Origin of the sequence: Mesorhizobium sp. NPDC059025, assembly GCF_042739655.1 — a bacterium.
GTDB lineage: Bacteria > Pseudomonadota > Alphaproteobacteria > Rhizobiales > Rhizobiaceae > Mesorhizobium.
The window spans coordinates 1-57,671 of the sequence record NZ_JBHYIM010000002.1 but is presented as its reverse complement, the minus strand read 5'-3'; the positions used below and the strand labels follow the sequence as shown (position 1 = coordinate 57,671).

51 protein-coding genes and 1 pseudogene (1 of these 52 running past the window's edge) are annotated in these 57,671 nt (G+C 57.6%); 26 read left to right on the top strand and 26 right to left on the bottom strand.

The genetic code is table 11. From position 1 onward, the window contains the following. Both ACFWYE_RS04380 and ACFWYE_RS04375 read right to left on the bottom strand, forming a co-directional pair. Positions 1–98, bottom strand: partial view of a hybrid sensor histidine kinase/response regulator gene (locus tag ACFWYE_RS04380; protein WP_379071832.1) — the 5' portion only. Its footprint begins 1,237 nt before the window's first position; 98 of the gene's 1,335 nt are visible here — the first part of the coding sequence; the start codon lies at positions 96–98; its stop codon lies off the left edge, out of view. 4 nt (positions 99–102) lie between these two features. Next, positions 103–1,272, bottom strand: a complete 1,170-nt coding sequence (locus ACFWYE_RS04375; protein ID WP_379110609.1) for an FIST N-terminal domain-containing protein — start codon at positions 1,270–1,272, stop codon at positions 103–105. A 256-nt stretch (positions 1,273–1,528) separates the two neighbouring features. Here ACFWYE_RS04375 and ACFWYE_RS04370 point away from each other — a divergent pair, with 256 nt between their 5' ends. From ACFWYE_RS04370 to ACFWYE_RS04345, 6 genes are all read left to right on the top strand, one after another. Continuing rightward, positions 1,529–2,029 carry a (2Fe-2S)-binding protein gene (locus ACFWYE_RS04370; protein ID WP_379073068.1) on the top strand — a complete coding sequence of 167 codons (501 nt, stop codon included), beginning with the start codon at positions 1,529–1,531 and terminating at the stop codon, positions 2,027–2,029. A gap of 119 nt (positions 2,030–2,148) precedes the next feature. Next, positions 2,149–4,491, top strand: a complete 2,343-nt coding sequence (locus tag ACFWYE_RS04365; RefSeq protein ID WP_379109838.1) for a xanthine dehydrogenase family protein molybdopterin-binding subunit — start codon at positions 2,149–2,151, stop codon at positions 4,489–4,491. 102 nt (positions 4,492–4,593) lie between these two features. Further along, complete coding sequence (locus tag ACFWYE_RS04360) at positions 4,594–5,403, top strand: FAD binding domain-containing protein (RefSeq protein ID WP_379071826.1); 810 nt, start codon at positions 4,594–4,596, stop codon at positions 5,401–5,403. Positions 5,404–5,580: 177 nt separating this feature from the next. Continuing rightward, on the top strand, positions 5,581–6,231 hold the full coding sequence (locus ACFWYE_RS04355; protein ID WP_379109836.1) for a class I SAM-dependent methyltransferase: 651 nt from the start codon (positions 5,581–5,583) through the stop codon (positions 6,229–6,231). Between the two features lie 138 nt (positions 6,232–6,369). Then, complete coding sequence (locus tag ACFWYE_RS04350) at positions 6,370–6,792, top strand: GNAT family N-acetyltransferase (RefSeq protein WP_379109835.1); 423 nt, start codon at positions 6,370–6,372, stop codon at positions 6,790–6,792. A 128-nt stretch (positions 6,793–6,920) separates the two neighbouring features. Further along, positions 6,921–8,297 (top strand): OFA family MFS transporter, encoded by a 1,377-nt coding sequence (locus ACFWYE_RS04345; protein WP_379109833.1) that lies wholly within the window; start codon positions 6,921–6,923, stop codon positions 8,295–8,297. Between the two features lie 176 nt (positions 8,298–8,473). Here the strand turns inward: ACFWYE_RS04345 and ACFWYE_RS04340 are convergent, their stop codons facing one another. Then, complete coding sequence (locus ACFWYE_RS04340; RefSeq protein ID WP_379109832.1) at positions 8,474–8,965, bottom strand: GNAT family N-acetyltransferase; 492 nt, start codon at positions 8,963–8,965, stop codon at positions 8,474–8,476. After that, on the bottom strand, positions 8,962–9,729 hold the full coding sequence (locus ACFWYE_RS04335; protein ID WP_379109830.1) for a copper homeostasis protein CutC: 768 nt from the start codon (positions 9,727–9,729) through the stop codon (positions 8,962–8,964). The genes ACFWYE_RS04340 and ACFWYE_RS04335 overlap by 4 nt, the downstream gene beginning before the upstream one ends. 413 nt (positions 9,730–10,142) lie before the next feature. On the opposite strand from ACFWYE_RS04335, the gene ACFWYE_RS04330 reads away from it, so the two are divergent. From ACFWYE_RS04330 to ACFWYE_RS04320, 3 genes are all read left to right on the top strand, one after another. Continuing rightward, positions 10,143–11,243, top strand: a complete 1,101-nt coding sequence (locus ACFWYE_RS04330; protein ID WP_379109829.1) for a hypothetical protein — start codon at positions 10,143–10,145, stop codon at positions 11,241–11,243. Positions 11,244–11,399: 156 nt separating this feature from the next. After that, entirely contained in the window at positions 11,400–12,719 is a 1,320-nt protein-coding gene (locus ACFWYE_RS04325; protein WP_379109828.1) for an alpha-glucosidase/alpha-galactosidase, read from the top strand. Positions 12,720–12,831: 112 nt separating this feature from the next. Next, complete coding sequence (locus ACFWYE_RS04320; RefSeq protein ID WP_379109826.1) at positions 12,832–13,905, top strand: ABC transporter ATP-binding protein; 1,074 nt, start codon at positions 12,832–12,834, stop codon at positions 13,903–13,905. A 65-nt stretch (positions 13,906–13,970) separates the two neighbouring features. On the opposite strand, the gene ACFWYE_RS04315 is transcribed toward ACFWYE_RS04320, so the two are convergent. Further along, positions 13,971–14,924: a helix-turn-helix domain-containing protein gene (locus ACFWYE_RS04315; RefSeq protein WP_379109824.1), complete on the bottom strand. Its 954-nt coding sequence runs from the start codon at positions 14,922–14,924 to the stop codon at positions 13,971–13,973. A 272-nt stretch (positions 14,925–15,196) separates the two neighbouring features. Here ACFWYE_RS04315 and ACFWYE_RS04310 point away from each other — a divergent pair, with 272 nt between their 5' ends. The 10 genes from ACFWYE_RS04310 to msuE all read left to right on the top strand — a co-directional run bounded on the left by ACFWYE_RS04310 (position 15,197) and on the right by msuE (position 24,531). Next, positions 15,197–16,465 (top strand): ABC transporter substrate-binding protein, encoded by a 1,269-nt coding sequence (locus ACFWYE_RS04310; protein WP_379109823.1) that lies wholly within the window; start codon positions 15,197–15,199, stop codon positions 16,463–16,465. Positions 16,466–16,491: 26 nt separating this feature from the next. Next, positions 16,492–17,379 (top strand): carbohydrate ABC transporter permease, encoded by an 888-nt coding sequence (locus ACFWYE_RS04305; protein WP_379109821.1) that lies wholly within the window; start codon positions 16,492–16,494, stop codon positions 17,377–17,379. Beyond that, positions 17,376–18,206: a carbohydrate ABC transporter permease gene (locus tag ACFWYE_RS04300; protein ID WP_379071796.1), complete on the top strand. Its 831-nt coding sequence runs from the start codon at positions 17,376–17,378 to the stop codon at positions 18,204–18,206. The genes ACFWYE_RS04305 and ACFWYE_RS04300 overlap by 4 nt, the downstream gene beginning before the upstream one ends. Positions 18,207–18,250: 44 nt before the next feature. After that, positions 18,251–19,024: an SDR family NAD(P)-dependent oxidoreductase gene (locus ACFWYE_RS04295; protein ID WP_379109818.1), complete on the top strand. Its 774-nt coding sequence runs from the start codon at positions 18,251–18,253 to the stop codon at positions 19,022–19,024. 39 nt (positions 19,025–19,063) lie between these two features. Then, positions 19,064–19,816, top strand: coding sequence for an SDR family NAD(P)-dependent oxidoreductase (locus tag ACFWYE_RS04290; protein ID WP_379110607.1), 753 nt, complete (start codon positions 19,064–19,066; stop codon positions 19,814–19,816). Positions 19,817–20,042: 226 nt separating this feature from the next. Beyond that, on the top strand, positions 20,043–21,053 hold the full coding sequence (locus tag ACFWYE_RS04285) for an ABC transporter substrate-binding protein (RefSeq protein WP_379109816.1): 1,011 nt from the start codon (positions 20,043–20,045) through the stop codon (positions 21,051–21,053). Between the two features lie 56 nt (positions 21,054–21,109). Then, positions 21,110–21,898: a taurine ABC transporter ATP-binding protein gene (locus tag ACFWYE_RS04280; protein ID WP_379109814.1), complete on the top strand. Its 789-nt coding sequence runs from the start codon at positions 21,110–21,112 to the stop codon at positions 21,896–21,898. Beyond that, entirely contained in the window at positions 21,895–22,755 is an 861-nt protein-coding gene (locus ACFWYE_RS04275; RefSeq protein ID WP_379109812.1) for an ABC transporter permease subunit, read from the top strand. Before ACFWYE_RS04280 ends, ACFWYE_RS04275 begins: the two co-directional genes overlap by 4 nt. A 36-nt stretch (positions 22,756–22,791) precedes the next feature. After that, the gene (ssuD, locus tag ACFWYE_RS04270; RefSeq protein WP_379109810.1) at positions 22,792–23,943 is read left to right on the top strand and encodes an FMNH2-dependent alkanesulfonate monooxygenase; all 1,152 of its coding nucleotides are present in this window, start codon (positions 22,792–22,794) and stop codon (positions 23,941–23,943) included. 27 nt (positions 23,944–23,970) lie between these two features. Continuing rightward, positions 23,971–24,531, top strand: coding sequence for an FMN reductase (gene msuE / locus ACFWYE_RS04265; protein WP_379071780.1), 561 nt, complete (start codon positions 23,971–23,973; stop codon positions 24,529–24,531). Positions 24,532–24,588: 57 nt separating this feature from the next. On the opposite strand, the gene ACFWYE_RS04260 is transcribed toward msuE, so the two are convergent. From ACFWYE_RS04260 to dusA, 3 genes are all read right to left on the bottom strand, one after another. Next, positions 24,589–26,094, bottom strand: coding sequence for a putative bifunctional diguanylate cyclase/phosphodiesterase (locus ACFWYE_RS04260; protein ID WP_379071777.1), 1,506 nt, complete (start codon positions 26,092–26,094; stop codon positions 24,589–24,591). Next, complete coding sequence (locus ACFWYE_RS04255) at positions 26,095–26,649, bottom strand: heme NO-binding domain-containing protein (protein ID WP_379071775.1); 555 nt, start codon at positions 26,647–26,649, stop codon at positions 26,095–26,097. It abuts the gene before it with no gap. Positions 26,650–26,831: 182 nt separating this feature from the next. Continuing rightward, a complete protein-coding gene (dusA, locus tag ACFWYE_RS04250) occupies positions 26,832–27,821 on the bottom strand; it encodes a tRNA dihydrouridine(20/20a) synthase DusA (protein WP_379109808.1) in 990 nt (329 codons plus the stop codon). A 118-nt stretch (positions 27,822–27,939) separates the two neighbouring features. Here dusA and ACFWYE_RS04245 point away from each other — a divergent pair, with 118 nt between their 5' ends. Further along, positions 27,940–29,001, top strand: a complete 1,062-nt coding sequence (locus tag ACFWYE_RS04245) for a tyrosine-type recombinase/integrase (RefSeq protein WP_379109806.1) — start codon at positions 27,940–27,942, stop codon at positions 28,999–29,001. 185 nt (positions 29,002–29,186) lie between these two features. Here ACFWYE_RS04245 and ACFWYE_RS04240 read toward each other — a convergent pair whose 3' ends face one another. The 4 genes from ACFWYE_RS04240 to ACFWYE_RS04225 all read right to left on the bottom strand — a co-directional run bounded on the left by ACFWYE_RS04240 (position 29,187) and on the right by ACFWYE_RS04225 (position 34,323). Next, entirely contained in the window at positions 29,187–29,654 is a 468-nt protein-coding gene (locus tag ACFWYE_RS04240) for a VOC family protein (protein WP_379109804.1), read from the bottom strand. Positions 29,655–30,928: 1,274 nt separating this feature from the next. After that, positions 30,929–31,387, bottom strand: a complete 459-nt coding sequence (locus ACFWYE_RS04235) for a toxin-activating lysine-acyltransferase (RefSeq protein WP_379109802.1) — start codon at positions 31,385–31,387, stop codon at positions 30,929–30,931. A gap of 2 nt (positions 31,388–31,389) precedes the next feature. Next, the gene (locus ACFWYE_RS04230) at positions 31,390–32,706 is read right to left on the bottom strand and encodes an HlyD family type I secretion periplasmic adaptor subunit (RefSeq protein ID WP_379109801.1); all 1,317 of its coding nucleotides are present in this window, start codon (positions 32,704–32,706) and stop codon (positions 31,390–31,392) included. A 15-nt stretch (positions 32,707–32,721) separates the two neighbouring features. Further along, the gene (locus tag ACFWYE_RS04225; protein ID WP_379110605.1) at positions 32,722–34,323 is read right to left on the bottom strand and encodes a peptidase domain-containing ABC transporter; all 1,602 of its coding nucleotides are present in this window, start codon (positions 34,321–34,323) and stop codon (positions 32,722–32,724) included. Positions 34,324–34,518: 195 nt separating this feature from the next. Between ACFWYE_RS04225 and ACFWYE_RS04220 the strand changes: the two genes are divergently transcribed. Further along, the gene (locus ACFWYE_RS04220; protein ID WP_379109799.1) at positions 34,519–35,610 is read left to right on the top strand and encodes a hypothetical protein; all 1,092 of its coding nucleotides are present in this window, start codon (positions 34,519–34,521) and stop codon (positions 35,608–35,610) included. A gap of 188 nt (positions 35,611–35,798) precedes the next feature. Here the strand turns inward: ACFWYE_RS04220 and tnpB (ACFWYE_RS04215) are convergent, their stop codons facing one another. Further along, positions 35,799–36,179, bottom strand: a complete 381-nt coding sequence (gene tnpB / locus ACFWYE_RS04215) for an IS66 family insertion sequence element accessory protein TnpB (RefSeq protein WP_379109797.1) — start codon at positions 36,177–36,179, stop codon at positions 35,799–35,801. A 324-nt stretch (positions 36,180–36,503) separates the two neighbouring features. On the opposite strand from tnpB (ACFWYE_RS04215), the gene ACFWYE_RS04210 reads away from it, so the two are divergent. Next, positions 36,504–36,830, top strand: coding sequence for a hypothetical protein (locus tag ACFWYE_RS04210; RefSeq protein WP_379109795.1), 327 nt, complete (start codon positions 36,504–36,506; stop codon positions 36,828–36,830). Positions 36,831–36,926: 96 nt separating this feature from the next. Here ACFWYE_RS04210 and ACFWYE_RS04205 read toward each other — a convergent pair whose 3' ends face one another. The 4 genes from ACFWYE_RS04205 to ACFWYE_RS04190 are packed head-to-tail and all read right to left on the bottom strand — an operon-like array spanning position 36,927 to position 50,948. Continuing rightward, positions 36,927–46,727 carry a hypothetical protein gene (locus ACFWYE_RS04205; RefSeq protein ID WP_379109793.1) on the bottom strand — a complete coding sequence of 3,267 codons (9,801 nt, stop codon included), beginning with the start codon at positions 46,725–46,727 and terminating at the stop codon, positions 36,927–36,929. 12 nt (positions 46,728–46,739) lie between these two features. Continuing rightward, positions 46,740–47,354 carry a hypothetical protein gene (locus tag ACFWYE_RS04200; RefSeq protein WP_379109791.1) on the bottom strand — a complete coding sequence of 205 codons (615 nt, stop codon included), beginning with the start codon at positions 47,352–47,354 and terminating at the stop codon, positions 46,740–46,742. Next, a complete protein-coding gene (locus ACFWYE_RS04195; RefSeq protein WP_379109789.1) occupies positions 47,332–48,765 on the bottom strand; it encodes an HlyD family type I secretion periplasmic adaptor subunit in 1,434 nt (477 codons plus the stop codon). The genes ACFWYE_RS04200 and ACFWYE_RS04195 overlap by 23 nt, the downstream gene beginning before the upstream one ends. Before the next feature lie 5 nt (positions 48,766–48,770). Next, positions 48,771–50,948 (bottom strand): type I secretion system permease/ATPase, encoded by a 2,178-nt coding sequence (locus ACFWYE_RS04190; RefSeq protein WP_379109787.1) that lies wholly within the window; start codon positions 50,946–50,948, stop codon positions 48,771–48,773. Positions 50,949–51,233: 285 nt separating this feature from the next. Here ACFWYE_RS04190 and ACFWYE_RS04185 point away from each other — a divergent pair, with 285 nt between their 5' ends. After that, positions 51,234–51,581 (top strand): HNH endonuclease, encoded by a 348-nt coding sequence (locus ACFWYE_RS04185; RefSeq protein ID WP_379109785.1) that lies wholly within the window; start codon positions 51,234–51,236, stop codon positions 51,579–51,581. Between the two features lie 168 nt (positions 51,582–51,749). Beyond that, entirely contained in the window at positions 51,750–52,115 is a 366-nt protein-coding gene (locus tag ACFWYE_RS04180; RefSeq protein WP_379109783.1) for a hypothetical protein, read from the top strand. Between the two features lie 23 nt (positions 52,116–52,138). Here ACFWYE_RS04180 and ACFWYE_RS04175 read toward each other — a convergent pair whose 3' ends face one another. After that, positions 52,139–52,570, bottom strand: coding sequence for a hypothetical protein (locus ACFWYE_RS04175; RefSeq protein ID WP_379109781.1), 432 nt, complete (start codon positions 52,568–52,570; stop codon positions 52,139–52,141). A 1,132-nt stretch (positions 52,571–53,702) separates the two neighbouring features. Between ACFWYE_RS04175 and ACFWYE_RS04170 the strand changes: the two genes are divergently transcribed. Continuing rightward, complete coding sequence (locus tag ACFWYE_RS04170) at positions 53,703–54,251, top strand: hypothetical protein (protein ID WP_379109780.1); 549 nt, start codon at positions 53,703–53,705, stop codon at positions 54,249–54,251. A 43-nt stretch (positions 54,252–54,294) separates the two neighbouring features. Further along, positions 54,295–54,495, top strand: coding sequence for a hypothetical protein (locus ACFWYE_RS04165; protein WP_379109778.1), 201 nt, complete (start codon positions 54,295–54,297; stop codon positions 54,493–54,495). Between the two features lie 27 nt (positions 54,496–54,522). Here the strand turns inward: ACFWYE_RS04165 and ACFWYE_RS04160 are convergent, their stop codons facing one another. The 8 genes and pseudogenes from ACFWYE_RS04160 to tnpB (ACFWYE_RS04125) form a co-directional block, all read right to left on the bottom strand. Next, a complete protein-coding gene (locus tag ACFWYE_RS04160) occupies positions 54,523–54,714 on the bottom strand; it encodes a hypothetical protein (protein ID WP_379109776.1) in 192 nt (63 codons plus the stop codon). A 208-nt stretch (positions 54,715–54,922) separates the two neighbouring features. After that, the gene (locus ACFWYE_RS04155; protein ID WP_379109774.1) at positions 54,923–55,168 is read right to left on the bottom strand and encodes a hypothetical protein; all 246 of its coding nucleotides are present in this window, start codon (positions 55,166–55,168) and stop codon (positions 54,923–54,925) included. Between the two features lie 47 nt (positions 55,169–55,215). Further along, positions 55,216–55,701, bottom strand: a complete 486-nt coding sequence (locus ACFWYE_RS04150; protein WP_379109772.1) for a hypothetical protein — start codon at positions 55,699–55,701, stop codon at positions 55,216–55,218. Then, positions 55,698–56,138, bottom strand: a complete 441-nt coding sequence (locus ACFWYE_RS04145; protein WP_379109770.1) for a hypothetical protein — start codon at positions 56,136–56,138, stop codon at positions 55,698–55,700. Before ACFWYE_RS04145 ends, ACFWYE_RS04150 begins: the two co-directional genes overlap by 4 nt. Positions 56,139–56,185: 47 nt before the next feature. Further along, positions 56,186–56,770 (bottom strand): hypothetical protein, encoded by a 585-nt coding sequence (locus tag ACFWYE_RS04140; protein WP_379109768.1) that lies wholly within the window; start codon positions 56,768–56,770, stop codon positions 56,186–56,188. A gap of 44 nt (positions 56,771–56,814) precedes the next feature. Then, positions 56,815–57,012 (bottom strand): hypothetical protein, encoded by a 198-nt coding sequence (locus ACFWYE_RS04135; protein ID WP_379109766.1) that lies wholly within the window; start codon positions 57,010–57,012, stop codon positions 56,815–56,817. Positions 57,013–57,121: 109 nt separating this feature from the next. Further along, positions 57,122–57,559: pseudogene (locus tag ACFWYE_RS04130) on the bottom strand (IS110 family transposase); the annotation flags it as partial. Then, positions 57,502–57,666: an IS66 family insertion sequence element accessory protein TnpB gene (gene tnpB, locus ACFWYE_RS04125; protein WP_379110603.1), complete on the bottom strand. Its 165-nt coding sequence runs from the start codon at positions 57,664–57,666 to the stop codon at positions 57,502–57,504. The gene tnpB (ACFWYE_RS04125) and the pseudogene ACFWYE_RS04130, both read right to left, overlap by 58 nt. Between the last annotated feature and the right edge of the window lie 5 nt (positions 57,667–57,671).

The window sequence follows — 57,671 nt, the reverse complement described above, 5'->3', positions numbered from 1 at the left end:
GCGTTGCCTTGCTGGTCCATGGAACGTTCGACGCGGCTGACCAGTGCCGCGTTGATCTTCTTAAGTCGCTCGATATCCCGGATGTCGTTGAGCGGCATTGGCTTACTCGGCCGCCTGCGGGTGCCCGAAGGCGATGCCGGTGAATGTCTGGTTGAGGTGCATGGAGCGGTATTGTTCGCCATAGGTGCCGAAGCCGATCACCTTGTTGGCGCGATAGAGTTCGGAAATATCCCGGAACACCTGGCGATTGCGGGCATCAAGCCGGCGCAGAACGCAATCGAAGCCGAGGATCATGTCGATAGGCCCCAGTTTGGACTCGACATCCTTGAGCGTAGCCTTGGTGGTCTCGACCATGCCCAGCGGCTGTGCGACGGACAGGACCACGCCGTCGTCGATGGCGCAGAAGAAGGATAGCGAGCCATCCGAGTTCATCTTCTGGATGGAGCGGCAATAATACTCGCCGCCCACCTTCACCACGACGGGGTGCGAGGCGAAGGAGAACGGCGTCAGCGTCTGCTGAACGACGCCGACGGCGGCGGCATATTCGGTGGCTGCGACATCGGCGTTGAACTCGCGCACGATGCGGTGATCGGGATCGGACGCCGTCACCACCAGTTTTTCGTCGGTCGGGACGAAATTATCGGTTTTAAAGACGTGGAACGGGATGGTCGTGGCGATCAGCACGACAATGGCACAGTCGGAAGCGACAAGACCATTGCTGATCAGCGTGGTGGTCTCGAATTTGAGGTCGTCGCCGGCCGATCCCCCAAGCAGAGGGATGTCATCGAGACCCCAGTGGATCGCCGACGTGACGGCTTCTTCCGCGTAGGACAGGCCGTCGATGAAACAGAGTGCGAAGACATTGCCGGCCCGCGCATTTTTACTGGTGGCACGCAGCGTGCGTCTCAGCACCTCCACTTCGCCGGTGATGCCGTCCATCGCCGATGATGACAGGTTCTGCACCATGGCACTGGCAACGGTGAAGGTGGCTGAAGGCAGCAGCATCGCCAGCATATGGCCTTCCTCCAGCCCATCCGGCGTGATCTCGCCGGCGGTCGAGCACGCGGCGTAGGCCAGGGCGGGGGCATGCCGTTTCAGCGCGTCCGCTAGCGTCTGCGCATCCATCAGGCTTTGCGAGAAAAACAGCAACATGTAACCGGCACCGATCGCATCGGCTTCCCGAGCGATTTCGGCGGCAAAATGCTCCGCATCGGGCTCGCTTGAAGTGAGCGCCGACAGGCCGCACGCATAGCGCGTCCGCGAAGCGACCAGCTTCTCCTCCCGCTTTTGCCGGCGCTCCTCAACGCCGGTCGTATTGTTGCAGTAGGCCTCCTCGAATGGCAATGGGGGCTGTCCCCAACCCGTGACCGAAAGTACAATATACGGCGTATTGGGCGGATTGCATTCTCGCAAAACGGAGATGTTGGGAGCGAATTTCCAAGCGATTCCAGAACACAAGAATAGCGGTCTGCCGGTCCGTCCGGAGGAAGCCGGCAGTCTACCGAGGTTGAACACCCAGGGAGGCTTCATGTCGGACATTTCGTTGACCGTGAACGGCAGACAGGTGCGCGCCACCGTCGAGGACCGCACGCTTCTGGTTCATTTTCTACGTGAACATCAAGGACTTACCGGCACGCATGTCGGTTGTGATACCTCGCAGTGCGGCGCTTGCGTCGTCCATGTCGATGGCAAGGCGATCAAGTCCTGTTCGATACTGGCCGCGCAGGCTTCCGGTTCAACCGTCGTGACCATCGAAGGCATCGCCAATGGCGCGGATCTGCATCCGGTGCAGGCGGCGTTCAAGGAGCACCATGGCTTGCAATGCGGCTTCTGCACGCCGGGCATGATCATGACCGCGACCGACATGATTGCGCGTCATCCCGAGGGGCTGGACGAAGCAACGGTGCGGGCGGAGCTGGAAGGCAACATCTGCCGCTGCACCGGATACCATAACATTGTCAAAGCGATACTGGCTGCTTCTCAAGCGATGTCGAAGGCATCGAAGCCTAAGACAAAGAAGGCTGCCTGAGCTGCGATCGGATAACCGGCCGACAGTCTGACCATCGTTGCGAAACCGATCACGAGTTGTTCGCACGCGACTGAACCGGCCAGAATGAATTCACTTCAAGGTTCCGGAGGAGAATTTTGATGGGTATGGAAGGAATTGGCGCTCGCGTCACACGCAAGGAAGACAAGCGCTTCATCATGGGCGCTGGCCGCTATGTCGACGATATGGTGGTTCCCGGCATGAAACATGCCGTCTTCGTGCGCAGTCCGCACGCGCATGCACAGATCAAGAAGATCGATGTCAAACAGGCGCAGGGCATGCCTGGCGTGGTCGCCGTCCTGACCGGCAAGGAATTGAAGGCCGACGGCATCGGCAACCTTATCTGCGGCTGGATGATCCACTCCAAGGATGGCTCACCGATGAAGATGGGAGCCTGGTCGCCGCTCGCCTTCGACCGCGTCCGTTATGTTGGCGATGCGGTGGCGATCGTCATCGCCGACACCAAAGGCGAGGCGCGCGACGCAGCCGAGGCTGTCGAGGTCACCTACAAGGAATTGAAAGCCGTCGTCGACGCGGTGAAGGCGCTGGAGAAGGGGGCGCCACAACTGCATCCCGAAGCCGACAACAACCTCATCTTCGACTGGGAGATCGGCGACGCCAAGGCGGCGGATGCCGCGATCAAGTCGGCACATCACGTCACACGCATGAAGATCATCAACAACCGTCTGGTTCCCAACGCCATGGAGCCACGCGCAGCGCTTGGGCACTACGACAAGGGTGAGGACCACTACACATGCTGGACGACGTCGCAGAACCCGCATGTCGCCCGTCTGGTGATGAGCGCCTTCTACAACGTCGCGCCGGAAAACAAGCTGCGTGTCATCGCGCCTGACGTCGGCGGCGGTTTCGGCTCCAAGATATTCATCTATCCGGAAGAGGTCGTCTGCCTGTGGGCGTCCAAGAAGGCGGGCGTGCCGGTGAAATGGGTAGCCGACCGCACCGAGAGCTTCCTGACCGACGCGCATGGCCGCGACCACCACTCGACCGTGGAGATGGCCTTTGACAAGAACAACCGCATCACGGGTCTGAAGGTGGATACCGTCGCCAATCTCGGCGCCTACATGTCGCTCTTTTCGTCTTCCGTGCCGACCTATCTGTACGCCACGCTATTGTCGGGCCAGTACAACATCCCCGCCATCCACGCCAATGTGCGCACTGTCTACACCAACACCGCGCCCGTTGACGCCTATCGCGGGGCTGGGCGACCGGAAGCGACCTATCTGATCGAGCGTACCATCGAAACGGCTGCCCGGGAGCTCGGCGTGTCCCCCGCGGAACTGAGACGCACGAATTTCATCACCCAGTTCCCGCATCAGACACCTGTGATCATGTGTTACGACGCTGGCGACTATGGCGCTTCGCTCGATGCTGCCATGAAAGCTGCAGATTATGCCGGGTTTACCAAGCGGCGCGACAAGGCCAGGAAGGCCGGCAAGCTGCGCGGCATAGGGATGAGCTGCTATATCGAGGCGTGCGGCATCGCACCATCGGCGGCGGTCGGTTCGCTTGGGGCCGGCGTCGGCCTTTGGGAATCGGCTGAAGTGCGGGTGAACGCCGTTGGCACCATCGAGGTGCTGACTGGCTCGCACAGCCACGGTCAAGGTCATGAGACGACCTTCGCGCAGCTGGTCGCCGGCCGCTTCGGCGTGCCGATCGACTCCGTCAGCATCGTGCATGGCGACACGGACAAGGTGCAGATGGGCATGGGCACCTACGGCTCGCGCTCCGGCGCGGTCGGCATGAGCGCGATCGTCAAGGCTCTCGACAAGGTCGAGGCCAAGGCCAAGAAAATCGCGGCGCATCTCATGGAGGCTGATGAAGGTGATATCGTCATCGAAAACGGTGCGTTGAAAGTGGCCGGGACCGACAAGAACGTGCCATGGTTCCAGATGGCGCTCGCCGCCTACACTGCGCACAATCTGCCGGGCGGCATGGAGGCTGGCCTCAAGGAGACGGCCTTCTACGATCCGACCAACTTCACCTTCCCGGCAGGTTGCTACATCTGCGAGCTCGAGGTCGATCCGGAAACCGGCCTGACCGAGATCATCCAGTTCGTGGCGGCCGACGATTTCGGCAACATCATCAACCCGATGATCGTCGAGGGGCAGGTGCATGGCGGCATCGCGCAAGGCGTGGGTCAGGCCTTGCTGGAAGGTGCTTTCTACGACACCAGCGGCCAGCTCCTGACGGCGAGCTACATGGATTACACCATGCCGCGCGCCGGCGACCTGCCGTCCTTCAAGGTTTCGACCTCTAACACGCCGTGCCCGGGCAATCCCCTCGGCATCAAGGGCTGCGGCGAGGCAGGTGCCATCGGTTCGCCTCCCGCGGTGATCAATGCCCTTACCGATGCCCTGGGCATCGCCGATTTCACCATGCCGGCTACGCCTTCGCGGGTGTGGGCGGCGGCGCAGAAACATTGAAGAGGCAGTGAGATGGGCAGTCGGCAGTCGGAACGACTTCGCACGACTGCCGATTGCCTATCGCTGGCTGCCCTGTCGAAATCTCTCTGAGGAGAACGAGCTATGTACTCCGTCAACTACCATCGCGCCAATTCTGTCGCCGATGCGGTGAAGCTGCTGAAGACCGGTGACAGCAAGCTGCTTTCGGGTGGCATGACATTGATCCCGGCCATGAAAACGCGCCTGGCGGCGCCGTCGGATCTTGTGGACGTGTCCAGGATCGCGGCGTTGAAGGGCGTCAAGGTCAGCGGCAAGACCGTGACCATCGGCGCGGCAACCACACATTACGAGGTGTCCACCGACGCCAAGCTGCAGAAGGCCTGTCCGGCACTGGCCGAACTTGCCTCGATGATCGGCGATCCGGCCGTGCGTCATCGCGGTACGATCGGCGGCTCGATCGCTAACAATGATCCGGCCGCCGACTATCCGGCCGCCATGGTGGCATTGGGTGCGACGATCGTCACCAACAAGCGCGAGATAGCCGCCGAAAAGTTCTTCAAGGGGTTGTTCGAGACGATCTTGAAGGACGGCGAAATCGTCACGGCCGTTACATTCACAGCCCCCGCCAAGGCGGCATACCAGAAGTTCCGCAACCCTGCCTCGCGCTATGCCATCGTTGGTGTATTCGTGACCAAGGGCAAGGCGACAGGCAAGGATGATGTGCGCGTCGCCGTCACCGGAGCCGGCGACAATGGCGTCTTCCGTGCGAAGACGATCGAGGCCGCGTTGGCCGGGTCGTTTGATCCGTCAGCGGTTGCGGGTGCCAGGATATCGGCGGACAACCTGATGACGGATATCCATGCGTCGGCCGACTACCGGGCAAATCTGATCAGTGTCATGGCAAAGCGTGCTGTCGCCGCCGCCAACGGCTGACGGCGAGCGCATTCAAGAGAAAGGAACCGTACGGCTCCTTTTCCTGGCTTGTCTGCGCGTTCGCGTAGACGCTCTGCGGCGTCTCGTCGTTTCCTGAAGTATCATTGCTGACGCAATGCTCAGGCAATGCGTGCCTTCTATGCACGAAATCCGATAGCTGCATGGGGAGCACTCTGAATGAGCGTTGCGAGCGACGCCCGTTTCTGGGACCGGAGTTCGCGGAACTACGCCAAATCCGCGATCGCAGACGAGGATGGATATCAACGAACGCTCGAGCGGACGCGATCGCAGCTTAATTCCGACGATCATGTGCTTGAACTTGGCTGTGGCACGGGAACGACCGCGTTGCGGCTGGCAGATGCGGTGAGGGGCTACCTGGCAACCGATTTTTCCCCAGCCATGATCGCGATCGCTGCGGAAAAACATGCCGCCACGCCGATCCCGGAGCTTGAATTCCGTACGGCAACCGTTGAAGCCCTGGACACCGACGTCGGGCTGTTCAACGCGGTTCTCGGCTTCAACTATCTCCATCTGGTACGCGACCTGCCGGGCACGCTGCGCGGCATCCACGACCTGCTCGCAGCAAACGGACTGTTCATTTCCAAGACGCCTTGTCTCGGCGACATGAACCCGCTGATCCGCCTGGCGCTTCTGCCGGCGCTGCGCATGATCGGCAAGGCACCTTACGCCGGCACCTTCAGCACGAAGGAGCTCAGCCTCTGCATCGCGCTTGCCGGTTTCGAGATTCTCGCAGTTGAGAACCACGCGGCCAAGGGCGACGACAAGCGACCCTATATCGTCGCGCGCAAGGCAAGCATCGGACGATGAAAACCTATATGCCGTTGCGCAGTGACGAAGCATCCGGCAATGCCCCTTATGCCAACGGATTGCAGCCGGTTGGGTCCAGTCGGCCTGCTTGATTGGGTTTTATCTCGAGCTAGGTGTCCGGCAACTGGGGATGTGTGTATGCGTGCAAGTACCATTCGCGCGGAAAACCGCCACCTCGACTGGCTGTTGGCGCACGATCGCCATGTGCCCGAACGATGGATAAAGCGCTGCCTGTCGCTCGGCGAGTACATCATAGCGGAGCAGGAGGGCGAACCGATCGGCTTCCTGCGCTTCAGCTGGTTCTGGGGAACGATCCCCTTCATGGACCTGATCATGGTACTTCCCGATCACCGGCGTTCCGGTATCGGCACAGCGGTGTTCCGGCATTGGGAGGCGACGATGCGGGCTGCGGGCGCAACACTCCTGATGACCTCCTCGCAAAGCGACGAAGCCGAGCCGCAGGCCTGGCACCGCAGAAATGGTTTTCGCGACGCCGGGAGCGTGGCGTTTGGGCATTTGCAATCCATCCCGGAACTGTTCCTGGTCAAGGATTTGCGATAGCGCCCCAGGTATCCAGTTTATCATATTAGCGACATCGAAATTAGACATTGGTAGTGGAGGGATCATTCGCCGTTGCTTGCTTCCGCCGCAGTTCTATCCTCCCCCGCGAACGACGAGGGAGGAGTGAAATGCAGGCCAGGACAGAAGCGCCGGGCAGTTGGCTCGACCGAACGCATACAGTCGCCGAACCCGGTTTCAACCGTTGGCTGGTACCGCCAGCAGCGCTTTGCATCCATCTGTGTATTGGTCAGGCCTACGCCTTCAGCGTGTTCAACCTGCCGATGTCAAAACTGATCGGCATCACGGAATCCGCGCCGGACGACTGGAAGCTGACCAGCCTCGGCTGGATTTTCTCGATCGCGATCGCGTTCCTCGGCATCGCAGCCGCCTTTGGCGGCGGTTGGCTGGACCGGGTCGGGCCGCGCAAGGCGATGGCGTTGGCCGCCTGCTGTTTCGGGGGTGGCTTTCTCGTCTCTGCGCTGGGCGTGTATCTGCACCAGCTCTGGATCATCTATCTGGGGTACGGCGTCATCGGCGGTATCGGCCTGGGCCTTGGCTATATCTCTCCCGTGAAGACTTTGATCACCTGGTTCCCGGACCGACCCGGCATGGCGACCGGCATGGCGATCATGGGTTTCGGCGGCGGCGCTTTCATCGCTTCGCCGCTTTCGGTCTACCTGATGAAGCTGTTTTCGACCGAAAGCCATGTCGGCGTTGCGGAAACCTTCCTGGTGCTGGGCGTCGTCTATTTCGTCTTCATGATGATCGGCGCCACGCTGGTGCGCGTACCGCCGGATGGCTGGCGGCCGGCCGGCTGGACGCCGCCGGTGAAGCAGAGCGCAATGGTGACGAGTGCCAACGTTCATCTGGATGATGCGTTGAAGACACCACAGTTCTGGCTGCTTTGGGGTGTGCTCTGCCTCAACGTGACCGCGGGCATCGGCGTGCTCGGTCAGGCATCGGCGATGAGCCAGGAGATGTTCCCGGGTCGTATTTCGCCAGCCGCCGCGGCGGGTTTCGTCGGCCTTTTGTCCATCTTCAACATGCTGGGCCGTTTCTTCTGGGCATCGACCAGTGATTTCATCGGCCGTAAAACCACTTACGCCATTTTCTTCCTGCTTGGTGTCATTCTTTATGCGGCGGTGCCATGGACGGGGCAGACAGGCAGCATCTTCCTGTTCGTGCTATTCTACGGTGTGATCCTGTCGATGTATGGCGGTGGTTTTGCCACCATACCTGCCTATCTGCGCGACGTGTTCGGCGTGCGTTACGTCGGTGCGATTCACGGCCGCCTGTTGACCGCCTGGTCGGTCGCCGGCGTGCTTGGACCCGTGCTGGTCAACTACATCCGGCAGTATCAGATCGACAGCGGTGTCGCGAAAGCAGACGCCTACACGGTCACCATGTACATCATGGCCGGCCTGCTGGTTGTCGGGTTTGTGCTCAATCTCTTGATGCGGCCGGTGAACGAGCGCTTTCACATGAAAGTCGAACAGCCGGCTTGAGGGAGGATGATATGACCAATGAGACACAAGGCAGTTCGCTCAAGCTCCTGCTTGCCTGGTTGCTGGTCGGCATCCCGCTGGCGTGGGGGTTCTTGATGACATTGGCCAGCGCCTTGCCGCTGTTCCAGTGACGTTTGAAAGGATGCGGCTCCGTCCGGGTCGCATCCTTTCAAAACCTAACCCTTCAATTGCTTTGCGTAGTAGCGGACTGCCTTCTTGCCGCCGTGGATGAGAGCTTCGCCGACTTCCAGGAAGCCGAGGGCCGCATGGAAGGCATCCGAGGTCGGGTTGGGCGGGTCCAGGTTCACTTCGCATGTGACGACATCATGCCCTGCAGCCTCTGCGCGCGCGAAGAGGTCTTCATAGAGCCGTCGCGCGTGACCGCGTCCGCGAGCACCGGCTGCAACCACGATGCGGTCGACATAGACAAAGCGCGGGTAGCGCTCCCTGAACCAAAGAAAATTCGGGCTGCTGTAAGTTGCCGTCTGGTCGAAAGTCAGCAGGAAAGCCTCGAGATCGCCGATACGGCTTGCCGAAAATGACGTGCCGACCAGCGCGGAAAGCTCTTCCGGTTCAAGCCAGGATAGTTCGGCGGCGTTCTCGTTGTTGAGCGCGAGCACGGCCGCTTCGTCGGCGCCGTCCAGGGATTCGATGGGAGATGTGGTCATGTACGCGCAGCCTTGATGGTAGCCGCGACACGCGCCTCATCGGTAAGCGTGTTGCGGTATTCGCGATCGAGATCATCACCGCCCATGCCGACATGCGGGTTGCGGTAGAGCATGCCACTGGCCTCGTCCCTGAGCGAAGCGAAATGCATTTCGGTCAGCCCGGTCTTTGCCCTTACCGCGCCGATGTTCTGGGGATCGAGTGCGCCGCAGCCCATGATGATGATGCGACCGGCTGCCTGCCTGACGAGCGTCGCCAGCAGATCAGCACCTTCAATGGCCGTGTCGCGCTGTCCAGAAGTGAGCACGCGTCCCACCTTGCAGCGGATCAACGCTTCGAGCGCTTCGGTTGGGTCGCGCGTCATGTCGAAGGCGCGGTGACAGGTGACCGCGAGTGGGCCGGCAACATCGACGAGGCCGGTCATGCGCTCTTCGTCGATCGTACCATCGGCGGTGAGGCAGCCGACCACGACCCCGGCGACGCCGAGTTCGCGAAGCGCCGTGATATCGGCCAGCATGGAGCGATACTCCGTCTCGCTGTAGAGGAAATCGCCGCCGCGTGGGCGCACGATGACATGGAATGGGATCCTGGCAAGTTCCAGCGCCAGGCGGACGGTGCCCAGGCTCGGCGTGATGCCACCCTCGACAAGGCTGGCGCAGAGTTCGACGCGGTCGGCGCCGGCACGTTCGGCGGCAAGCAGCCCATCGATGCCCTCGACACAGATTTCGATCACCGGGAGTTTTTTCGTCACGTCGGGACTGGCCAAGGTCGTTTCCAATTCGGTTAGGGACTGGCGATGCCTAGCATCGCGTGCGGCGAGGCGGAAGCAGGCAGAGCTGGCAAATCGCGCGGCCAGCGCGCCGGTGCAGGCTGCCGTCCGGGGAAAAGTAGCCAAAATCGCTTGTTTCCAGGAGTGATCGTTCGAACTTCGACAAGACCATCCCGGCTGTCCGGCGCAGCTTTTGCGCTGGACGGGGAACGGCATGGGAGCCGGCAAAACAAAACCGTCCGAAGCTCTTTCAGAGGGGAAGGACGGAGCATCTCATGACACGATACTGGCTTTTTGCGCCCGCTATACCAGAGCGTTTCCGCCTTTCGCGGAAACGCGGAAACGCTCTAATTCTTTGTTTTTGCGCAATTCCGAACGCAAAATCGCTGTGCACTTTTGCTGGAATTGCTTTGGCGACGACGGCCTTCGCGAGTGTAGAGCGGGCGTCGGCTGGCGAATGCAGCGCGCCTTGCATCGACTACTATGCCTACATGGAGACGGTCGGGAACTGGAACCGGTTTCCACACCATGCCGACGACGACTATTTTGTCGCCGCGCCGACGGTCGAATTCACCGCATCCTATCGTCCGGTCGAGGGCGTTGCGTTTTTCGGCCATTTGATCACGGAGGAGGTGAAGGACGAGGAACTGGGCGTGAACCAGTATTTTCACCACGTCGGCACTTATGTTTCCGAACTCAACGCACAGTTCCATGTCGGTGGGATTGGACTGCGCGTGGGCAAGTTTCACCCGGCTTTCGGCAAGGCCTGGGACATCACGCCCGGCATCCACGGCACCGACCTCGCCGGCAATTATGAGCTGAAGGAACGAGTGGGCGCCTCAGTCGCCTATGGCTTTGAGACAGGCGGTTTCCACAATGAAATCGAGGTCGCAGCCTTCGGGGTGGATCGCAGCTCTCTGTCGGAATCGCTGTTCACCAATCGTGGCCGCCACACCCGGGAGGATGGCGGCGCGGGCAACAGCGATGGTATATCCTCGGTAGCACTTGATTTGTCCGGGTGCCTCGGGGCTGGCGCTGCCAGCTGTTATGATGAGGGCACATTCGGATATCGCCTGGGGGCACGCTTTCAGAAGGGCGGTGAACACAGTTTCGGCAATGAAACCGGATTGCTGGGCGGGCTGAACGGCAATGTGGCCCTGGGCAACGAGATGACGCTGAAACTGTTCACGGAAGCCGCCTGGTTCAACAATTTCGGCGGTGGTGCCGACGATGCCTTGTTCCTGACCGTGTCGGCAGCGCTGCAGCGCGAGGCGATGACCTATTCGATCTCCTATACCCAGCAGCGCGAGCAGATCACCGACGAGCCGGACCTCATCGAGCATCTGTTCGACGCAACCGTCGCCTACAAGTTCGGCCGGGATCTCGGCCTCAGCAATGAGAGTTGGCAGATCGCTGCAGGTTATGCCTTCGACAGGCATGGGGACGACAGGAAGCACACATTCGGCATTCGGCTGTCAGCCGAATTCGAGGGGAGCCACGAATTCCATTGACGCCTCGGCCGGGCAGTTCCCTTGGTCTGCTCGGCAGTCACTGTCTTTCGGGAATTTTCAGGGGCTCGCCGGCAAGAAATTTGCGCCTGAACAGTAGATTTTCCCTTTTGGAACGCCCGTCCGGGCATCGACTTTGCGGACCAAAAGGAACTTTCCATGGCCAAGATCTGCCTCGTAGGCGCGGGCTCCACAGTCTTCGCCCAGAACATCCTCAGTGATGTACTGAGCAATACCGAACTGCAGGATTCGGAAATCAGCCTTTTCGATATCGATCCGGAGCGGCTTTCGACCTCCGAGACCGTGGCGCGCCGCATCGGCGAAACGCTTGGCCTGGCCGGACTGAAGGTCGAGGCGACGCTGGACCGTCGCAAGGCGTTGAAGGATGCCGATTTCGTCATCTTGATGATGCAGGTCGGCGGTTATCGTCCGGCCACCGTCACCGATTTCGAGGTGCCGAAGAAGTACGGACTGCGTCAGACCATCGGCGACACGCTGGGTATCGGCGGCATCTTCCGCGCGCTGCGCACCATTCCGGTGATCCTCGACATCGCGAGCGATATGCGTGAGCTCTGCCCGAACGCGTTGATGATGAACTACGTCAACCCGATGGCCATGAACACCTGGGCGGCGACGCGGGCCGCACCGGACATTCGTTATGTCGGCCTTTGCCACAGCGTGCAGGAAACGTCCGGTCATCTCGCCCGCTGCCTCGGCGAAGACATTGCGGATATCGACTACACCTGCGCCGGCCTGAACCACGTCTCTTTCTTCCTGAAGTTCGAAAAACGCCTTGCTGACGGCTCGCGAGAGGATCTCTACCCGAGGCTTCGGCGGATGGCGGTGGACGGAAGCTTCCCGCAGGATGATTCCGTCCGTTTCGCGGTCCTGCGCCACTTCGGGCATTTCGTGACTGAATCCAGCACCCATTTCTCCGAATACAATTCCTGGTTCATCAAGCCGGGCCGCCAGGACATCATCGACCGCTACAAGGTCATTCTCGACCAGTACCCCGTGTGGTGCGAGGAGCAGATCGCGGACTGGAACCGGCTGCGCGATGAACTGGCCGATCCGAATAAGCCTCTGGAGGTCTGCAGGAGCAACGAGTATGCGGCCGCCATCATCCATTCGATGGTGACCGGCAAGCCCTCACTGATCTACGGCAATGTTCGCAACGACCGCCTGATCGACAATCTGGTCGAAGGCTGTGGAGTCGAGGTGCCGTGCCATGTCGACCGCAACGGTATCCAGCCAGTGCGCATGGGCAAGCTGCCGGCGCCGCTCGCGGGCATCATGCGCACCAACGTCAATGTCCAGGAAATGGCTGTGGAGGCCGCGTTGACCTCCAGCCGCGAGGCCATCTATCAAGCCGCAATGCTCGATCCGCATACCGCCGCGCAGCTTTCGCTCGACGAGATCGTTTCGCTTGTTGACGACCTGATCGTCGCCCACGGCAACCTCCTGCCGAGCTACCGCTAGAGCGTTTCTGCTTTGCGGGAAGGTGGAAACGCTCTAACTCTTTGTTTTTACGGAACTCCGAACGCAAGAAGCGCTGCGCGCCTTTTGCTGGTATTGCTTCAGGAGCAGTGTCATGGCCGGCGTCGAACTCAGGAACATCAACAAGCAGTATGGCCATCTGCGCGTCACGCACGACGTCAACATCGATGTGCGTGACGGAGAGTTCCTCGTCCTCGTCGGCCCGTCCGGCTGCGGCAAGTCCACGCTGCTGCGCATGATCGCCGGGCTTGAGGAAATTACCGAGGGCACGATCAGCATCGGTGGACGTGTCGTGAATGATGTGTCGCCCAAGGAGCGCGACATCGCCATGGTGTTCCAGAACTATGCGCTTTATCCGCATATGACGGTGCACCAGAACATGGGTTTCTCGCTGAAATTGCGTGGCGAGAAGTCGACCGAGATCGACCGCCGCGTCCGCGAAGCCGCGCAGATACTTGGCCTCACCGACTATCTCGAGCGTTTCCCGAAGCAGCTGTCGGGCGGCCAACGCCAGCGCGTCGCCATGGGCCGCGCCATTGTGCGCAGCCCGCAGGTGTTCCTGTTTGACGAACCGCTGTCCAATCTCGACGCCAAGCTCCGTGTCGTCATGCGTGGCGAGATCCGTTCGCTGCAACAGCGGCTGGGCACCACGGCGATCTATGTCACCCACGACCAGGTCGAAGCCATGACCATGGCTGACCGTATCGTGGTTATGCGCGACGGTCGCGTCGAGCAGATCGGTACTCCGCTCGAACTTTATGACAATCCGGCCAACCTCCACGTCGCCGGCTTCATCGGCTCGCCCGCAATGAACTTTGTCGACGGGCACCTCGAAGTAGCCGACGGAGTGCTGTATGTTCGTGTCAACGTCGACTGTCTGTTACGATTGCCTGCCGGCAAGCGTGGTGAAGCGGGCAGGGCGGTGGTGTGTGGCTTTCGCCCTGAACATGTCGCACTGACCGAAGCCGGACCCATCCCCGGCCGCGTCGTCACAGTCGAGATGAATGGCGCTCTCACGACCCTGCTGGTCGAAGTGGACGGTCGGCAGTTGACGGTTCAGACCACCGAGCGCCCCCGTTGGACGAGGGGCGAGGCAGTTTATCTATCTCCGCGAACGGAGACGTTGCATCTGTTCGACGCGGAGACCGGGAGCTGTTTGGGTCATTGATCTCGGATTGAGTCGAGGAAATCCATGTAAGACAATGATTTTGTACCGGTAATCAGGTCTCTGATCTAGGATCGAAACTGCTTGCGGTAGTCGCGTGGCGTCATTTCCAGCTGGCTCTGGAATGCATGATAGAGCCGGCTCAACGAACCGTAGCCGCAGGCGAAAGCAATCTCGATGATCGAGCGGTCGGTGTCGGCCAGCATCATCATTGCATGGCTGAGACGCTGGCGACGAATGTAGTGGGCGATCGTAACGCCCAGCACGCTCTTGAAGGCAGCCATCGCGTTGGTGGGATGCAGGCCACAGACCTTGGCGATGTCAGCGAGCTGGATGTCGTTGGCGAATTCCTTGTTGATGTAATTCGTCATTTTCTGCACCCGGTCGATCAATCGGTCGTCTGCCTTGGTCTTGGCGGTGATTACGCCCTGCGGTTCATCAACCTTGATGCCCGAGCGGTCATCGATCTCGGCAGCGACGCTGCGCAGCGCCAGCCGACGCACGCGCAGCCGCATCTCTTCGCGCAGGATCTGCGCGAGCGCCTCGCTCGGCGCCGGGGCCCATTCCTGTGCCCAACGCTGGAACAGCAGGTTATCCATCGGGTCCGGTTCGGTCACGGTCATCATGCGGCCGTTGAGCACCGAAGTCTTGAACGCGTCGGGCAGGGTGAGTGCCAGGAATGCCGCGAAGGGAACATAGGCACAGATCAGTCTGGCGGGTTCCGTCACTTTGACAACCTGGTGCGGCACGCCGGCCCAGAAACAATAGGGCATTTCCGGCCGCAGGACGATGCGGTTGCCGTTGAACAGGTAGGTCATCGAACCGGATACCATGAAGTTGAATTCGACATGGTCGTGCCAGTGCGCCAGCGGCATTGCTTCCGCTACCTGCAGATCGGCAAAGAAGCTGTCCCTCGGCAGAAAGTCGCTGTCATCCTGGACGGCCGCGGACAGCTTTCGGCGCTGCGGCGCGCTCGGGCGCCTGCTCGATACAGCTTCCGGTGACTGTGATGAAATGTCCATTGCGGCGACCCTCGTTCGACGCATCAGTGTGCGGATATGCGAGAAGGCCGAAAGCTAGCCACGGTAACAGCGATCGTCCAGATGGAGGCTGGGATTCAGGAATTTATTGGCCTCAATTAGGTAGTTTTATCCGCTTTCTGCAATAGTCTGGCTATCAACAAAACTGCCGCTCCAACTCGATGCGATCGAACTCTGTCGGTCGGCAAAAGTTGGCGCAGGGCAGTCGAACAAGGAAGCGACCTGGCGTTCAGCTGGGCGAGGGAGGAGCGAAGATGGCACAGTGGCTGAGGCGTGTTTCCCGCGGTGTTGTACTGGCAGGCAGTCTCCTGTGGTGCTCCACGGCGCTGGCAGATACCGAGCTGACCATGACGCTGTTCGGCGGGCCGGTCGATATCGCGGTATGGCAGAAACTGTCCGCCGACTTCGAGAAGACGCATCCCGGCGTCAAGCTGAAGGTCGAGGTCAACGACTGGGATTCCTACTGGGAGAAGTTGCGCGTTCTGGTCGCCGGCGGCACTGCACCCGATGTCTTTGCAATGGACGCTTCCAACTATCCCGACTGGCAGGCGCGTGGCGCGTTGCTCAACCTGCAGCCTTTGGTGGATGCGGAACCTGATCTCCTGAAAGGCGTCTTCCCGATCTCGCTCGAAGCTTACAAGACGCCTGACGGCTATTATGGGTTGCCGCGCGATATCCAGACCGTCGCGCTTTTCTACAACAAGGACATGTTCGACGCCGCCGGTGTTGCCTATCCCTCCGACACCTGGACATGGGACGACCTGCGCGTCGCCGCCAAGAAACTGACACGGGACAAGAATGGTGACGGCACGATCGATCAATGGGGCCTGTTCGCCGAACTGATCGACATGGAGGTGTTCTGGAGCAGCGTGCTGTGGTCCTATGGCGCCGAGATCGTCGACGTTAAGAACGGCAAGACGCTGATCGGCAGCCCGGAAGCCATGACGGCGTGGAATTTCATTGCCGGCATGGTTCTGGACGACAAATCGATCCCGACAAGCGAGCAGCTCAGGCAATTCGGCCTCGACGGTTTCCAGGCGGGCGTTACTGCCATGGGCGTCAGCGGCCATTGGTCGGTGCCCGATTATGTGCCCGCAACCTTCAAATGGGGCGTGGCCCCGCTGCCGAAGGGGCCTGCCGGACGCGCCACCAGCATCAACAGCGCCGGTTTCACCATTTCCTCGACCACCAAGCATCCAAAGGAGGCCTGGGAACTGCTGAAATTCGCGATCGGCCCGCATGCCCAGGAGGAGTTGGCGCAACTGGGCTTCGCGATCCCGATCCAGGAGGCGATCACCGCAAGCCCCGCCTATCTGGTTCAGAAGAATGCGCCGATCGACCACAAGCTGTTCGTCGATGCGCTGGCCTATGCGCATCTGAAGCCCGTGTTCAAGGGCTACGAAGAATGGGCTTCCGCCGTGGGGGATGCCCTGCACCGCGCCTGGAGTGGGGAAGTCCCCATCGCAGACGCCATCAATGAAGCGGTTGCCGCGGGCGACGAAGTCCTCGCCAACAATCGCTAGATCCATCGGCCTTTCCGGGGATTGCCTTGTCCAGCACCTTAAAGCCACTACGGGGCGAGCGCGCAGGTCTGCTCCTGCTGCTCGCGCCGACATTGCTCGGCCTCACCATCGGCGTGTTCGGCTCCGTGCTCGCCACGCTGGCATTGAGTTTTTTCGACTGGGATATGCTGACTCCGATCAAGTGGGCAAGCACGACCAACTATACCAGTCTTCCCAATGACCGCATGTTCGGCACGGCACTGATCAACACGACACTGTTCTCGCTGATCTATGTGCCGCTGACGCTCGCCATCGGCTTTGCCGTGGCCTGCCTGATGAACCGCCACATCCGCGGCATCTCGCTGTTGCGTGCGTTGTTCTTCCTGCCGGTCGTGTCCTCGCCGACGGCGGTCGGTTTGCTGTGGAGCTGGATCTTCGCGCAGGACCAGGGCGTGCTGAATTCTTTCATCACGACCTTGGGGGGCAATCCGGTCAACTGGCTGGGACCGAAGGTCATCCTCTATTCGGTCGTCATCGTGAATGTGTGGGGTGCCATAGGCGAGGGCATGATCGTGTTCCTGGCCGGGCTGCAGGCAATCCCGCGGGAACTCTACGAGGCTGCACGCGTCGACGGAGCCACCACCTGGCAGCGTCTCATCCACGTGACGGTGCCGGCCATGGTGCCCAGCCTGTTCTTCCAGGGTGTGCTCTCCACCATCCATGCCTTCCAGGCTTTCGACTACATCTACATGCTGACGCGCCTGTCCAACGGAAATTCGACCTTCCCGACGCTGGTCTTCTCGGTCTACCGCACCGGCTTCCGTTTCTTCCGCATGGGCGACGCAGCAGCCCAGGCCGTTATTCTCACGGCCATCATCGCGCTGTTCACGCTGTTCTACATCCGTGTCCAGAAGAAGTTCGGAGCTGAAGCATGAGCCGCCGTGCCGAGGAAATCCGCGGCAATGTCGTTGCCGTGGTACTGCTGCTCACCGGTGGTATCGTCATGGTCGCGCCATTCGTCTGGATGGTCTCGACTTCGCTGAAGTTGCCGGCGGATCAATATTCCCGCTCGCTGATCCCGCCCATCTTCACGCTTACCAACTATCGCGACATCTGGACCATCATGCCGTTTCACATCATGCTGTGGAACTCCTTCAAGATCGCCGTGATTGCCACGTTCGGGCAGTTGCTGACCTGTTCGATGGGCGCCTTCATCTTTGCGGTGACCCGTTTCCGAGGCCGTGACGCGCTGTTCTTCCTGCTCTTGATCACGCTGATGGTTCCGCAGCAGATCACCACCATCCCACAGTTCATCCTGTTCAAATGGCTCGGCCTCTATGGCACCCAGGTGCCGATGTACCTGCCGAGTTTCCTCGGCGGTGCCTTTGGCACTTTCCTGCTCAGGCAATACTTCAAGACCATACCGATCGAACTGGCTGAGGCCGCGCGCATCGACGGGGCAAGCCTGCTCACCATCTACTGGCGTATCTACTTGCCGCTGGCCAAGCCTGCGCTCGCCGCCTTCGCGATCTTCGCGTTCATGTTTTCGTGGAACGACTTGTTCACGGCGCTGATCTATCTGCCGAGCGATATGCAGACGACCACCTTGCCGGTAGGGCTTGCGCTCCTGCAGCAGCAATATGCCGGCAAATGGACTTTGATGATGGCGGCCGTGCTGATTTCCGTGGCGCCCATCATCATCGCGTTCCTGATCGCGCAAAAGCAGTTCATCGAAGGCATCTCGATGTCGGGCTTCAAATAGCGCGCAGCGCCACCAGAACATAACCCAACAGAGGAATCGCTTCGATGACATTGAGGCTGGAAAACCGCGTCGCGCTGGTGATCGGCGCCGCGCGCGGCATCGGCGAGGCAATCGCCGCACGGTTTGTGGAGGAGGGGGCGAAAGTCGTCATCGCCGACCGGGAAGTGGAAGCGGGCGAGGCGACGGCCGAACGGCTCGGCGGGCAGTTCACGCAGATCGACGTTTCATCCTTTACGGATACCCGCAAGGCCGTCGGCATCGCAGTCGCAGCCTATGGCACGCTCGACATCCTGGTGCAGAACGCCGGGATCTATCCGTGGACACTGATCGAGAACACCTCGCCGGAGGAGTGGGATGCCGTGCTGGGTGTCAATCTCAAGGGCACATTCCTGGCCGCAAGGGCAGCGCTGCCGGTCATGCGCGAGAAGGGGTATGGCCGCATGATCTTCACCTCGTCGATCACCGGGCCGCGCGTTACCAGTCCAGGCCACGGCCACTATTCGGCAAGCAAGGCCGGCATCAACGGCTTCATCAAGTCGGCCGCCCTGGAGTTCGCCGGCTACGGCATCACCGTCAATGGACTTGAGCCGGGCAACATCCTGACAGAAGGGGTGAAGCAGCACCGGTCGGAGGCATTCATCCGCACCATGCGGGAGGCGATCCCGCTGGGGCGGCTGGGCACGCCGCAGGACATCGCCAATGCTGCGCTGTTCCTCGCTTCCGACGAAGCCTCCTACATCACCGGCACCACCGTGGTGGTCGATGGCGGCCAGACCCTGCCTGAAGGCAAGGATTTCCGTATCAAGCCGGAAGCCTGAGCTTCCCATTCCGCGAAGGACCATCTCATGAACCGCCGTATCAACAGAGTCGATCTCGCCGGCCGCGTCGCCGTGATCACCGGAGGCGCACAAGGCATCGGGCTGGCTGTTGCACGCCGGCTTTTGTCGTCGGGCGCCAGGGTTGCCATCTGGGACCTGGACAATGCCGCGATGGCAACAGCAATCCAGGAATTGTCGGCACTGGGGGAGGCCAGGGCTGTCTGGTGCGATCAGGCCAGGATCGAGGCAGTCGATGAAGCGGCCGCCGAGACGGAACGGGCCTTCGGCGCTGTTGATCTTCTAGTCAACAACGCCGGCATCGCCGGGCCTGCGGCACCACTGGTCGACTACAACCCGGATGCCTGGCGGCAGATTGTCGACATCGACCTCAACGGCGTCTTCTATTGCTGCCGGCGGCTGGTGCCCAACATGATCGCGTCCGATTACGGCCGCATCGTCAACGTCGCTTCGGTGGCAGGCAAGGAAGGCAATCCGAACGCTGCCGCCTATTCGGCAGCCAAGGCCGGTGTTCTTGCATTGACCAAGTCACTCGGCAAGGAACTCGCCGGGCACGACATCGCCGTCAATGCGCTGACACCTTCGCCGGCGCGCACGCGTATCCTGGAGCAGCTTCCACAAGCACAGGTCACCTATATGCTGGGTAAGGTGCCGCGCGGCCGCTTTGTCGAGGTGGAGGAAGCCGCCGCCATGGTTGCCTTCATGCTCTCCGATGAGAACTCCTTCACCACTGGCGCCACCTTCGATCTCTCCGGCGGTCGCACCACCTATTGAGGTGAGCTGCTTCGGAACTTTTTTTGCCGGTCCCGGGGGCAAAACCTCTCGTATTGAACCTCGGGTTCGGCATTTCAGCCTGTCGTTAGACAGATCGTTCGCAAGTGCGGCGACATTCGCAAAAAGCTTTCTGAACTAATTCTACAAATTCAGTAGCGTTTAACCCGATCAGCGACGTGCGCTGATGTTTCGAGGGGCAACCTCGATCATGGAAAGGGGTAAACGCATGCGCAAACTGTTCACTGCCGCCCTCGCGGGTCTCTCGCTGGGCGCTTCCGTTTCGCTGGCCTTCGCCGCGGACGATAAGAAGGTGGTCATTGCTTATCAGACCGGCTCGACCCCGTATTTCGTCGGTATCGCCAATGGCGACATCGCCAGGAAGACAGGTTGGGATATCGAGTTCCGCCGCTTTAATTCTGGTGCGGACATCTTCGCCGCCATCGCTTCCGGCGCCGTGCAGATCGGTGATGTCGGCTCCAGCCCGTATGCTGCTGCCGTGTCCAAGGGGCTCGACGTCAAGGGCTTCTACATCTCCTCCGTCTCTCGCGATGGTGAAGCGCTGGTGGTTCGACCCGAGATCACGTCCCCGAAGGACCTGAAGGGAAAGAAGCTGGCTGCGGCACCGGTCTCCACCGACCATTATCAGCTGCTTGCCGTGCTGAAGCAGGAGGGCATTGCAGAAAAGGACGCCCAGGTCATTGCCATTCCGCAGCCGGAGATCGTCGCGGCCTGGAAGCGCGGTGACATCGACGGTGCCTTCGTCTGGGATCCGGCGCTGTCCGAGCTGAAGAAAAACGGCAAGGTGCTGTTGACCGCAGGCGAGGTGGCTGACCGTGGTGCGCCGACCTTCAGCGCGCTGGTCGCAACCGGTGAATTCGCCAAGCAACATCCCGATTTCCTGACGCAGTATGTGCAGCAGGTGGACGGCTATTTCACCTCCTTCGCCAACGACAAGGCGGCATGGGGCCCGGATTCGGAAAACATCAAGCTGATCGCCGGCCTGCAGGGCGGCACACCGGCCGACCATGCCGAGCGCATCAAGACGACGGTTGTACCGCCGCTCGCCGAGCAGCTGTCCGACAAGTGGCTTGGTGGCGGTGAAAACAGCGGTGTCGCCAAAATCCTCAAGGATACCGCCGGCTTCCTGAAGGAACAGCGCAAGATCACGGCCGTGAAGGACGATTACGGCGTCTTCGCCGATCCGCAATATGCGGCGGCCGCCAAGGTCTCCAACTGACGAATGGAGCGGGTGCGGGCCGGACACGGCTCGCACCCGCTCTTTGAGGGCTCACCATGCTTCAAATCCGCGACGCCAGCGTCACCTTTCCAGCCTCTGACGGCAGCGCCGTCCATGCGCTCGACCACGTATCGCTTGATATCGCTCCCGATTCCATCGTCGTAGCGGTCGGCGCGTCGGGTTGCGGCAAGTCGACCCTGCTCAATGCCATCGCCGGCTTCCTGCCTTTGAGCGCAGGTTCGATCACGCTGGATGGTGAGGAGATCGATCGTCCTGGCGGCGATCGCGGCGTCGTCTTCCAGAAGGATACGTTGCTGCCCTGGGCAAGCGTGGTCGACAATGTCGCGCTGGGGCTGAAGTTTGCCGGTGTCTCCAGGACGGCGCGGCGCGAGCGGGCGCGCGAGCTGCTCGACCTGGTTGGTCTTGCCGATTTCGCCGACAAGCCGCCTTACGAATTGTCGGGCGGCATGCGCCAGCGTGTCGGTCTGGCGCGTGCCCTGGCGACGGACCCGAAAATCCTGCTCATGGACGAACCGTTTGGCGCGCTCGACAGCCTGACCCGCGAGACGATGCAGCAATTGCTGGCTTCGGTCTGGGCGCGCACTGGCAAGCAGATCCTGTTCATCACCCACTCTATCGAAGAAGCGCTGACACTTGGCACCACCGTGGTGGTGATGTCGCCGCGGCCCGGACGCATCGTCGCGCGCTTCGAGGCAGGTTTCGTGCGCGAATTTGCCGAGACGGGTGACATCGGCCCGATCCTCTCCGATCCGCGTTTCATCGAATTGCGCGAGGAAATCCGCGCGCTCATCCACCGGCCAGCAGGCAAAGGAACCTTGCAATGACGCTTGCCGCAGATCCTCGCACGATCTTCACGCATGTCCAGCCGGCGCCGAAGCTGCGTCGTCAGCCCGCGAACCGGATTGGCAGGAGTGCTTCTTCAGGCACGCTGCTGATCAGCACGATCACCCTTCTGGCATTGCTGGCATTGTGGTTTGCCGCCACCCAACTCGAATGGGCCTCGCCGCTGTTCCTGCCGTCGCCGGCGGAGGTGCTGACGCAATTCCAGGCAGTCGCGTTGGACGGTTATGCGGATGGCACACTGCTGCAGCACACGTTGTCGAGCCTCGGTCGTATCCTCGTAGCGCTCGGCATCGGGGTCGTATTGGGTGTTCCGATCGGATTGCTGATGGGCCTGAACCGCTGGGTCCGAGGCACGCTCTCGGTACCGATCGGGCTCTATTGGGGGCTGCCGCCACTCGCCTATCTGCCGCTGCTGATCATCTGGCTGGGCATCGGCGAATCTTCCAAGATCGTTCTGCTGTCACTGTCGACCTTCGCGCCGATCTGCTTTTCGGCGCAGGCCGGTGTGCGGTCGGTGCCAGCCGAGCGCATCAATGCCGCGCTTTCACTCGGTGCGACGCGGCTGCAGCTCTTCACCAACATCATCCTGCCTTCGGCTCTGCCGGAAATCCTGACCGGCCTGCGCATCGCGGTCGCCGCCGGCCTCTCCTGCCTGGTTGCGGCCGAGCTCATCGCTGCCCGTTCCGGCCTTGGCTACATGATCATGTCGGCGGCCAACTTCCTGTCCACCGATGTCGTCTTCGTCGGCCTCATCCTCATTGCAGTGCTGGCCTTCCTGTTCGCCAGCGGCATGCGCTGGCTGGAACGCAAGCTGGTGCCCTGGAAGGGCAAGATCTGAACCATCGATACAAAGCGACCGCAGAAGGAACATCCCATGTCCAACGCGCCCCTCGACGTCTACTGGTACCTGCCGACCCATGGCGACGGACCGTATCTCGGCACCGATGAGCGCCATCGGCCGGCAACCTTCGGTTATCTGCGGGAGATCGCCCTGGCCGCGGACCGGCTTGGTTTCAAGGGTGTCCTCCTGCCGACAGGCACACGCTGCGAAGACGCCTGGATCACGGCGGCTGCATTGATCCCGCAGACCGAGCAACTGCGTTTCCTGGTGGCGTTGCGGCCGGGCAGTGGTACGCCGGCTCTGTTTGCGCGCCATGCCGCCACACTCGATCGTATCTCCAACGGCCGTGTCCTGCTCAATGTCGTCACCGGCGCCGATCCGGCCGATCTCGCTGGCGACGGCAACAAGCTCAGTCACGCCGAACGGTACGCCCAGACCGACGAATTCCTGGCGATCTGGCGCGATATCCTCTCCGGCGAAGAGGTGAATTTCGAGGGCCAGTATCTTTCGGCGAAAGGCTCCGACCTTTCCTTCCCTCCGGTGCAGAAGCCTTACCCGCCGCTCTGGTTCGGCGGCTCGTCGGACGCCGGCATCGCCATCGCCGCCAAGCATGTCGATGTCTATCTGAGCTGGGGCGAACCCGTAGATCAACTGGCCGAAAAGCTGGAGCGCGTGCGCGCAGCCGCGGCGCAGGAAGGGCGTAGCATTCGCTTTGGCCTGCGCATCCATCTCATCGTGCGCGAGACCGAGGAGGAGGCCTGGGCTGCGGCTGACCGGCTGATCAGCCATGTTACCGACGAGGTGATCGCCGAGGCGCAGAACAACTTCGTCAACGTTTCGGAATCGGTTGGCCAGAAACGCATGTCGGCGCTGCATCAGGGTCGTCGCGACAAACTGGTCGTTGGCCCCAATCTCTGGGCCGGACTTGGCCTCGTGCGTGGCGGTGCGGGGACGGCGCTTGTCGGCAGCCCCGACAATGTAGCGGCCCGCATCCGCGAATATCAGGCGATCGGCATCGAAACCATCATCGCCTCGGCCTATCCGCACCTGGAAGAGGCCTACAATGTGGCCGAACTGCTCTTCCCGAAGCTCGATCTGCATGGCGCGGCCGCGCCGGCATTGCGCGGCTGGGATGTCGAATTCGGCCGCGGCGTTCGCCCGCGTGTTGCCGTCTCGGCATCCTGATACGCATTGGAATAAAGGAGATTGTCCATGACTCGCGCGCGCATTGTCGGCTTTTCCGGCAACATCACCCGGCCGTCCAAGACCCTGGCGTTTGTCGACCACATCGTCCAGGAGATCGGCCGCCGCAACGGTTTGCCGGCAAGAAGTTGGGACATCGAGGACCTCGGCCCATCACTTGTCAGCGCTCGGAGGGCAGCGGCGCTGGATGAGCCCGCACAGGCGATCCTGCAGGCGATAACGGAAGCGGATGTCCTCGTCATCGGGTCGCCGACCTACAAGGGCAGCTACACCGGTCTGTTCAAGCATTTCTTCGACCTGCTTGATCCATCGGCACTGCGCGGCAAGCCGGTGCTTTTGACCGCGACTGGCGGTGGCGATCGCCATGCGCTGATCGTCGAACATCAGTTGCGGCCGTTGTTCGGTTTTTTCGAAGCGTTTGCGCTGCCGACCGCCGTCTATGCGACCGACCGCGACTTCGACAATGGTGTGCCTGTCTCCGAAGCGCTGCTAAGGCGTGTCGCACAGGCGGTCGGTGAGGCGGAGACTGTGCTTGGTAGCCGCGCACCCCTTGCCGTAGCGGCGGAATAGAACTCCGCTTGCGCCGCAACCAGTTCGATCACGCCTGGTTGCGGAGGCCGCTTGTCGTCAACCTTTGGCCTTCAGATGTCGCATCAGGTCATTCAGCGGCATTGGCCGTCCGAACAGATAGCCTTGCTGGATGGAGCACCCGCAACTGGTCATCCGCTCCGCCTGGCTTTCGGTCTCGATGCCTTCGGCCACGATCTGGAGCTCCAGCGCCTGTGCAAGCTGAACGATTGCCCTGACCACAGCCTCGGACTGCCGATCGTCGCTGATATCCCGGGCAAATGAGCGATCGATCTTGATGACGTCGAGTGGCAATCGCCTGATGTATGAGAGGCTTGAATAGCCCGCTCCAAAATCGTCGAGGGCAATTCGGACGCCGCGCGTGCGGAATTGCGAGAGACGCTGTTCGGCCTGCTCGAAATCGAAGAGCAGAAGGCTTTCCGTGATTTCCAGCTGCAGTGCGGAAGGCGGGAAGTCGTGACGTGCCAGGATCCTGGCGACCTGTTCGACCACGGAAGGGGAGCGCAGGTGGCGTGGCGACAGATTGATCGAGACATAGTCGAGACGACCGTCGCCGATCAGCTGATGCATCTCCTGGCAGCAGCGATCGATCATTGCGCGACCGAGTTCGACGATCAGTGAACTTTCTTCGGCCAATGGGATGAACAGCCCGGGAAGAATGAGCCCGCGCTCTGGGTGTTGCCAGCGTGCGAGCGCTTCGACACCGACGATCCTGTTGCTCCCGGCGGAGATGATGGGTTGGTACCAAGGCTCGATTTCTCCCGCCGCCACCGCGGCGCGCAGCTCTACTTCCAGTCCTTGGCGGCTATGAAGCTCGGCTGCCATGGTGTCGTCGAACTCTGTCCACGTCGAGCGTCCGGACGACTTGGAATGATACAGGGCAACGTCGGCAAAACGTTGCAGGGTTGGAGAATCCGAAGCATCGCGAGGGAAGCTTGCAAAACCCACTGAGCAGCTGACGATCAGTTGCAGGCGACCACAGTCGATCGGCTTGCTCATGGCCTCCATGATCTCGGTTGCGATCTGGCGAGCCCGCTCGCTTTGAAGCGGCGTGATGCAGATGACGCCGAACTCGTCGCCCCCCAGTCGTCCTGGCACCTCCGTTCCCCTGCAGATCGTCCGCAGCCGGGTTGCCACCTCCAGCAGAACCGCGTCGCCGACGGCGTGACCGTAATTGTCGTTGATTTCCTTGAATCGATCGAGATCAGCAAACACAAGCTGTACCGATCCGCCATGAACCTGGGCGGTGTGGATGGCCGCGTCGAGATCGCGCGCGAAACTGACCCGGTTGGCAAGCGCAGTCAAAGGGTCGCGTTCGGCGAGAAACAGGGCCTGCTGACGAGAGACCTCCAGCTCATGGGTGCGATCGAGCACGCGCATCTCAAGATCGTTCGCCAGCGCCGTGAGGTGGCTGTTGGCGTTGTAAAGCTCCAGCGATTTCGCCTCGAGCAGCCATTCGGCCTCTTCGCGGGCACGCCGTTCCCGCAGGAGACGGCGCTCGAGACGCGCAACACGATCGCCGGAAGTGTCGGTTTGCGGCAACATCTAGCCTATTGCGCCTGTCTTCCGGATCGAGAACCGGACGAACTTCTCGCCATCGCCTTCGAGCGCGCTGCTCTCGACCAGCACGGGCTCACCGTAGAGCTGGGCCGCACCGAGAATGAGACCCGAGGCGAGGGCCTCGAATGGCCGTTTGCTGTGGTAGTCGAGGTGCATCGTCCCATCTCCGAAGCGTTCAGCCCTGAACTCAGGCAGTTCGGCATCGGGATAAAGTTTTCGCACCTCGACATGGATATGATTGTCGATGCTTTCGAGAAAATCGAACAGCGTGGCCGCCGTCTTGAAGAAATCAGGGAATGATGCCTTGAAACGCTGGATCAGGTGTTGGCCGAACAGACTGAGCAATTCGTTCGGCGGTGTGTTGCTTTGCGCCGCCAGTGTGGTGACCAGGGATTGCATTTCCCTGTGGTCATATGTCCCCACGGCCGTATATGCGCCGCCACTCGGCAGATCGGAACCCTCGATAAGGTCATCCACCGCATCCTCTCCGTAGGTCTGTTCCACGAAACCCAGCAGTTCGGTGAACACCATGCCCTTCATGTCGGCTCCCGGAATTTAAAACGGTACCACTGCGAGCATAAATTTTAGAATATAACCTACAACTAATGTCGTAGCTAAAAATGAAAAAAGCTTTGTGTTCACACCTATTGGCTATTGGGGCCAGGCGAGATGAATACAGCTTCAATGTCAGAGAGCAGCGAATTTACAGGGCAGGCTCTTTCTCAGGCGGCGACTTCGGCGTTGAAATCGATCGCGGCGAATGCCGCCTTTAAGATATCCGGCCCCGCACCCGGGCGTGTCGCATCGGTGGAGAGGATCTGTCGCCAGCGGCGTGCACCGGGTAGGCCGTGGAAGAGGCCGACCATGTGACGCGTGACATGGCCAAGGCGGCCACCCTGTTCGATATGACGCGCCGTATAACCGGCCATGGTGTCGATCAGCGCGGCGAAATCGAATGGTCCCGGCTGCCTGCCTGACAGGGAGGCGTCGACTGCAGCAAGGATGCCCGGCGTATGATAGGCAGCCCGGCCGAGCATGGCACCGTCGACCTGGTCGAGCTGGCTGACGGCATCCGCCACTGAAGGAATGCCGCCATTGATGCCGATGAAACGCTCCGGAAGCCGGGCCTTCAGCCGGTAGACCCGCTGATAGTCGAGCGGGGGGATTTCGCGATTTTCCTTGGGGCTCAAGCCTTCCAGCCAGGCCTTGCGGGCATGCACCCACAAGGCGTCGGCATTGGCGGCAAAGACGCAATCGGCCAAGATGTCGAGGGCAGGCTCCGGGTCCTGATCATCGACGCCGATGCGGCATTTGACAGTCACGGGTATCTTCACCGCTGCCTTCATCGCCGCGACGCCGTCGGCGACAAGCGCTGGTGTCTTCATGAGGCAGGCGCCGAATGTACCAGACTGGACGCGGTCGGAAGGGCAGCCGACATTGAGGTTGATCTCGTCATAGCCAAAATCCTCGCCGATGCGCGCCGCCTGGGCGAGCTTTTGCGGGTCCGATCCGCCGAGCTGCAACGCCACCGGATGTTCGACAGCGTCAAAACCCAATAACCGTTCGCGTTGGCCATGGATGATAGCATCCGCCACGACCATTTCTGTGTAGAGCAGCGCGCGCTGCGTCAGCTGGCGGTGAAAGAAGCGACAGTGGCGATCCGTCCAGTCCATCATCGGCGCCACGGCAATTGTATGTGCTTGATTTTTCACGGTATTTTCTTTAGTATCAATTCGTTAGACTTCATCGGAAGCCCCCGGGTTTTCGCCAAAATACGACCCTTTTCGCCATGTTTCGATCCCTCAGTGCACACGGAGCGCACACGGAAAAATGGCCACGTACACAAAACTCTCGTCCGGCTCCTGGCGTGCCCAGGTCCGTCGCAAAGGTCGCTACATAAGCGAGACCTTCCTGCGGCGCGACGATGCACGGCGCTGGGCGACCGACTCTGAGCGCCAAGTCGATCGCGGTGAGGCGCCGACCAAGTCCCGTATAGCGCGGTTGAAAACTTTCGGCGAACTCATTGACCTGCATATCGACGACATGTGCGATGTAGGCAAGTCGCCGCTGCGTTCCAAGGCCGCAAACCTCGACCTGCTGAAAAGGTACCTTGGCAAGTGCAGCATGGCTGCTCTCGATCGCGACCGGCTCATTCGTTTTGGCCGCGATCGAGCCCAAAAAGGGGCCGGACCGGTTACTCTTGGCATCGATATTGGTCTGATAAAGCTAATCCTGTCGCACGCTGCTGCGGTTCACGGTCTTCCAGTCAAGGTCGAACCCGTTGATCTGGCACGCATCGCCCTGAAAAGGCTTGGCCTTGTTGGCAAAGGGCATGAACGCGACAGGCGACCTACTCAGGAGGAACTCGACAAACTGATTGCCTACTTCGAGTTAAATCCTCTCCAGGTGGCGCCGGTTGGGGAGATCATAAGGTTCGCCATAGCTACCGCGATGCGTCAGGAGGAAATCTGCAAGGTGCGTTGGTCGGATCTGGAGCCTCGCACGCGCATGCTTCTCATTCGTGATCGCAAGGATCCTCGAAACAAGAAAGGCAACAATCAGCGTATACCCTTGTTTGCGGCAACCGGATACGACGCGTGGGCTATTGTGCAAGGGCGACAGGGCGGTCGGCGCAATGACGATGATCGTATTTTTCCGTTTAATTCGCGATCAGTCGGCTCAGCGTTCCGTCGCGGTTGCGTCGAATTAGGCATATATGATCTGCATTTTCATGACCTCCGTCACGAAGCAACAAGCCGGCTTTTCGAGGCTGGATTTACGATTGAGCAGGTAGCCTTGGTAACAGGACATAAGGATTGGAAAATGCTGAAGCGCTATACCCATTTGAAGCCGGAAGCTCTCCACGCTCTCCTGGCAGGTCGTGCTGCGTAAGCCCAGGGCGCTTAGCTTGAGCGGTCTTTGATATTACCGCAGGATATTCTGCCAAGTTCTTACCAACTGCAGCCACACAATCAGCATGCGGTAGTTGCTCGGAAACCTCCGTGCGGGTTGATTGCTTGCCTCGGGAGTTACTGCTCTGGAAACCGTGATCGTGAAACGTGGAATGGTTATCAGCGCTATTCCCGATGCCAGCCGTCGATGCTGCAGCCACTCAAGTGTTCACCTTCTTCACGCGAAATGAGCCGCACGGTTTGGGCGAAGGTCCAAACATGGCCCTCCAGATCACGTGCCCGAAAGGTGCGCTCGCCATAGAACTGGTCGGCGGGCTCCTGGAGGATCTCGGCGCCGGCTAACCGCGCCTGCTCGCAGTACTCATCCAGACCAGCAGGGAGCTTGAGATATACCCTTTGTGTGTTCTTGCCGCCGACCCAAACGGGGCTCGCAATGTCATCCGCCCATTCGTGGTCGACGACGATATAGGCATCGGCAAACCGCATCTCGCAATGCACAAGTCGTACCGATGGGTCGGTGACCAGCATACTTCGCCGAAAACCGAAAACGCGATCTAACCATTCAAGAGCCGCCCATGGGTCGCGATAGAATACGCCGACACCAAGGGTGGCATGCTGAAAGGGATCATGCATCGTCGCATTACCTAAAAAATATGGTGCCCGTAGTTTTGAAGAACGCTCAAAGTAGCAATTAATTCACAGAGCATCGAGTTTGGCTGGGCTTCTTGGAAGCTTTTCGAGCTTTTTGCCTCACGCCTCAAACCGAACTACACGCGCTTTTCAGAACGATCAGCGACTAATTCGAATCTAATTGCGACTAATTTGCTGGCCATTTGCCAGTCCAAGACAAACAGAAGCGGCGGCTCCAATGGAGCCGGCGCCACCGAGAATGGACTGGAGTAGGTCTAGGCCGCGCTCCAGAAGCGCCCAAATACTGGAAATCACATTGAGGTGGTACTTGCGATCAATATAGATAGCGCGTTTGTTGACGGCATGGGTCGCCGCTCACCCTAAAACGCTTGCAAAAGGGGGCTGCCCTAACGATGACAATCCGTGATCAAACAAGGTAGGCGAGGGCGCATCTAATGGCCAGCGGATCACCGCTTCCTCAGGATACCGGTGAATATGCAGCCTTCTACCCAAAGAGTACTCACGCCACTTTCCACAGTGATCTGGTAGTTACACTTCTCTTTTTCGTGGCCAGGTAGGCCATCCAGTGTCATTTCGAGTAGACTTGAGCCCCTATTCACCCACGTGGCCTTCCACTTACCGGAATAGGTACCTTGAGCATCTTCCAGCTTTACGCTGCCATCACCAGCAAAGGTTAATACGCCGCCTCGCTCATGTAGCCAGCTGCCTTCAGGTGACGGGCCTTCGCAAGCTGTGATAGTGACCGCAAGTGCAGCGAGTACAATGTGCTTTTTCATTACCGTTAAAATAGCGGCATTCGGGAAACGATTCGTATCCGTAGGATATTCAGTGAATTAAAAAATCCAACAACTGTGCTGGAGATTTATCTAGAAGCCACCGACCGCGAAGCCGTCGGTCGGTGGCAAGCGCTAAGATGTTATCTTAGCCGTGGCCGCGTCCCCCGGAGGACCCATTTCCACCGCGAGAATTTGAAGACTGGTCGCCTCCACCATTTCCTGATCCACCCCAACGTGAGTTGAAGTCTCGATCTGAAAGTGGACTTGGACGATTGGCATTGTTGATCGCAGTTTGTCTATCTGGCTTATCTTGCTTTCCTGCTTGACCGCCTGCACCGCTCGATGTTCCGCTTCCCAAAACAGCCTCCTGAGATAGAATGACAGGTTGATATTATCGCATACTCTTGCAGTATGCAGTTTAATACCAGTTTCGAGAAGGTTTCTAGTCCTATTTTTTCTTTAGAAATTAAATTTTATTCTTTAGACATCAAACATTTTTTGGAAATCGTTTTTCCAAATTTTGACTCGATTGCGGGTCCCGTCCAGGTTTCGCTTGACGGAATAAGCGCGTTTGACTGCAGCAAGTTCATTTCGCTGCAGATGGCGCACCAAAGGGGCGGCATCACCAAAAGGAGCTACGACGTCGATCAGCCAGGTGTTCGTTCCGGATGTCCATTTGTCCTTCGGAACTGGAGTGTCGAGCTGCATAATCTTTTCATGAGTGTCCTGATCTACAGACGCCCACGTGGCAAAGGCCACAAGCCCGCCGTGGCGGAAGAAAAATTGGCACTGATTGGAGTGAATTGCAGGCTCAAGATAAAGTTCGATGTCTGACAGCAACCAGTCACGATGCAGTGGCGATTGCAACGCCAACGCGGACATCATTCCCAGCTTCTCATATTTGTTTAAAGTGCCCTCAAAAGTTGGATCGAAATACACAGCTATCGCTCCCCGAAACTATCCTGCAAAGCCTTGAAAACCGGTTCGAAAAAATAGCTGATCAGACGCCGCTCACCGGTCACGACATCGATCGTTGCCGTCATACCAGTGACAAACGGGATCTGACTGTCGGCCACTCGAATACTGTTCTGATCCAGGGCGATGCGTGCTGCGTAAACCCATTGACCGGGAACCACATCGCCTCTGGAATCGGCACCTACTTGCGTCACGCGCCCCTTGATGACGCCATAGCGTTCAGCTGGAAAAGCGTCGAATTTAACAAATGCACTTTGTCCAGGGACCAGAAAGCCAATATCGCGATTGTCAAAATAGCTTTCTATCTCGATGGTGTCGTTGCTTGGAACGATGGTGAGCAATCTGTCACCAGCTTCGATAAACCCGCCAACCGTAAAGATCGTCAGATGTTCCACACGTCCTTCAATGGGAGCAGAAAGGGAAAGGTTCCCCAACTGCGTTAGAGCTACGGTGCGATCCGATCGAAGTGCCAACAATGCTATTTCGGCGTCGTTTAGCTGCTTTCTGTATGTCGCCTGCGCCGAGGAGACGGAGCTCGCACGTTGCTTGGTGGTCGCCGTGGCTTCCGCCGCAAGGCCGTCAAGTTCGCGCTCCGCGATAGCAACGTCAGCGTCGATAGAGTTGATTTCGCGTAGACGTCCAAGGTATTCGAATTCACTGATGGCTCCCTTCTGACGAAGCGTGTCTGCCGAAGCAAAGCGCTTCTGGGCCACAGCTTGGTCAGCCCGACCCTTTTCAAGACGAGCCTGTTGTGCCTGTCGTGCTCGATCGACCCGGAACAATTGTGCGTCTATATGAGCAATTTGATCGCGCAGGGCAGTGAGTGTTGAGGTTATCAGAGCTTCTGATCCCGGGACCTTGCTAGTCGGAGAGCTTGATAACCTCCGGAACGCGGTCTGCCCGCGTTCAATGAAATCGCTATCAGTTGGATCGCCTGAACTCAGAGCTTCTGTCAAAGAACGCGCAATTGCAGCATCGACCGTCTGTCGCTCGATCTCGGCATCGACACGTTCGATTGAATTGCGCGCCGCAACGCTATCCATGTCCACGAGCGGCTGACCAGATTTTACCAAATCACCCTCTCGTACTCGAATGGAAGCAATCTTTCCGTCTACCTGCGGCTGAACGACTTGTACCCTATTCCCTGGAATAACCTTCCCTTGCCCCCGGGCAACAATTTCCACCCTCGCAAAATAGCTTCCAGAAACAATCGCTGCGAACAATATGATTATCGTCCAAGTCGTTAGACGAATCGTTGGCGATGCGGGCTTGCTTGAAAACATTGGCCAACTCTAGACCTATTTGTCGGTGTACTGCCCTGTCGGCGAATATGCTGGTTGTCCCAGATCGATCAGGTTCACATCGGGGCCGAGCAATTTTGGGTTGTGTGTGATTACGATAAGTGTCTTCTCTTTTGCTAGGCGGAGGAGTGCCTTCACAATCTTTCCGGCTGCCTCATCGTCAATCGCACTTGTCGGCTCGTCGAGAACAAACACCTTGCTATCGGTTAGGAAAGTCCGTGCCAGCGCAAGGCGCTGGCGTTGTCCGCCCGAGAGAAAGCTCCCGCGCTCGCCTACGTCAGTTTCCAACCCACCCGGAAGATTATTCACAAAGAGATCACTCGCACTGTCGGCGAGGGCCTGATCGATCTGGCTCTGGCTGGTATACGGGTTGATCAGGCGTAGATTGTCCAGCGCCGTGCCAGAGTAAAGCACTGCTTCTTGCGGATGATATACGACCGCCTGTCGAACAGAATGGGGATCACAATCCACCAAATTTCGATTGGCGATTTCGATGCGGCCACGATCTGGTGTGTACAGACCACAGAGTAGCTTGGCTAAAGTCGATTTCCCGCATCCAGATCGCCCCACAATGACCGTCGGTCGCTCGGGGTCGATCACTAGATTTATTCCATGAAGGACAGGTTGGTGAGGCGTGTAACCAAATGAAAGGTCGGTCACACGTAAGGGCGGGCGCTCAGGAGCCACGAGCTTTGGCTTTACCACACCCGTTTCAGAGGTAACGTTGAGGAAATCTCCCAATCTTAGACGTGCGATCTTGAGGCCTTGCCAATGTTCCCAAGTTCTCGATAGCGAGAAGATTGGCCCCGAAACTTTGTCCGCTAGGAGGTGGAACGCGACCAATTCTCCGAGCGTGATCTGATGCGAAAAGACTAATCTGGAGCCGAAAAAAATAACTAGAATAACCGACATATTGCTTAGAAGATCAACCACGAGGTGGTTTGCGATGTTGAGCTTCACGACACGGAAGTCGGAAGCGAGGCTATCGTCCATCGTCTCCTGAAAACGTCCAGCTTGGATTTGCTCGGCTGCATAAGCCTTGATGGTCGTCGGGTTTCCAAACGCCTCCACCATACGCGACTGATGTCGGGATCCCGCTAAAAACGAGTCTTGCATCCTTTGTCTGATGAATGGGCCAATGCCGCTAAAGACAAGAACCTGCAGCGGCAGCACTATCACTACGATCAGGGTGAGTGTTGGGCTGATTGACAGGAGCGCGGCTATGTAGACTACGGCGAAGAGCGCATCGATGACGATTGTGGCGACCGTACCAGTAAGCGCTCGTCGTACCGTTTCAATTTCCGAGATACGCGAAATCGTTTCTCCGACCTGCCATCCCTCCAGCACCCGCAACGGTAGATTGAGGACATGTCGAAAAACCCGATCAGCTAGTTCGTTTGTCAGTCGGTTCGCCATGTGGTTGCCGAGATAGGCTGCCAACGCGTCGAGCCCAACTGAAAACACAGCGGTCCCAACCAATACCGCTACGACCAATACAAGCGTCGCTTCCCGCTGAAAGGGCAAGACGCGGTCGATAATGGTCTGGAATACGAATGGTTGAACCAGGCCAAGCAACCTAACTACGATCGACGCAACCATAACCTCGGCAACTAGCGGAGAGTATTTGAGAGTCGATTTAGTGAACCAGGAGAGAGGGACTGGACGCGAGCCGATCTGGTTCACACTCTAATCTCTCTGAATTTGCAATGCTGTCATTGACAGTGTTGGCACTGGCATAATCATAAGGGATACACCCGCACAGTCCCGCGATTAGGCATCAGATTAGGATATTCCATGAAGAGTCAGTCTCGTCGGAGAGGTTGGCAAGCCTTGGTGGTCGTCGCTGTTGTCGCTAGCATCAGTATGGTCGCGCTCGTTTGTGAAGTTTTCCAACGTATCGAAGCTACAAGAGTGCAATATCTACATTTTCTTGAAGCTATGTACTCAAACCAGGCGATTGCAGTTAATTTTCTGCCCAGCCGCGAGCATACCTTTCCGTTTGCTGTTAGGAAGAAACTTACTGTTGCCATCGACGGCGAGATAGAGCCAGATTATCTCGAGCGGGTAAAGACAGCTTTTCAATTTATGACAGAGCTTATGGGATCTACCGTGGCGTTCACCTTGGTGGGCGAGGACTATGGTTTTCGCGATGATTTCTACGCCTATATCGCCTACAAAAAGGACGCTGATGCATTTAGGCCAAGCTATATCGCGGATTTTACCAAAAAAATGCGCGGGGCGATCAGTGGAGTTTATAGAAATAGGATGGAAAACGTTCTTTGGTCTTATTTTAAATTAAGTCCTGTAAATAATTATTTTGGATCGTCTTTTTATTTCAATAAAGAATATGAAGGTATGCCATTCAACGATATTGTTGCCGAAAGCGCTGAAATAAGGAAGCGGCGACCTAACTCTGTTCCAGAAACGGTCCTAAGCGGAGATGTGAGTTATAAGATTCGAAATCCGATCCCCGAAAAAGCTGTTCTGTATACGTCAACTAGGAACGATGATGGGATCGAGCCGAAGAAATTTAAGAAATTTACAGGCGAGATAGTAGTCCAAGAAGTGTTTCAAATGCTGGCTCAGCAAAATGACCTGAATATTCCGGAGCTAAGACTCAAAACATTATTGCACGATGCGGATGACGAGGCGAGATATGGTGGTTACAACATGGATGGCGTTGTTGATTATATGAATAAAAATGCAGTTCGGGGGATGTGTGTCCTTGATGTCATGTATCTTTCTCAATTGAGCGAAACCAGTGCGGAAAATTTCCGCTGGCAATTGATGAAAGCTAACTGGATTACCTATGCTCGCTTGTATCTAGAAGCCTATGTTCGATATTGGAGTGGCCCTAAAGAATTGTTCGATTCTAGATGTTGGTAGCCATCAAGATTTAGAAAAGTATCGAAATTGCGAAGAAGCGGACGTTGTTAAGGTGCGGATAAGATCAATAACGGTACCGTTATACAGCACGGGTTTAAATGCTGCAGTGACGCTATGTCTCGCCTTCGTTGGGAAAAATCGGAGGTTTCGATGGGAGCGTTCAAAGCGACCCGGCGGCAAGAGATCCTTCACAGAATACGAGACGACAACGGATACGAGTATGTCCTTTGCGCCACGGATAAGAATGCTAAGAGCACGAACAGATGGCCACAGAACGAATCCTTCTTCAGAAGCTCCTGGATCAGTGTGGCAGGACCGTCGAGACCTTGGTCGAGCCGTTTGGTGAACAGACACAGTCCGTTTCCATCCCACCACGAGATCTTCAGCATCGACGCCTTCTTGCCGCGGAAGGCGAACAGATGACCCGAGAACGGATCCTGCTTCAGCGTTTGCTGCACCAGCATGGCGAGCCCGTCGAGGCCTTTGCGCATATCGGTATAGCCCAGCGCCAGATGCACTTTCACGCCGGCGGGAACGATCATCGTCGTCCTGTCCTTCGCTCTCGACATGCTCCCGAACGGCGTCCGGATCGCTGCCGGCAGGCGCAAAGACACGCGGGCCATCAGGCAGATCGATCGCCGTCATTCCGTTTGGCGGCTGCACCAGGTCACGCAGCAAGAGTGCCGCTGGCGTGTCGTCCGTCAGCGCGACTGGCGCAAGCTTGGCGCGCTTCTTCTGCGCTACGCCGAACTGCACGGTAACCGCCCGGTTGTTGCCGCCTGCCGGCCATCGTCGTGATGCCCTATGACACGTGTTTAGCTACGTCGTTAGCGACGTGGGGCTTGCGATGCGTGTCGAGATACTTGGCGAGGAACGGCGGCGGCGCTGGGGTGATGAGAAAAAGCTCGACATCGTCATGTCTGTCGGTAACCGTGACCCAGGTGTTCAGCATCGACTACGTTGTCAGATTGCTCAACGAAGAGCCCGAACTCCTTCAGGCAATCGTCAGCAACGATGACAACCTGAGCTATGGCAGCATCATCAGCGTCTACACCGGATCAGACGAAGCCATAACTTCGCTCACCCGTGACGGAATGGAAGAGCTGGAGCAGATGCTTGCCCATGCCCGACGCTCAACCAAGGAATGGAACGACTTCCTCGAAGCCTTCGTCGATGACGAGAACCTCATCACTCGCGTCAAGGCGAAATCTCTATGGTAACAACCAGGCGGTTACTATTCAGGTCCCTAAGATGGCGTAATGAAAAACGCCGGCTCGTTGGAGCCGGCGTCAGTTGCACAGATATCAGGCAGGCCGCTATGCAGCCCAGACGCGGCTTGATGCTGCAAGCGGATCCTGTTTCCAAGTTCCGATCCCCTCGCTGCCGTCGCGGTTCAGCTCAGTCGTTCCGGCCGAAGTGTCCGCGCCGAATGTGGCCATGGCTGCAACGAGACCGTCGACCCTTGTGTTTGCCGGCGCCACGCTGTTCCCGGTATCGTTTGCTGGGAGCGGCGCCGGTGCGGCTTGCGACGTGACCTGGCGTGACACGAGGGTCACGTCGCCAACAAGGTTTCTGGTTCCGCCAACGGTTTCGTACCAGCTCGTCCCGGTGATCGCTGAACCGTCGTCAAACGAAGTCGCCCCTGAGGGATTGGGAGTGAGCCCGATGCGCGTCACACCAGCGTCGGAGAGCGTCATGAGCTCACCAGCGTCGGTAACGCCGTTCTGATTGGCGTCCCGCCAGATCCGAAACTCATTCCAGCGAGCATCGTTGACATCAAGGACACCGTCCTTGTTGGTGTCAAAAACAAGAGCCAGAGCCTCGAGGTCGCTTACGTTCGAAGACGGTTCCCCCGATCCTTGTAGCCAGCGGTTGAACGCCAGTTCTTTTGCCTGGTCTATGATTCCGTCCGGACCTGCTGAGCCATCCGCGGCCAGGTCGATGGTCAGGAACCCATCGCTTGGTCCGGCCCACGAGGTTTGATCTCGCAAGCCATCACCATCCCAGTCAAATCGAGGGCCGGACAAGTCGCTCTGAGCAGTAAGGGTTCGGATATCAAGAGACCCGTTCTTGTCGAGATCTAGGACCACTGGCCGGTGGCCGCCTCCACCACCGCCAGCTGTAGGACCGTTCACGACGCGGCCGTCATCATAGACATATGTCCATGTTTTCGTTCCGGATCGCCAATACTCGGTGTACGTCGTCCAAGTCTGCGAGTTGTCGTAGTCGTAGTATATGTCGTCGAAGTTGTTGCCGGCGCTGTTATTTTGTACCTGAGCTTTCGTCCGCCGGTTCTGAGTGTCATAGTTCTCCGAGTACGAATAGTAACTTTGACCGTTTGATGATCCCCACCAGGTTGCCCAGCCGGAGCCGTCGTAGTTCGTTGCTTCTTGTTTGGTTTCGACCCCCGCACTGTTTTTGTAAGACGTATAGGATTTGTATTGTCCAAGGACAGTTCCATTGTAAGAAATGACGAAGTCGTAGTCCGTTCTGTATGAAGTGTTATTATCATAAGTGACGGTCACGACCTTCAAGGTTCCGGCTGCGTTGTAGTTGTAAATAATCGTCGACCAAGATTCGGCATTGGTGGGGTCATACCAGTCGCGGTACCTGCTGCCATCGTCATAGATGATGTTGGTGCCGACCCTCCGACCGGCAGTATCATAATAAGCAGAATATGATGACCAATTCTGGGCGTTGGTTGGATCATAGCTGATCGAAGTGGAGGAGCCGTCGTCTTCTGTTCTCACCTGGTAATACAGCGCCCCAGAGGCATTGTATTGTTCGTAAATTAGCGACCATGTGGCGGTATTGGCTGGATCTCGCCAATCATGGTACCTGGTGCCGTCATCGTACTTCACGTCGTATTCTACGAGCCGGCCGGCGGCGTCATAGAATTCCGTATAATTCTTCCAGTTTCGCGAGCTGTCTTCGTCGAGCCTCGTGTAGGAGTACGTCCCATCGTCGTTGTACTGGTACTGGTATACCTGCTGCTCGGCAGCGTTGAAGCGTTGCGCTATCACGCGCCAAGTTTGCAGGTTTGCTGTGTCCCTGAATTCGTGGTCACGGGTCCCGTCGCGATTTTTCCAGTCAAACTCCACTTCCTGACCGGCAGTGTTTCGCCAGGATGTGAACGTTGTCCAAATTTGCGTATTGGCAACATCAAATGTGAATACGACACTTGTCCCGTTGTCCATGAACTGTTTTTCGATCGCGACCTTCGTTCCATCGCCCGTGTAGGTCTGCTCGACGCGGGTCCAAGGCTTGGCATTCGTGGGGTCGAAGAGAACGTTCCCGGCCAGGATGCCGTTTGAATAGGTCGCCTGTGCAATCAGGCGGTTGGACGTGTCGTAGCTAAGTGCCTGGGTTTGCTTTTCCGTGGTTACGTCAAAGGAGATATCGACCCGCGTGCCATCGTCCATGAACTGCTTTTCAAGCGTCTTCTTGCCGTCAGCGTTATAGGTCTGTTCGATGCTGTTCCAAGGATCCGTGCTTTTGGGATCATAGAACGTGCCGCTTACGAGCTTGCCATCCTTGCTTATCAGGTGGACAGACCGGACGACTGCGTCAGTTCCCACATATGTGTATTGAAGCGCTGTGCCGTTAGTCTGGCGGATGTACTCCTCGGTTTTAACGCCAGCGCCATCCCAGACATAACGATGGCTGAGATTGCCGTTTGCAAGGATGCTTTCGGCCGTCTTTTTCTTGATTGAAAAGTTCGGATTGTACTCTTCCACTGTCCGGACAATTTGCCCGTCAATGAAAGTCTCAGTCTTTTCCCAACGGTCAATCGTCCGATTTTTGTTGATCTTGATGAAGATCTTCGTTCGACCGTCGCTGCTTGTTAGCATAGTCCCTGTCGCGACCGCGGACCCGTCGGCGCCCACCTCAGTATAATCCGTTCTCACGGAACCATCGATCTGGGTACGTGATACTGCCGTTGTTTCGAAAGTGCCGTTGCCGTCATAGTCCGATTGCTCGGTGACGGTCAGTCCGTCGCTAGCAACAGTCGTGACAACTTTCGCTGCAATTGCCTGCTTCCAATAGATTTCCCCCAGAACGATGTTCTCGGCTTTCTGTGCCTCGGCGTAATTGGTCGTGGTTGTAACTGACCCACCGCTGGCATCGATCAAGGTGAGGGTCACCTTGTCAAAAACGCCGTCACCGTTCGTGTCGATCGACAGTGATTTGGTTCGCGCGTCGGCACTGACGGATGATGACGTTATCTTGACGCGTTTGTCCGCGGATCCCGCGACCATCTTGTAATCGGTCGAGGTACTAGATTGGCTGCCATCTGCATTTTTGCTGGTGGTGATAAGGCGCCTTCTGTCGACTGCACCATGCAGATCCATGTCCCATTCAATAGAAGATGAAAGGCCATCGAAGCTCGTCGTAATCGTTGTCTTGTCCGGGCTGCTGTATCCGGTAACAACTGTCTTGGTCGTGCCATCGACAAGCTTGGTGCGCTGCTCAATCTGATCGATCGTACCATTGCCATCGATGTCGCGTTCGATGGTGATTTCGCGGCCATCCGCGCTGGTCCTGGTGAGCTCCTTTTGTACGACCCCGTTGCTTGTATTGGTGAACACTTTTCGTTCTACCGTTGCGCCATCAGCCAATGTCTCGGTTTTAATGGTCGTGGTGCGGTTGGAGAAGTCAGGCCGTCCCGCGATGAGCATGCCGCTTTGCGAAAATTCCTCGACAGTGGTTACAGTACGCCCATTGTTGCTGGTCGTCGTCGTGGCGCTGGATGTTTTCGTTCCGCCGTTGAACGCCGAAACAGTGCGAATTGTGCCCTGGTTCGTGATCGACAACGTCTCAGTTGCGGATTGGTCGACGGTGCCGTTGCCATCGACGTCCCATTCCTTTGTTGTGGACATCCCGTTGGCACTCGTCGACGTCTGGAAGCGCGACTTCACCGTGGTCCCGACGGCATTTTCAATGCTTTCTGTCTTCGCATCCGAGTAGCCCGAACGGGGACCGAAAGCAGTCGACGAGGTTTGCTTTTTGTCGATGGTACCGTCAGCGTTGAGGTCGTAGCTCGTTGTCTGTGTTTTGCCATCGGCGGAGAGCACAATGATAGTACGTTCAACGGCTACTGTGGTGCCGCTGTAACGCGTGATCGTTGTCGTCTTGGATCCGTCTGCGTTGAGGATTGTCGCTTCAACAATACGGCTGTCAACAGTGCCATCGCCGTTGGCGTCGTACTCGGTGGTGACCGACAGTCCATTGGCGCTCTCGGTTACAGTCTTGCGGCCGACGACCAGAGTACCATCTGTCCCCAAATCCAGGTACGTGGTCGTGACACTTCCGTCCGCATTCACAACTCTAGTCGATTTCTTGTCGGAAACGCCGTTTCCATCGACGTCGATGGTCTTGGTGATGGTCTTCTTATCGCCGCTCGTCGTCGTGATGGTTTTGCTTTCGAGCGCACCGCCAGCCTTTTTATAGGTCAGAGTACGCGCTGTGCTGCCGTCAGCATTCAAGGTCGTCACGTCGTCAAGCGAGCGGGTGGTCGAGGTTCCGTTCGCCATCCATTGCGTTGATATGACAAGACCATTGGCGCTCGTCGTGACGATTGTCTTGTCCTTGAGCACGCCGCCAGGGCCAGAGTTCGTGAAAGTCTGTGTCTTGCTTCCATCCGCGTTGAGAACAGTCGAGGAAAGGCTCGATCGGTCGGCTACCTCATCGCCATTGGTGTCGGTTTCGATCGTCTCGGTCAGGCCGTCCGAGCTCGTGGTCTTGATCGAAAGGGAATTCTGCCCCCAAGTCGCGCCCGTCCCTGAGTAGGCGGCGATTGTTTCGATTGTCGAGCCATTAGCTTGCTTGGCAGCCACTTTCACAAGATCGTCGTAGCCGTCGCCGTCCAGATCATACTGGGTGGTGACCTTCTTGCGGTCAGTCGAAGTTTTCGCAGTGGTCTTGGAGATCAGATTTCCAGCGCCGTTCACCACGGAAGTTGTGTCCGTCACACCTCCATCTTCAGCCAAAGCCCTGACTGTCGTGGATGTCCTGTCGATTGCGCCATTACCGTCGAGATCGCTGGCTGTAGTAACACTGTACCCGTTCGCGCTCGTGATCGTGATCGTCTTGTCCCGTAGGCCGTTCGCGCCATCGAAATGCGAGACGGTGCGCGTTTTCGAGCCGTTGGCATTCAGTATGGTGGCATCTGAACTTGATTCATCAACGATACCGTCGCCGTTGAAGTCGGTGCTGGTGTTTATAGCCAATCCACTGCGGCTGATGCTGGTTTCGGTGCTGGCGACAAGCGTTCCATTTCCTGTCCGCCATTGTTTGGTGGTTTTGCGGGAGCCGTCGGCGTTGAGCACCGTCGTCTCCGAGACGCTGTTGTCAAAGGTGCCGTCGCCGTCGCCGTCTGATCGGACAGATTTGATGAGGCCATCCGCACTGACGCTCGCCTTCGTCGAACTGATGGTCGAGCCATCGGCAGCAGTCAGCCGGATAACCTTGTCGACATTGCCGTTGTCTAGCAGAGTGATGGTTTCGGTCGTATCGATCGCGCCATCGCCATCGGCGTCGATGGTTGTGGTGATGGTTCGGCCGTTGCCAGACTCAACAATGATTTTCTGCGACAGCAGATTATCATTGCCGCTACGGGTCGTGATGGTCTGGGTCTTGCTGCCGTCCGCTGCAAGCGTGAGTTGGTCGGCAACTTTCCAATCAACGACGCCGTCACCGGTTGAATCTGTGAGGATCGTTGTGGTCAGGCCGTTGCCTGATGTTGTTGCAATGCTCTTGCTGATGAGGCTGCCATTCGAACTCGTGGTCGCGAACGTCCGGGTCTTGCTTCCATCGGCATTGAGGACTGTGGCATCAGTCTCAACGAGATCGAAGATACCGTCACCGTTTATGTCGCTCCTCTTTGTCTTTTTGAGACCGTTGGCTGAAACCGCGGTCTCTGCCTTTGCGTCGAGAGAGCCATTTGCGTTGAAAGTTTTTTCCGTAACCGTAGTGGTACCATCTGCAGCAATGGAGGTCGTTTTGACATAGTCATTCTGGCCATCGCCGTTGGCGTCGGTGGAGACAACGCTGAGGGTTTTGTCCGCGTTGACCGTCGTCGTGGACTTGCTCAGCAAACCATTGTCGCCGGCACGCACAGTGGTTGTTTCTGTGCGCGACCCATTTGCACCAAGTGATATTGAGACGAGAGTTGTCTGATCGGCAGTGCCGTTGCCGTCGAAATCGACCTGGATGGTTGACGATAGACCATTCGCCGCGGTGGTGACGGTTGAATTGCGAATAAGCGAAGTGCCTGCAAAATCGGACGCGGTGCGGGTTCTCGACCCGTCCGAATTGAGAGCAGTCGTGTCGGTGGATTTCAGATCGAAAGAGCCGTCTCCATCGACGTCCGTTTGTGTTGTGATGCTCAATCCGTTCCCGGATATCGACGATGTTGTCTTGGCGATTAAGGAGCCGTTGGCGGCGGTCTTTTCGACGGTGGTGGTGCGGCTGGCGTCTGCTCCGATCGTTGTTACTGACCGGGTGGTGCTGTCGTAGACACCATCACCATTCACATCGAGATTCTCGGTGGTGATCAGGCCGTTGCCCGATTTCGTCGTCTCCGACTTGGCGTGCTGAACACCGTCTGCGCTAGTATCGACAACAGTCGTGGTGACGCTGCCGTTGGCGGCTTCGATCTCCGTCACCGTGCGATCGATGTGTCCATCTCCATCGGCATCAATTGAGGTCACCGACGTTTTTCGGTCCGCACTGACTACGATCGTCGTCCTGTCGAGCAGGGCTCCATTCGCGCTGTAGGACGAAGTCGTTTCGGTTCGGCTGCCGTCGCTGGCGAGGACAATCGCCTTTGTGGTCACCAGGTCCGCAGTGCCATTGCCGTCAAGATCCTCTCTTAAAGTCTGGGTGAGGCTGTCGGAGCTTGTCGTAAGGACCTTGCCTCCCAAAAGTGTTCCGTTGGCACTACTTACATTTACTGCACGGATCTGGCTGTTTGAGCCATCGCTGGTCGTCACATCGGTAGCGACGACGTCATAGATACCATCGCCATCAAGATCGGCTTTCGTGGTGACCGACCGGCCGTCAGCGCTTGATTGATCCCAGGTGCTGCCGTTGACACTGCCGTCGGCGTTGAGAGCTGTTTGGGTCGTTGTCGTGACGCCATTGGCGTCGACCAGGATGGTTTTTGTGGTGTCCGTCTTACCGTCACCATTGCTATCGGAAACGATCGAAAGCGACTTACGGTCAGCGCTGATTGTTGTGACGGTTTGACCAAGCAACGCGCCGTCGGTGCTCTTGGCCTGCTCTGTTTGTGTTCGGGTGCCGTCGGCAGCGACGATGGTCGTGTCTGACGTCAGGAGATCGAAAGTACCGTCGCCATCGACGTCCGTCTGTATCGTTTTGGCCAGGCCATTGGCGCTCTGTGTTGCGATGGTTTTGCCGATCAGGCTGTTGGTGCCTGAGTAGGTGGCTGTCGTCGTTGTCACGACGCCGCTGGCATCAACGCTGATCGTGCTTTCGTCGCGTGTCTCGAAAGCGCCACTGCCATCGAGGTCGTGGGATACGGTTTTTGCTCGACCATCAGCCGCGGTAAGCGTTGTCTCGCGGCTGATAAGCGCACCGTCGTTTCCGCGGCGTTCCACGGTCTTGGTTCGGCTACCATCCCCTCCGACGACAGTGGCTTCATTGATGATCTGATCATAAAGACCATCGCCGTCGCTATCAGTCTTGGTCGTCTTGGAAAGACCGTCGCTGGACGAAGTCACAGAAACCTTTTTCTGCAGTGTGCCGTCGACGGCAAACTGGGAAATGGTCGTTGAAGTTGAACCATCTGCTCCCACCAAATAGATCTGTGTTTGATCGGTCTGGCCGTCGCCGTCTTGATCGAGTGAAGTCGTGACAGTCTTTCCGTCCAAGCTTGTTAGGGTGGTGATCCGATCGCTTAGTGAGCCATCGGCTTTGAAATTGCTGACAATACGCTGGCGTCCACCCGCAACGACCGTCGTGATATCGGTCTGGGAGCGATCCCAGGTTCCGTTCCCATCATCGTCGAACTGCGTGGTCCTGCTCTGCCCGTCAGAACTGGTGAGCGTGCGATTGCGGAAGGCGACAGTGCCGTCTTTGTTGTAGCCTGTCAGGTCAACGGTTTTTGAGCCGTCGGCGTTGGCCGTAGTAACAGTTTTGATGACATAGCCATTGGGGTCAACTGCGAGGACAGCGTCCCCGACCGTACCGGTGCTCCCGTCGGACTTCGTGTATTCGGCCGTGCCCGTTATTGAAGAACCGTCTTCGAAGTTCTGGCCACTGCCCTTGGGTGTCAGGCCGATCGAGGTAATGCCGAGCGAATCCAGTGAGGCCAACTGCCCATTGATCATGACCTTGAAATCGGCCCAACGCAGGTCACCGGCGTCAAGCATGCCGTTATGGTTGGTATCGAAGATGTTCTTTATGGCCTCGAGATCGGTTTGGGCTGTCGGATCCCACTCCGTAAATATGAACTCGCTGGAGCGGCTGATCTTGCCGTCGCCATCGGCATCAAGGACGAGCACTCCTGTGCCATCTCCAGCCCAGGCCGTGCGATGCTGGTAGCCGCTACCGTCGAGGTCGATGAATTGCTGGGACGACCCAAGCGTGTCGATCGAGAGACCCTTGCCAGAAAGATCAAGTAAAATGGGTTTCCCAGCCCAACCGGCGCGGCCGCTGCTGCCGTCGCCGTAACCTCCCATGGACGACGAGCCGCGGCTCCCGCCGGAGCTACTGCTGCGGCTGCTGGATCTGCCTCCGCTTCCACCACCGCCAAAGACGGATCCGAGTGCCTGGCCGATTGCGCCCAACAGTCCTCCAATGACACCCATTACGGCCCCGACAACACCTCCGATCGCCGCCCCGATTTGGCCGAGGGTGCTTGGGGCCTTTGAGGGGGCAATCCCTAGTTTGTCTGGGGAAATGTAGGCTGCCGGTTCTGGCTGCGATACAACTTCCGGATCTTCTTCTTGCCTGACGAGCCAGTTGCCTGTCGGGTCAACTCGCCAGGTTCCCGACTGGGTCTCGATCTCACTCGGTCTACCGGGTGGTGTGGCGACGGTCGACGGTAATCCACCTACAGTGGTGGGCGTCGGTTTATGGCTCGATGGGGCGGATCCTGGGCCCGGATTTGAGGGGGCGTGAGGATTTGCACCTGAGGCAGCCGGTTGACCCGAAGGCGGCTGTCCTCCCGAAGGCTGTCCGGGACGTGCAGGCTGTCCATTCGTACCGCCGAATTCACTTCCCCCGCGATCGCCACCTGAAGATGAACCGGGAGCATTTGGGTTGGTCGGCCTGTCCGGGTTGCCAGGCGCATTGGGGTCGCCGGGGGCCATCGCTGGTTTCGATGGTACGATTGGAATTGGCCGCGCAGCCCAGTCGGGATCAACGGGCCGAGGTTGGGCAGAAGCAGCAGGGGCAAATTGCTGAGGCTCTACGGTAGGCTGGTCAAGCGGGGAAATCGTTGGCCGCAGCTGTAGTGGGTTCGAAGTCGCAAAGTCTAGTTTACCTACCCCGGTGTACTCTATTACTAAACGATCAAAGTTCTGATTTTCGGGCCCCACTAAAGTGGAAACAATCGCCTCAATTTCTGGAGGGATGTTTTTGCTCTCGAAATCAAAGTCTTCGTTAAGCATGCCTATCTTGGCATCAATCGAGTAGATGCCGTTATTCGCGCTAAACGTTGTGGTTTCTTGAAGTGCGAACCCGATTGAGCCGAATACATAGGCAGCTTGAGCGCGAGTCATTCCCGCCGGCGGACTCATGGAGACGTAAAGATCTGTTGCGTAGGTTCTATTCGGGCCCTTAGCGATGCCTAGATCGACGAGGTCTTTAAATGAATACGTGCCATCTGGGACGTTGATTTTTCCAGCAATAAAGCTTCGAGCGAATGAGAAGTTGTTAATTCCTATGCTTTTGCCAAACGTTGCCATCGCCGAATTTTGGCTAAAAACGACCGTTGGATTTCCGACAGTCTCCAGGTCGGGAAGAAACCCCTTGTCGTAAGGCGAGTACGGCTGGCCGTACTCCAGGAAGTTGTTTGCAGTGGTGTGGGTTAGGTCTTTGACGTCGGTCCCTTCCCATTTTCCGGTCTGGGAATTGTAAGTAAATGACATTGGTTTCCCCTCTCAATCCACATGCACTGCTGCAACAAGAATTTTTTCAGACGGGTAAATTACGTAGAGTTGGTCGTTTCCATCTCTGAATGAGACGAAATCTCTACCAGGATTTATTCGATCGCGATCTGATAAGTATTTAAAATCCATATCGGAGCTTAGGCATTGGGATAATTGAATGGATAAGCTCGATCTAAGGCTTGTGTAGCTGAACGTTCCCGCTTCAATGGGGGACGGATACCAATATTCACCTTTATCAATGTCTCGAGGTGGAGAATCACCTTTGTAAGATGGCGGTGCAACGATAGGTGTTACGGCACCGACATCATCCAAAGCAGCGCGGAATCCTTTCTTTTGGAGTATATCTGCGAAGCGCGGCTCCAGAGTGTAGACGTCAAGAATACAGTTTGTATGAACGATACGATGAGGCTTTTCTCTCACTGGGATCGCATCTGGAACTGGTATGTTGCCCTCATAGTGAGGTTGGCATGCTGCTGTTACAACTACTGCGGAAATAAGTATTGATGACACGAAGTGGCCGCTCAAGAATTTGACCTTTGGAAGAGGTCCTCGTTTGACCATTTTGTGGAAGCTCCAAATATCTCTATCTCTCATGGAACGCCTCATCTTTCATTTCCATCAGTGGGTCGAGCAGAAATTCGATGACGCGGCGGTCGCCGGTCTTGATCTCAGCTGTTACCGACATACCAGGCGTTAGCGGAACGTCTTGGCCATCGGCGCGAATGGAAGTTTCCTTCAGTGCTACGCGCACTGGGAAGACGAGGGGGCCTGCTGTTTCCTGAGCCGCTTCCTCGGCACCGGCACTCGGCTTGGCCGGTATGGCGTCATTCGAGACTGACTGCACGGTTCCATTCAGGGTGCCATATCGCGTGAACGGAAAGGCCTCGAGCTTGATGCGAGCATCTTGCCCCTCACGCACGAAGCCTTTGTCCTTGTTGAGCAGCATCGCCTCGACTTCGAGTGCGGTGCCATCAGGCACGACAACCATCAGTCTCCGGCCTGTCTGTACAACCTGACCGATCGTGCTTACCTCAACCTGTTGCACGCGGCCGGAAACGGGTGCCTTGAGCGTGCTGGCCCGTTCGAACAGCTCGGCTTTGGCAAGGTCTTGGCGCAGTGTGCCGATGTCCCGGTCTGTGTCGGTGAGTTCTGTAGTCAGCTTGTCGAGGAAAGCTTCGTGACGCTCGCGCTTGCGGGCCTCGAGGGCGGATTTGGTTGCCTCAAGTTCTGCGATGCGCCCTTCGTCTGTGACAACCGCCAGAAGCTGATCCTGCTGGCTCTGGCGAGCATCTATAGTGCGTGACTTGATACCGAGACCACGACCTTCGAGTTTCTCGAATATGTCCAGACGATCGCCTGTCAGGCTGACAAGTTTCTGGCGCTCAGCAAGCGTCCTCGAGCCGCGTTCGATCTCAACCTTCTTCTGGGCGATGTCAGCTTCGAAGCTGGCCTGCTCGGCTTTGTATGCTGCCAGCGATTGGCGCATACGTTGCTGCTGCAGGTCGATGATGGAGGAGGGGGCGTTTGAAGGCGCTGTGAAACTCACATCGATGAGCGGAGCAGCGCCGTCGACGGCATTGATCATAGAGCGAAGCCTCGCCGCAGAGACCTCGGCAACGGCCAGGTTTCCGGCGAGCTTCTGGCGTTCTGCGACCTGTTCGGCTGGATCGAGCTCTATGAGCGTCTGGCCGGCTGAAACGTGGTCGCCGGATTTGGCGTGAATGGCTTTCACCCTCCCGGTGATCAGTGGTTCTATCACCTGCACTTTGCCGATCGGGATGATCTTGCCCTGAACCGTGGCAAAGGTGTCGATGCGGCCGAACCATGACCATGCCAGGGCGCCTATGGCGAAAACGATGATTAAGCCGGCGAATATCCGCGCCGTCGGCGATGCCGGCGTTTCGAGGATTTCGATGGCTGCGGCCTGGAACTGCCGCTCATTCGCATTGAGGCGAGGGCGCTTTTCTTCGCGCTCCCTGGCGATCCCATGTCTCACGGCTTGCCAGACGCGTCCCATGATCTCTACTCCGCTGCCTCTGACACAGGCGGCGTTGCGGCCTCAGACTGTGTGCCGCCTTGCAGGCGGTAGAGCTGCGCGTATCGGCCATTCTTGGCGAGGAGTTCGTTGTGGGTTCCCTGTTCCGTAAGGCGGCCAGCCTCAATGGTGATGATGCGGGTGGCGTCTCTGAGCGCTGCAAGGCGGTGCGCGATGATGAAGACGGTGCGGCCTTGCGCCATGCGTTTCATGTTTTGCTGGATGACATATTCTGACTCGTAGTCGAGTGCGCTGGTCGCCTCGTCGAAGAGCAGGATGCGCGGGTTGGTGACAAGGGCACGGGCAATGGCAATGCGCTGGCGTTGGCCGCCGGAAAGATTGGCGCCTCGCTCCTCCAGAACCGTGTCGTAGCCGGATTTCAGCTTGACGATGAAGTCATGTGCACCTGAAAGCTTTGCGGCCTCGATGACCCGGTCGATCGGCAGCGAAGGATCGGCGAGGGCGATGTTCTCGCGTACGGTGCGTCGGAACAGGATGTTCTCCTGAAGCACGACGCCGATCTGGCGGCGCAGGCTGCGCGGATCGATGAGGGCGAGATCGACGCCGTCGATCATGACGCGGCCGCGTTCGGGCACATGCAGGCGCTGCAGGAGCTTGGCGACGGTGCTCTTGCCGGAACCTGACGGGCCGACAATGCCGACGATCTCACCGGCTTCGACTGAGAAAGAGACGTCGGATAGGATTTCACGCTCCCCGGGTCGATAACGGAAGGTGACGTGATCAAAGCTGGCCTGGCCGACGATCTTGCGGATCGAGCCTTGACCAGCGCTGCCGGTGAGTTCCGCGGGAGCATTGAGGATATCGCCAAGGCGATCAATCGAGATGCGGACCTGCTGCAGGTCCTGCCACAATTGTGCCAGGCGAAGCACTGGCCCTGAAACACGTCCGGCCATGATGTTGAAGGCAACGAGCTGGCCGACCGTCATGTCTCCCGCCAGGACGGCCCTGGCACCGAACCACATGGTCAGCACGATGACCGCTTTGGAAATGAACTGAGCCGTGTTGGAAGCTATGTTACCGAGATTGGAGGTTCGGAACCCTGCCTGCACATAGCCAGCAAGCTGGTCCTCCCAGCGCCGCTGCATCTGCGGCTCGACGGCCATGGCCTTGAGCGTTTCAACGCCGACGATGGATTCCACCAGGAAAGTCTGGTTCTCGGCACCGCGGTTGAAACGCTCTTCGATGCGGCGCCGGAATTCCGGTGTCACCGCGACCGACAGCAGTACATAGACCGGGATGGAGCAGACGACGATGAAGGTCAGCCAGGGACTGTAGAGATACATCACTGCCAGGAAGACGAAGAGGAAGAAAACGTCGAGCAGGACGGTCAGCGCGGACCCGGTCAGAAATGCTCGGATGTTTTCAAGCTCGTGCACGCGTGCCACGGTCTGGCCGGTCTGGCGCGCCTCGAAATAAGCGATCGGAAGGCCGAGCAGGTGGTTGAACAGCTTGGCGCCGAGCGCGACATCGATGCGGCTGGTGGTATGTGTCGTCACATAGGTCCGCAGCGCTGTCAGCAACACCTCGAACATGGAAACGACCGACAAGCCGATCACCAGCACTTCGAGAGTCGTCAGGCCATTGTGGACCAGCACCTTGTCGATCACGAGCTGGAAGAAGATCGGCGAGATCAAGCCGAGCAATTGCACGAAAAACGAGGCAAGCAGAACTTCGGCAAAGATCCAGCGGTAACGGATCATCTCCGGGATGAACCAGGAGAAATCGAAGCGCCTCGCAAAACCGTCAGCAAAGGCGCGGCTGGTGATCAGGATGGCGTAACCATTCCATCCAGCTTCGAATTCGCCGCGGGAAAGCTCCTGCGGTGTTCCAATGGCCGGATCCTGAAGAAGGACCTTGTCGGCGGATAATGCTGCCAGAATGGCAAAACCACCGGCCGACTTTTCGACGATGATCGGAAGCGCCAGGCGATCCAGGCGCTTGGCCGCCGGCTGGACCACACGTGCTTTCAGCTTGAGGCGCTTCGCGGCTCGGACGATGTCTTCCCGGGTGGCAACATCCACAACAAGCCCGAGGTCATGCCGGATGACGTCCGCATCAGCAGGTTTGCGTAAATACTGGGCTATCAGCGCCAAACAAACGACGCCGCTGTCGACGACAGCACGATGTCCCCCGAGCCCGTCCACACGCCCCCGCGCAATAGAAAATTGGCTGATGGCAAATTCCTACACGGGACTGAAGCGCATGCAAGTGACATCGGAAAATATAAATGTGGAAACATTAGTCCAGCGTTTTCACGGTATTATTTAGGAAACTCACTATTTGAATGGTTATCTGTTGTGACAGCTGGAATGATTGAACCTTCGGCGGTTTAGAGAAAAATGAGTTGCGTAAGTATCGTGAAAAATTGCACGCCGCAGCTTACCCTGGTTGCGTGAGGCAGACATACGTCGACGCGACGATGGTGGACCATGGCGACCGTCGGTGTGGGAAGCTATCCGAAAGGAACGGCAAGCCCTCAAAGGGTGGAGGTTTTGAGCGGCGTCTTTTTGCGCGATCCTAGGGTAAAAGCGTTTGTGTTAGAACGAGCCCACGGTCGCTGCGAGTGCTGTGCCTCACCTGCGCCCTTCAAGACTGTTCACGGCGATGACTATCTTGAAGTGCACCATATGAAACCCCTTGCTAACGGAGGCAGTGACACCGTGCATAACGCTGTAGCTTTGTGTGCGAACTGCCACCGTGCGCTTCACTATTCCGCCAATGCTCTTGATCTGGCTGGTCGTGTCTATGAGAGCGTCCCGCAGCTTGTTCGTGAATAGCCACGAAGTCATTGGGAAATTCTGGTCAGTATCTCAGAGGGTGTTGCTGTGCTGACGTGGCGCTCTTTAAGTCCACAGGAAGGTCAACAATCGTGCGTTGCTTGAAATGTGCCGAGCTTGGGTGTTGACTGCAAGTGTGGATTTGTCCTGTGGCTGGGAGGGGAAGCAATGGTGCACCATGTAATACCAATTCACGACGGCAAGCGGCCAACGCCAATTGGACCAGAGCCGGGTAAGGTTTACTTTTTTGGCACCGCTAGGGAGGGCGACGTGGTCGCTGTACCGCCTGAATATGGGAATACCAGCGACTATTTCATGATGATTTCAGTACCGGTCGCCGGGATTCCTGGCGACAGTCATTTTGCAGATAACGGGTTTAGCGGGTTCAGTGGCGGATATTCTACGACGCCGGACTCTTGGACATTCAATGTTGCGAGTGCCGATAATCTGGAAGCAGGAGCTACCGGCGGAATGGGTGCGGTTACCACGAGGACCGTGAAGTTGGAATTAAACTACGCAGCCATTCGAAAGTAAGCTCCCAGATAGGAGCAGCCCGCTCAGCTTCGGCTGGGCGGGCTTTTTTGCGTTTCGTTGGCGAGATAGTTTTCGAACTTCTGCCAGAACTCGGCGTCGTAGACGGAATGGCGATCAAGACCTAAAGCGCGACCAAGTTCTCGGCACCTATCAGGATCGAGATTGATCTGTCGCTTTAGCGCAATGAGTTCGAGGAAAAAACCTTCGAAGGCCATTTCGTATTCGCGATTAGCCAGCAGTCGATCTATCTCCTCCTTTGCCTCTCCATCGAAGCCTGCGACTTCCATTTTGCCTCGGATTAACGCTTCAACGTCGGCAAAAGCCCTATCAGCCTGAAGCACCTCGGTCATCTCCTGCGCCTGGACGAAATCCGCAGATGGCACGATACCAAGAATGGGAAGAGCAATGAAAAATGCAAGGTAACTTGGGTTTTGGAAGCGGCTCACGTAGCTCATCAAATCGCGATTATCCTGACGGAAGCGGCCGGCTGGTGTAAATCCATCACCGGGAGGCGAAAGCCCAACCGACCGCCGCGCGCGAGGCGCATCTAAATCTTAACTCCAGAAATTGCTGGCCGCCAACACCGCGAGGGCAACCACGCACCCGGCGAAATAAATCAGGCCGATCCAGACAATGACTTTCCTCATTTGGGGCCTCTGAGATGTGAGTTCTCGGACGCGTCGATAGCAGTCACAAAGACGGTTGGCGACCCTGCGGGGTCTGCGTAGACCGCCTGCATGAAAGCAACTGCCGATTCCGAAACCCGAACGTTCACCCTCTCAGCTGGGGATTGGGCCGGCACCTATCCGATCTCGGAATATGAGCACTGGGTGAAGTTCTATAAGGGCCAGCAAGAGCACTTTGCGGCATATGCGCAAACATATCAGCCTGCAGTCGACGCTCTGAGGAGCATAAAGGCGCAAATCAAAGCATGTAGGTGAGGGGACCGGAACCGGCCCGGCATGCATTGCCAACACACCGAACTGGCCCGGATCGCTGTTGGAGAGGGTCCATCAGCTTCAGAAAAAACCTACCAGCGGGGCGGTCGTTCCAAAAATCGATGTGACCAAAAAAGCGCCGCCCGGGAAAACCAAGGGCGGCGCAAATCATTCATCACAGGTTGGAAAACTCATAACGTCGGCTGATGCATCCGGTTCAAATAATCGACAGGCTACTGCTTTCGCTGGGCATCAGGGTTCCATCACGCGAAGCCGGTCAATGCGGCGAGAATACCACGAAGTAGAGTGCCGCACCTATCGCAGCTACGATGGCCAGAACTTCCAGAGACCGAGCTTCTGTATCTCAACGCCCGCTACATGGGAGTCCAGAAGCGGCAAAAACGGCGAGACCTCCGTCTGCGCCCAAGGCCGTAGACCAATCGGCAAAAAAGGGGAACAATCCCTCTGGCTGACTGGGGAAACCTGATCATCAAGACAAAGTGAAAGCCTTGGCGGAGAAGGCTAAAGTGGAGATTGATTCAGGACTCCATCCCCCAGACGCAAGGGTCGCCACAGAATCTCCTGTGAGGGGTTACGAGGACGTAAAACGCATTCCAGACGTGACTCTCAACAAGTTGTCGAACCTATCTTGGCCAGCATTTTATCACCCGGAGATATAGTGGCTTACTCAGAGTATATTTTGATAAAAGCGGAGTGTAGTGAAGCTTTAGAAGGGATTCTGCTGCGGGGGTGTAGGGTGGCGTATGATCTAGGTGCAGACGGCCGCGTATTATATTTGGTGCCAAATGCCATCCAAGACCTCTTGGCCAGGGATGCAGTTTATGCTGCTGTTAAGCATGAATTGTTCGCTCGGGATGAGCCGACTGTGATCCGCTATCACAGCCGAGGCGTCTCCTGGTTTCAATTTCATGAACTGAAAGGGGATGGGCACCTAAAAGTTGTAATCCGCCGAATAAAACACGAGAGCCTCGACTGGTATTCTGTTTCTCTGGCATATGGATCATTTTATACAAACGAAAATGGAGAGAATTTGAAGCCTCACACTGCATTGGTCGCGTTATATAAAAAAACATCAAGTGCGTTGAAGAAAAAAAGCAGAAAGGAAACTTTTGGCGCCATGGATTTATTTGTTTCTAGGAAATTTCTGAGAGTTGCGGAAATGAATACCGCAATGTGATTTATCGTTTCCTTTACCCGTTGATTTAGGAGGGTGGTTGGCGATGGCGCGCAAGTGGATGATCTTGGGCTTTTCGGCAGTTGCTACCATGCTGGCAAGCCCGGTGTTTGCCAACGATCAGTCGGAATTCTGCTCGGGTTTTGAAGAAGGCTTCAAGTCGGTCAAAGGTGATATGGCAATGGTTCCCATGTGTCCCATTGCGCCGATCACACCGATTGGCAGCACTCCCTTCGAGAAGGGCTGAAAGCAGGCATGCGAGCAGGCAGCTAGGCTACCGAACATCCCTGTAGGCCGATTTCGGATCGTACGGGACCACCTTTGTGATGCGATCCCGGTCGCTGGGTATCCTGGTTCGCTGGCCGTTTATGTCGACGGTGAAAATCCCCATGTCGTCCCAGACGTCGATGACGGATAGCTCGCCGGTGACCTTGTCGCCTGTCTTCAGCTTGCGTGGCTTCGCCATCTATCCCCCTCACGCTGGCTCTGGTTCTCCATTGTATCCCATGAGCCCAATCTGCGGGATCACTGATTAAGGCCATATCTGTACAGCGCCCAGAGCCCAGCTATCGCCAGGATGTAGACAGCGAATGCTAATTTGCGGAGGATTTGATAGCGCCCTGACTTGCCTTCTAAGCGAAGCATCTTTCCCGTGATGAAGCCGAAGAACGCGTTCATGGTTTCGGCAAACGCATACGCGCCCGCATGATGGCCAACTCCGCCTCGAGCTCGGCGTTTGCTTCCTGGGTGAGGTCCCTGGCCGATAGCAGGGCGACGAAAGCCACCCGGATCTCCTCGCGCGTCCAGCCGACGGCAACCAGTTCTTCAAAGAGAACGTCGAACCCAGGTGTAAGCGCTTCCTGGCAGTCGATCTGCCGGTCTGCATATGGATCCTGGCGCTTAGGCGGGTTGAACCACATGTCGACAAGTTAGCGTCATCGAGCCGTCGTCGCAATTGGCGGTGAATTCAGCACCCGCTCTCAGCTTTATAGGGCTTCGTGAACGGCTTTCCGTTGAACGTGTGGGTGCAGCACGAGCAAGTTGGCTCCATCTGCTCTACGGAAAGTGCCGGATCAACAATCGCAAGCCTGTTCTCCTCGTCGACATATAGACCGCTGTAGTACGAGTTCTCTCCGACCACCACGAATGCTCGTTTCTCCATCTGGTTGCGAGCCACGAGCCAAAAGATGGGCTCCTCGCGGTCGAGCCGCGACACAGCTTCGCGATGCACAGCCGTCCAGTCCTCGCCGACGCGTGCCAGAAGAAAGCGAAACAACGGGGTGTAATCTCGACCTCTGCGTTGGCCGGCATGCATGGAGCCTTTGTTCTCTAGGGGATCTCCGCGCTGTCGCGACCATCGGTATTCGCCACCGTAGTTGTGGCGTACATTATGCGTTCTGGTATTGACGCTGCGATACAGCGGATCTTTTTCGGATTTGCGAGCGCGGCTCATTCTAAGATGCTCACTTGTTCCGTCGTCTCGCTGATGTTCAACGCAACCAAATCAACTGTGCCACACACGGCGACAAGTTCGCAGCCGTAAGAAGCCGTCAAGTTGACCAAAACTGCGTCGCCGCACGCAACTTTGTTCCATTGCCTTTCAATGAAAGCCTTGTGCTTCTGATGGTACTCAGCCGCGACTTCAGGATGGGACTCTGGCCACAATGACGTGAATTTGGCGATGTCGAAGGAGGAGCCCGACGTAAACTCCAACGAAGAGATTATGTTGCCCTGCCGAAATTCGTTCGCAAGAAACGCTTCGAGGTCGGACAGGCGAAGTTGGTACTTGGCGCCATCATAGCTTTGGATGCTAAGTACGGCGGTCTTCTCGCCAAGTTCGATCCCAGTCAAGTAGCCGTCACCAAATTCGGGAATTTCTGGGAGTTTCATGGCGGCACTCTATCGCCAACTGTGAGCCGGTCAACGCAATTGCCAAGCTATGGCTCCGGCGTCAGGCTGGGCGTCCACATGCGACTGGAGAGGAACATCAAAATAGCGGAGTAAGCACCGGTATATGAAGCCGCAGCCAGCATCCCGGCCAGGAACAGTTTTTCATATATAGCGGACGGTCGAAGCGACCCCGCCCATTTGAACCACGAGCAATTGTTTCTGTCAGGCGATGAAGCACCGAACGTGGTGAGGAAAAAATATCCCACCACCGCAAGGAGCAGGAAGACTGCAATACGGCCGTGAATTTTTGTATGCGGACCAGGTTTCAAACCAAGGATGACAGCGGCAGTCGGCCGAAGGAGAGCAAGAAGGATTGTGATTACCGCAAACGCAATTGATGCCATGATCACCAGCAATAGTGCCGACTGATATAAGGCAAATGGGATGCTGGGAGAGTTTGCGAGGAATGCAGCGTCGCAAGCGGCTCGCGGAAACAGCGCGGCGGAAATCTTAGAGCGTAAGAAGCTCTCCGGAAGCGCAATCTGCAGGTAATAGGAAGAGGCTGGCAGTACGAACAGCGTTGCGATCAGGATTTGATATCGAAACACCACTCTATAGATGACGTCACTCATCGGTCGTTCCGAGATCCCAGTCGCAATTCACTGGTCGCCTCTACTCACTGATAAGCGCGACGCCGGCCGAAATGATTATCCCCGTCTCCGAGCTTTTCAAGCCTCTCTTGCATCTCGCCATTCAGGACGATCATCTCCTTGAGCGCCTTCATGACGTCGCCGTGGCACTTCGCGACGAAATTCTCGGCCACGCGCTGCAGCTCTGCTTCCTGCCTGGCGTCGAGGCGAACGATCCGGTCCATGCGAACCTCCTAGAACAGCGATCCCTGTGCCGCTGATTGCGGGTATTTGATCTGCGTTGCGGGTTTGTCCACGATGATCAGGGCATCATCTGGCGCCGGCTTCTGTAGGCCCTTGCGGGACGATAACCCCGCACTCGAGAAGGAAACCGCGAAGCTGGTTGATGACTGCCGTGCGGTGGCCGACGAGCCTGCTGCGAACCCGATGCAGCGCCTGAAGGTCGAGCTGATCGGCGTTCTTGATTGGAACGAAGCGCATGGTGGGCCGCTGCACTGCCTCGGCAATGGCCTCGGCGTCGCGGTAGTCGTTCTTCTGCCCTTTCCGGAAGGGTTTGACGTACTGTCCCGGGATCAGCCGAACGTCATGTCCGAAGGCTCCCAGTCGACGGCCAATGTGGTGTGCGCCGGCACAGGCTTCGACGCCCACCAGGCACGGCGGGAGGTTGGCCATATACCGATCCAGCCTTCCACGCGTCAGTTTCTCTCGCATGATCACTTTCCCACGCGCATCCATTCCGATGAGATGGAAGCTGTTCTTGCCGAGATCCATACCGATCGTAGCAACACTTTCAGCAGCGAGGCATTCTTGCCCCGGAACACGAACAGATGGCCGCAGAACGGATCCTTCTTCAGGTGTTCCTGGATCAGCGTCGCCAAACCAT

Bases quoted from the DNA above. Each gene is read 5' to 3' on its own strand.
- ACFWYE_RS04370 (WP_379073068.1), top strand. From the start codon at position 1,529: ATGTCGGACATTTCGTTGACCGTGAACGGCAGACAGGTGCGCGCCACC.
- ACFWYE_RS04365 (WP_379109838.1), top strand. From the start codon at position 2,149: ATGGGTATGGAAGGAATTGGCGCTCGCGTCACACGCAAGGAAGACAAG.
- ACFWYE_RS04360 (WP_379071826.1), top strand. From the start codon at position 4,594: ATGTACTCCGTCAACTACCATCGCGCCAATTCTGTCGCCGATGCGGTG.
- ACFWYE_RS04355 (WP_379109836.1), top strand. From the start codon at position 5,581: ATGAGCGTTGCGAGCGACGCCCGTTTCTGGGACCGGAGTTCGCGGAAC.
- ACFWYE_RS04350 (WP_379109835.1), top strand. From the start codon at position 6,370: ATGCGTGCAAGTACCATTCGCGCGGAAAACCGCCACCTCGACTGGCTG.
- ACFWYE_RS04345 (WP_379109833.1), top strand. From the start codon at position 6,921: ATGCAGGCCAGGACAGAAGCGCCGGGCAGTTGGCTCGACCGAACGCAT.
- ACFWYE_RS04340 (WP_379109832.1), bottom strand. From the start codon at position 8,965: ATGACCACATCTCCCATCGAATCCCTGGACGGCGCCGACGAAGCGGCC.
- ACFWYE_RS04325 (WP_379109828.1), top strand. From the start codon at position 11,400: ATGGCCAAGATCTGCCTCGTAGGCGCGGGCTCCACAGTCTTCGCCCAG.
- ACFWYE_RS04320 (WP_379109826.1), top strand. From the start codon at position 12,832: ATGGCCGGCGTCGAACTCAGGAACATCAACAAGCAGTATGGCCATCTG.
- ACFWYE_RS04315 (WP_379109824.1), bottom strand. From the start codon at position 14,924: ATGGACATTTCATCACAGTCACCGGAAGCTGTATCGAGCAGGCGCCCG.
- ACFWYE_RS04310 (WP_379109823.1), top strand. From the start codon at position 15,197: ATGGCACAGTGGCTGAGGCGTGTTTCCCGCGGTGTTGTACTGGCAGGC.
- ACFWYE_RS04300 (WP_379071796.1), top strand. From the start codon at position 17,376: ATGAGCCGCCGTGCCGAGGAAATCCGCGGCAATGTCGTTGCCGTGGTA.
- ACFWYE_RS04295 (WP_379109818.1), top strand. From the start codon at position 18,251: ATGACATTGAGGCTGGAAAACCGCGTCGCGCTGGTGATCGGCGCCGCG.
- ACFWYE_RS04285 (WP_379109816.1), top strand. From the start codon at position 20,043: ATGCGCAAACTGTTCACTGCCGCCCTCGCGGGTCTCTCGCTGGGCGCT.
- ACFWYE_RS04280 (WP_379109814.1), top strand. From the start codon at position 21,110: ATGCTTCAAATCCGCGACGCCAGCGTCACCTTTCCAGCCTCTGACGGC.
- ACFWYE_RS04275 (WP_379109812.1), top strand. From the start codon at position 21,895: ATGACGCTTGCCGCAGATCCTCGCACGATCTTCACGCATGTCCAGCCG.
- ssuD (WP_379109810.1), top strand. From the start codon at position 22,792: ATGTCCAACGCGCCCCTCGACGTCTACTGGTACCTGCCGACCCATGGC.
- msuE (WP_379071780.1), top strand. From the start codon at position 23,971: ATGACTCGCGCGCGCATTGTCGGCTTTTCCGGCAACATCACCCGGCCG.
- ACFWYE_RS04260 (WP_379071777.1), bottom strand. From the start codon at position 26,094: ATGTTGCCGCAAACCGACACTTCCGGCGATCGTGTTGCGCGTCTCGAG.
- ACFWYE_RS04255 (WP_379071775.1), bottom strand. From the start codon at position 26,649: ATGAAGGGCATGGTGTTCACCGAACTGCTGGGTTTCGTGGAACAGACC.
- ACFWYE_RS04245 (WP_379109806.1), top strand. From the start codon at position 27,940: ATGGCCACGTACACAAAACTCTCGTCCGGCTCCTGGCGTGCCCAGGTC.
- ACFWYE_RS04240 (WP_379109804.1), bottom strand. From the start codon at position 29,654: ATGCATGATCCCTTTCAGCATGCCACCCTTGGTGTCGGCGTATTCTAT.
- ACFWYE_RS04230 (WP_379109801.1), bottom strand. From the start codon at position 32,706: ATGTTTTCAAGCAAGCCCGCATCGCCAACGATTCGTCTAACGACTTGG.
- ACFWYE_RS04225 (WP_379110605.1), bottom strand. From the start codon at position 34,323: ATGGTTGCGTCGATCGTAGTTAGGTTGCTTGGCCTGGTTCAACCATTC.
- ACFWYE_RS04220 (WP_379109799.1), top strand. From the start codon at position 34,519: ATGAAGAGTCAGTCTCGTCGGAGAGGTTGGCAAGCCTTGGTGGTCGTC.
- tnpB (WP_379109797.1), bottom strand. From the start codon at position 36,179: ATGTCGAGAGCGAAGGACAGGACGACGATGATCGTTCCCGCCGGCGTG.
- ACFWYE_RS04210 (WP_379109795.1), top strand. From the start codon at position 36,504: ATGAGAAAAAGCTCGACATCGTCATGTCTGTCGGTAACCGTGACCCAG.
- ACFWYE_RS04205 (WP_379109793.1), bottom strand. From the start codon at position 46,727: ATGTCATTTACTTACAATTCCCAGACCGGAAAATGGGAAGGGACCGAC.
- ACFWYE_RS04200 (WP_379109791.1), bottom strand. From the start codon at position 47,354: ATGAGGCGTTCCATGAGAGATAGAGATATTTGGAGCTTCCACAAAATG.
- ACFWYE_RS04195 (WP_379109789.1), bottom strand. From the start codon at position 48,765: ATGGGACGCGTCTGGCAAGCCGTGAGACATGGGATCGCCAGGGAGCGC.
- ACFWYE_RS04185 (WP_379109785.1), top strand. From the start codon at position 51,234: ATGGCGACCGTCGGTGTGGGAAGCTATCCGAAAGGAACGGCAAGCCCT.
- ACFWYE_RS04180 (WP_379109783.1), top strand. From the start codon at position 51,750: ATGGTGCACCATGTAATACCAATTCACGACGGCAAGCGGCCAACGCCA.
- ACFWYE_RS04175 (WP_379109781.1), bottom strand. From the start codon at position 52,570: ATGAGCTACGTGAGCCGCTTCCAAAACCCAAGTTACCTTGCATTTTTC.
- ACFWYE_RS04165 (WP_379109778.1), top strand. From the start codon at position 54,295: ATGGCGCGCAAGTGGATGATCTTGGGCTTTTCGGCAGTTGCTACCATG.
- ACFWYE_RS04160 (WP_379109776.1), bottom strand. From the start codon at position 54,714: ATGGCGAAGCCACGCAAGCTGAAGACAGGCGACAAGGTCACCGGCGAG.
- ACFWYE_RS04155 (WP_379109774.1), bottom strand. From the start codon at position 55,168: ATGTGGTTCAACCCGCCTAAGCGCCAGGATCCATATGCAGACCGGCAG.
- ACFWYE_RS04150 (WP_379109772.1), bottom strand. From the start codon at position 55,701: ATGAGCCGCGCTCGCAAATCCGAAAAAGATCCGCTGTATCGCAGCGTC.
- ACFWYE_RS04145 (WP_379109770.1), bottom strand. From the start codon at position 56,138: ATGAAACTCCCAGAAATTCCCGAATTTGGTGACGGCTACTTGACTGGG.
- ACFWYE_RS04140 (WP_379109768.1), bottom strand. From the start codon at position 56,770: ATGAGTGACGTCATCTATAGAGTGGTGTTTCGATATCAAATCCTGATC.
- ACFWYE_RS04135 (WP_379109766.1), bottom strand. From the start codon at position 57,012: ATGGACCGGATCGTTCGCCTCGACGCCAGGCAGGAAGCAGAGCTGCAG.